At 53.4% G+C, this 56151-nt stretch carries 60 protein-coding genes (2 of these 60 only partly in view); 14 read left to right on the plus strand and 46 right to left on the minus strand.

What is annotated here, in order from left to right; translation table 11 throughout:
* From rplW to fkpA, 15 genes are all read right to left on the minus strand, one after another.
* Nucleotides 1-141: the 5' portion of a 50S ribosomal protein L23 gene (rplW, locus tag AAGQ96_RS19605; RefSeq protein WP_147200084.1), read on the minus strand. The gene continues 162 nt to the left of window position 1, outside the view; 141 of the gene's 303 nt are visible here — the first part of the coding sequence; its start codon is at nucleotides 139-141; its stop codon lies beyond the left edge, outside the window.
* The gene (gene rplD, locus AAGQ96_RS19610) at nucleotides 138-743 is read right to left on the minus strand and encodes a 50S ribosomal protein L4 (RefSeq protein WP_023656564.1); all 606 of its coding nucleotides are present in this window, start codon (nucleotides 741-743) and stop codon (nucleotides 138-140) included. The genes rplW and rplD overlap by 4 nt, the downstream gene beginning before the upstream one ends.
* 10 nt (nucleotides 744-753) lie before the next feature.
* Nucleotides 754-1383 carry a 50S ribosomal protein L3 gene (rplC, locus tag AAGQ96_RS19615; protein ID WP_147200085.1) on the minus strand — a complete coding sequence of 210 codons (630 nt, stop codon included), beginning with the start codon at nucleotides 1381-1383 and terminating at the stop codon, nucleotides 754-756.
* Nucleotides 1384-1415: 32 nt separating this feature from the next.
* Nucleotides 1416-1727, minus strand: a complete 312-nt coding sequence (rpsJ, locus tag AAGQ96_RS19620; protein ID WP_001181005.1) for a 30S ribosomal protein S10 — start codon at nucleotides 1725-1727, stop codon at nucleotides 1416-1418.
* A 326-nt stretch (nucleotides 1728-2053) separates the two neighbouring features.
* The gene (gene bfr, locus AAGQ96_RS19625; protein ID WP_147200086.1) at nucleotides 2054-2536 is read right to left on the minus strand and encodes a bacterioferritin; all 483 of its coding nucleotides are present in this window, start codon (nucleotides 2534-2536) and stop codon (nucleotides 2054-2056) included.
* 84 nt (nucleotides 2537-2620) lie between these two features.
* On the minus strand, nucleotides 2621-2815 hold the full coding sequence (gene bfd / locus AAGQ96_RS19630; RefSeq protein WP_147200087.1) for a bacterioferritin-associated ferredoxin: 195 nt from the start codon (nucleotides 2813-2815) through the stop codon (nucleotides 2621-2623).
* Between the two features lie 162 nt (nucleotides 2816-2977).
* On the minus strand, nucleotides 2978-4162 hold the full coding sequence (gene tuf, locus AAGQ96_RS19635) for an elongation factor Tu (RefSeq protein WP_147200088.1): 1185 nt from the start codon (nucleotides 4160-4162) through the stop codon (nucleotides 2978-2980).
* Nucleotides 4163-4232: 70 nt separating this feature from the next.
* Nucleotides 4233-6347 (minus strand): elongation factor G, encoded by a 2115-nt coding sequence (gene fusA, locus AAGQ96_RS19640; RefSeq protein ID WP_147200089.1) that lies wholly within the window; start codon nucleotides 6345-6347, stop codon nucleotides 4233-4235.
* Between the two features lie 93 nt (nucleotides 6348-6440).
* Complete coding sequence (rpsG, locus tag AAGQ96_RS19645) at nucleotides 6441-6911, minus strand: 30S ribosomal protein S7 (protein WP_125289829.1); 471 nt, start codon at nucleotides 6909-6911, stop codon at nucleotides 6441-6443.
* 96 nt (nucleotides 6912-7007) lie between these two features.
* Nucleotides 7008-7382, minus strand: coding sequence for a 30S ribosomal protein S12 (rpsL, locus tag AAGQ96_RS19650; protein WP_075182598.1), 375 nt, complete (start codon nucleotides 7380-7382; stop codon nucleotides 7008-7010).
* 124 nt (nucleotides 7383-7506) lie between these two features.
* Nucleotides 7507-7794: a sulfurtransferase complex subunit TusB gene (tusB, locus tag AAGQ96_RS19655; RefSeq protein WP_342754372.1), complete on the minus strand. Its 288-nt coding sequence runs from the start codon at nucleotides 7792-7794 to the stop codon at nucleotides 7507-7509.
* A gap of 7 nt (nucleotides 7795-7801) precedes the next feature.
* Nucleotides 7802-8167 carry a sulfurtransferase complex subunit TusC gene (gene tusC / locus AAGQ96_RS19660; protein ID WP_342755595.1) on the minus strand — a complete coding sequence of 122 codons (366 nt, stop codon included), beginning with the start codon at nucleotides 8165-8167 and terminating at the stop codon, nucleotides 7802-7804.
* Nucleotides 8161-8535 carry a sulfurtransferase complex subunit TusD gene (gene tusD, locus AAGQ96_RS19665; protein WP_147200092.1) on the minus strand — a complete coding sequence of 125 codons (375 nt, stop codon included), beginning with the start codon at nucleotides 8533-8535 and terminating at the stop codon, nucleotides 8161-8163. The genes tusC and tusD overlap by 7 nt, the downstream gene beginning before the upstream one ends.
* The gene (locus AAGQ96_RS19670; protein ID WP_147200093.1) at nucleotides 8535-9257 is read right to left on the minus strand and encodes a transcriptional regulator; all 723 of its coding nucleotides are present in this window, start codon (nucleotides 9255-9257) and stop codon (nucleotides 8535-8537) included. Before AAGQ96_RS19670 ends, tusD begins: the two co-directional genes overlap by 1 nt.
* A gap of 194 nt (nucleotides 9258-9451) precedes the next feature.
* Nucleotides 9452-10294 carry an FKBP-type peptidyl-prolyl cis-trans isomerase gene (gene fkpA / locus AAGQ96_RS19675; protein WP_342754373.1) on the minus strand — a complete coding sequence of 281 codons (843 nt, stop codon included), beginning with the start codon at nucleotides 10292-10294 and terminating at the stop codon, nucleotides 9452-9454.
* A gap of 288 nt (nucleotides 10295-10582) precedes the next feature.
* Here fkpA and AAGQ96_RS19680 point away from each other — a divergent pair, with 288 nt between their 5' ends.
* On the plus strand, nucleotides 10583-10801 hold the full coding sequence (locus tag AAGQ96_RS19680) for a protein SlyX (RefSeq protein ID WP_147200095.1): 219 nt from the start codon (nucleotides 10583-10585) through the stop codon (nucleotides 10799-10801).
* A gap of 61 nt (nucleotides 10802-10862) precedes the next feature.
* On the opposite strand, the gene slyD is transcribed toward AAGQ96_RS19680, so the two are convergent.
* The 4 genes from slyD to kefG form a co-directional block, all read right to left on the minus strand.
* Nucleotides 10863-11411 carry a peptidylprolyl isomerase gene (gene slyD, locus AAGQ96_RS19685; protein ID WP_147200096.1) on the minus strand — a complete coding sequence of 183 codons (549 nt, stop codon included), beginning with the start codon at nucleotides 11409-11411 and terminating at the stop codon, nucleotides 10863-10865.
* A 139-nt stretch (nucleotides 11412-11550) separates the two neighbouring features.
* Nucleotides 11551-11745: a YheV family putative zinc ribbon protein gene (locus tag AAGQ96_RS19690; RefSeq protein ID WP_147200097.1), complete on the minus strand. Its 195-nt coding sequence runs from the start codon at nucleotides 11743-11745 to the stop codon at nucleotides 11551-11553.
* A gap of 12 nt (nucleotides 11746-11757) precedes the next feature.
* A complete protein-coding gene (gene kefB / locus AAGQ96_RS19695) occupies nucleotides 11758-13563 on the minus strand; it encodes a glutathione-regulated potassium-efflux system protein KefB (RefSeq protein ID WP_342754374.1) in 1806 nt (601 codons plus the stop codon).
* Complete coding sequence (kefG, locus tag AAGQ96_RS19700; protein ID WP_147200692.1) at nucleotides 13563-14114, minus strand: glutathione-regulated potassium-efflux system ancillary protein KefG; 552 nt, start codon at nucleotides 14112-14114, stop codon at nucleotides 13563-13565. The genes kefB and kefG overlap by 1 nt, the downstream gene beginning before the upstream one ends.
* A 125-nt stretch (nucleotides 14115-14239) precedes the next feature.
* On the opposite strand from kefG, the gene AAGQ96_RS19705 reads away from it, so the two are divergent.
* Nucleotides 14240-16141, plus strand: a complete 1902-nt coding sequence (locus AAGQ96_RS19705; protein ID WP_147200099.1) for an ABC transporter ATP-binding protein — start codon at nucleotides 14240-14242, stop codon at nucleotides 16139-16141.
* 23 nt (nucleotides 16142-16164) lie between these two features.
* On the opposite strand, the gene AAGQ96_RS19710 is transcribed toward AAGQ96_RS19705, so the two are convergent.
* Both AAGQ96_RS19710 and prs read right to left on the minus strand, forming a co-directional pair.
* Entirely contained in the window at nucleotides 16165-17649 is a 1485-nt protein-coding gene (locus tag AAGQ96_RS19710; protein WP_342754375.1) for a nicotinate phosphoribosyltransferase, read from the minus strand.
* Entirely contained in the window at nucleotides 17639-18520 is an 882-nt protein-coding gene (prs, locus tag AAGQ96_RS19715; protein WP_342754376.1) for a ribose-phosphate diphosphokinase, read from the minus strand. Before prs ends, AAGQ96_RS19710 begins: the two co-directional genes overlap by 11 nt.
* Nucleotides 18521-18736: 216 nt before the next feature.
* Here prs and AAGQ96_RS19720 point away from each other — a divergent pair, with 216 nt between their 5' ends.
* A complete protein-coding gene (locus tag AAGQ96_RS19720) occupies nucleotides 18737-19459 on the plus strand; it encodes an NUDIX domain-containing protein (protein WP_147200102.1) in 723 nt (240 codons plus the stop codon).
* A 9-nt stretch (nucleotides 19460-19468) separates the two neighbouring features.
* On the opposite strand, the gene tauD is transcribed toward AAGQ96_RS19720, so the two are convergent.
* The 6 genes from tauD to AAGQ96_RS19750 form a co-directional block, all read right to left on the minus strand.
* On the minus strand, nucleotides 19469-20326 hold the full coding sequence (gene tauD, locus AAGQ96_RS19725) for a taurine dioxygenase (protein ID WP_342754377.1): 858 nt from the start codon (nucleotides 20324-20326) through the stop codon (nucleotides 19469-19471).
* Nucleotides 20323-21153, minus strand: a complete 831-nt coding sequence (tauC, locus tag AAGQ96_RS19730; RefSeq protein WP_147200104.1) for a taurine ABC transporter permease TauC — start codon at nucleotides 21151-21153, stop codon at nucleotides 20323-20325. The genes tauD and tauC overlap by 4 nt, the downstream gene beginning before the upstream one ends.
* A complete protein-coding gene (gene tauB / locus AAGQ96_RS19735; RefSeq protein ID WP_342754378.1) occupies nucleotides 21150-21917 on the minus strand; it encodes a taurine ABC transporter ATP-binding subunit in 768 nt (255 codons plus the stop codon). The genes tauC and tauB overlap by 4 nt, the downstream gene beginning before the upstream one ends.
* Before the next feature lie 8 nt (nucleotides 21918-21925).
* Nucleotides 21926-22903 (minus strand): taurine ABC transporter substrate-binding protein, encoded by a 978-nt coding sequence (tauA, locus tag AAGQ96_RS19740; RefSeq protein ID WP_147200106.1) that lies wholly within the window; start codon nucleotides 22901-22903, stop codon nucleotides 21926-21928.
* A 230-nt stretch (nucleotides 22904-23133) separates the two neighbouring features.
* Entirely contained in the window at nucleotides 23134-23481 is a 348-nt protein-coding gene (locus AAGQ96_RS19745) for a hypothetical protein (RefSeq protein ID WP_147200107.1), read from the minus strand.
* A 480-nt stretch (nucleotides 23482-23961) separates the two neighbouring features.
* Nucleotides 23962-24564 (minus strand): LysE family translocator, encoded by a 603-nt coding sequence (locus AAGQ96_RS19750; protein ID WP_147200109.1) that lies wholly within the window; start codon nucleotides 24562-24564, stop codon nucleotides 23962-23964.
* Between the two features lie 84 nt (nucleotides 24565-24648).
* Here AAGQ96_RS19750 and AAGQ96_RS19755 point away from each other — a divergent pair, with 84 nt between their 5' ends.
* The 3 genes from AAGQ96_RS19755 to AAGQ96_RS19765 all read left to right on the plus strand — a co-directional run bounded on the left by AAGQ96_RS19755 (nucleotide 24649) and on the right by AAGQ96_RS19765 (nucleotide 26827).
* Entirely contained in the window at nucleotides 24649-25641 is a 993-nt protein-coding gene (locus AAGQ96_RS19755; protein WP_147200110.1) for a hydrolase, read from the plus strand.
* A 1-nt stretch (nucleotide 25642) separates the two neighbouring features.
* Nucleotides 25643-25861 (plus strand): YheU family protein, encoded by a 219-nt coding sequence (locus AAGQ96_RS19760; protein ID WP_342754379.1) that lies wholly within the window; start codon nucleotides 25643-25645, stop codon nucleotides 25859-25861.
* A 96-nt stretch (nucleotides 25862-25957) separates the two neighbouring features.
* Entirely contained in the window at nucleotides 25958-26827 is an 870-nt protein-coding gene (locus tag AAGQ96_RS19765) for a phosphoribulokinase (protein ID WP_147200112.1), read from the plus strand.
* A gap of 16 nt (nucleotides 26828-26843) precedes the next feature.
* Here the strand turns inward: AAGQ96_RS19765 and AAGQ96_RS19770 are convergent, their stop codons facing one another.
* Nucleotides 26844-27248 (minus strand): OsmC family protein, encoded by a 405-nt coding sequence (locus tag AAGQ96_RS19770; protein ID WP_147200113.1) that lies wholly within the window; start codon nucleotides 27246-27248, stop codon nucleotides 26844-26846.
* Between the two features lie 309 nt (nucleotides 27249-27557).
* Between AAGQ96_RS19770 and crp the strand changes: the two genes are divergently transcribed.
* Nucleotides 27558-28190: a cAMP-activated global transcriptional regulator CRP gene (gene crp, locus AAGQ96_RS19775; protein ID WP_017803012.1), complete on the plus strand. Its 633-nt coding sequence runs from the start codon at nucleotides 27558-27560 to the stop codon at nucleotides 28188-28190.
* A 58-nt stretch (nucleotides 28191-28248) separates the two neighbouring features.
* Nucleotides 28249-30324, plus strand: coding sequence for a YccS/YhfK family putative transporter (locus AAGQ96_RS19780; protein ID WP_147200114.1), 2076 nt, complete (start codon nucleotides 28249-28251; stop codon nucleotides 30322-30324).
* A gap of 43 nt (nucleotides 30325-30367) precedes the next feature.
* On the opposite strand, the gene AAGQ96_RS19785 is transcribed toward AAGQ96_RS19780, so the two are convergent.
* The 4 genes from AAGQ96_RS19785 to ppiA form a co-directional block, all read right to left on the minus strand.
* A complete protein-coding gene (locus tag AAGQ96_RS19785; RefSeq protein ID WP_342754380.1) occupies nucleotides 30368-31585 on the minus strand; it encodes an aspartate aminotransferase family protein in 1218 nt (405 codons plus the stop codon).
* An 80-nt stretch (nucleotides 31586-31665) separates the two neighbouring features.
* Nucleotides 31666-32241: an aminodeoxychorismate synthase component II gene (locus AAGQ96_RS19790; RefSeq protein ID WP_147200116.1), complete on the minus strand. Its 576-nt coding sequence runs from the start codon at nucleotides 32239-32241 to the stop codon at nucleotides 31666-31668.
* 32 nt (nucleotides 32242-32273) lie between these two features.
* A complete protein-coding gene (locus AAGQ96_RS19795) occupies nucleotides 32274-32834 on the minus strand; it encodes a putative adenosine monophosphate-protein transferase Fic (RefSeq protein ID WP_342754382.1) in 561 nt (186 codons plus the stop codon).
* A 74-nt stretch (nucleotides 32835-32908) separates the two neighbouring features.
* The gene (ppiA, locus tag AAGQ96_RS19800; RefSeq protein ID WP_147200118.1) at nucleotides 32909-33481 is read right to left on the minus strand and encodes a peptidylprolyl isomerase A; all 573 of its coding nucleotides are present in this window, start codon (nucleotides 33479-33481) and stop codon (nucleotides 32909-32911) included.
* 270 nt (nucleotides 33482-33751) lie between these two features.
* On the opposite strand from ppiA, the gene tsgA reads away from it, so the two are divergent.
* The gene (tsgA, locus tag AAGQ96_RS19805; protein ID WP_147200119.1) at nucleotides 33752-34936 is read left to right on the plus strand and encodes an MFS transporter TsgA; all 1185 of its coding nucleotides are present in this window, start codon (nucleotides 33752-33754) and stop codon (nucleotides 34934-34936) included.
* A gap of 211 nt (nucleotides 34937-35147) precedes the next feature.
* Here tsgA and AAGQ96_RS19810 read toward each other — a convergent pair whose 3' ends face one another.
* On the minus strand, nucleotides 35148-36428 hold the full coding sequence (locus tag AAGQ96_RS19810; RefSeq protein WP_342754383.1) for a cytosine deaminase: 1281 nt from the start codon (nucleotides 36426-36428) through the stop codon (nucleotides 35148-35150).
* Nucleotides 36429-36673: 245 nt separating this feature from the next.
* Here AAGQ96_RS19810 and nirB point away from each other — a divergent pair, with 245 nt between their 5' ends.
* The 3 genes from nirB (at nucleotide 36674) to cysG (ending at nucleotide 40976) form a co-directional block, all read left to right on the plus strand.
* The gene (gene nirB / locus AAGQ96_RS19815; protein ID WP_342754384.1) at nucleotides 36674-39208 is read left to right on the plus strand and encodes a nitrite reductase large subunit NirB; all 2535 of its coding nucleotides are present in this window, start codon (nucleotides 36674-36676) and stop codon (nucleotides 39206-39208) included.
* Nucleotides 39205-39531 (plus strand): nitrite reductase small subunit NirD, encoded by a 327-nt coding sequence (gene nirD, locus AAGQ96_RS19820; RefSeq protein ID WP_147200122.1) that lies wholly within the window; start codon nucleotides 39205-39207, stop codon nucleotides 39529-39531. The genes nirB and nirD overlap by 4 nt, the downstream gene beginning before the upstream one ends.
* An 80-nt stretch (nucleotides 39532-39611) precedes the next feature.
* Complete coding sequence (gene cysG / locus AAGQ96_RS19825; protein ID WP_342754385.1) at nucleotides 39612-40976, plus strand: siroheme synthase CysG; 1365 nt, start codon at nucleotides 39612-39614, stop codon at nucleotides 40974-40976.
* A gap of 165 nt (nucleotides 40977-41141) precedes the next feature.
* Here the strand turns inward: cysG and trpS are convergent, their stop codons facing one another.
* The 12 genes from trpS to pilM all read right to left on the minus strand — a co-directional run bounded on the left by trpS (nucleotide 41142) and on the right by pilM (nucleotide 51061).
* Nucleotides 41142-42143, minus strand: a complete 1002-nt coding sequence (trpS, locus tag AAGQ96_RS19830; RefSeq protein WP_147200124.1) for a tryptophan--tRNA ligase — start codon at nucleotides 42141-42143, stop codon at nucleotides 41142-41144.
* Nucleotides 42144-42161: 18 nt separating this feature from the next.
* Nucleotides 42162-42839 carry a phosphoglycolate phosphatase gene (locus AAGQ96_RS19835; RefSeq protein WP_147200125.1) on the minus strand — a complete coding sequence of 226 codons (678 nt, stop codon included), beginning with the start codon at nucleotides 42837-42839 and terminating at the stop codon, nucleotides 42162-42164.
* Complete coding sequence (gene rpe, locus AAGQ96_RS19840) at nucleotides 42823-43509, minus strand: ribulose-phosphate 3-epimerase (protein WP_147200126.1); 687 nt, start codon at nucleotides 43507-43509, stop codon at nucleotides 42823-42825. The genes AAGQ96_RS19835 and rpe overlap by 17 nt, the downstream gene beginning before the upstream one ends.
* Before the next feature lie 52 nt (nucleotides 43510-43561).
* On the minus strand, nucleotides 43562-44383 hold the full coding sequence (gene dam, locus AAGQ96_RS19845; RefSeq protein WP_147200127.1) for an adenine-specific DNA-methyltransferase: 822 nt from the start codon (nucleotides 44381-44383) through the stop codon (nucleotides 43562-43564).
* Between the two features lie 122 nt (nucleotides 44384-44505).
* A complete protein-coding gene (locus tag AAGQ96_RS19850; protein WP_342754386.1) occupies nucleotides 44506-45492 on the minus strand; it encodes an SPOR domain-containing protein in 987 nt (328 codons plus the stop codon).
* Between the two features lie 68 nt (nucleotides 45493-45560).
* Nucleotides 45561-46652, minus strand: coding sequence for a 3-dehydroquinate synthase (gene aroB, locus AAGQ96_RS19855; protein WP_147200129.1), 1092 nt, complete (start codon nucleotides 46650-46652; stop codon nucleotides 45561-45563).
* A 51-nt stretch (nucleotides 46653-46703) separates the two neighbouring features.
* Nucleotides 46704-47225: a shikimate kinase AroK gene (aroK, locus tag AAGQ96_RS19860; protein ID WP_004160692.1), complete on the minus strand. Its 522-nt coding sequence runs from the start codon at nucleotides 47223-47225 to the stop codon at nucleotides 46704-46706.
* Between the two features lie 389 nt (nucleotides 47226-47614).
* Nucleotides 47615-48874 (minus strand): DNA uptake porin HofQ, encoded by a 1260-nt coding sequence (gene hofQ, locus AAGQ96_RS19865; RefSeq protein WP_342754387.1) that lies wholly within the window; start codon nucleotides 48872-48874, stop codon nucleotides 47615-47617.
* Between the two features lie 153 nt (nucleotides 48875-49027).
* Entirely contained in the window at nucleotides 49028-49222 is a 195-nt protein-coding gene (locus AAGQ96_RS19870) for a hypothetical protein (RefSeq protein WP_342754388.1), read from the minus strand.
* A complete protein-coding gene (locus AAGQ96_RS19875; protein ID WP_342754389.1) occupies nucleotides 49212-49706 on the minus strand; it encodes a hypothetical protein in 495 nt (164 codons plus the stop codon). Before AAGQ96_RS19875 ends, AAGQ96_RS19870 begins: the two co-directional genes overlap by 11 nt.
* Nucleotides 49699-50244, minus strand: a complete 546-nt coding sequence (locus tag AAGQ96_RS19880; RefSeq protein ID WP_342754390.1) for a PilN domain-containing protein — start codon at nucleotides 50242-50244, stop codon at nucleotides 49699-49701. Before AAGQ96_RS19880 ends, AAGQ96_RS19875 begins: the two co-directional genes overlap by 8 nt.
* Nucleotides 50231-51061, minus strand: coding sequence for a pilus assembly protein PilM (gene pilM / locus AAGQ96_RS19885; RefSeq protein ID WP_147200134.1), 831 nt, complete (start codon nucleotides 51059-51061; stop codon nucleotides 50231-50233). The genes AAGQ96_RS19880 and pilM overlap by 14 nt, the downstream gene beginning before the upstream one ends.
* A gap of 117 nt (nucleotides 51062-51178) precedes the next feature.
* Here pilM and mrcA point away from each other — a divergent pair, with 117 nt between their 5' ends.
* Complete coding sequence (gene mrcA, locus AAGQ96_RS19890) at nucleotides 51179-53734, plus strand: peptidoglycan glycosyltransferase/peptidoglycan DD-transpeptidase MrcA (RefSeq protein ID WP_342754391.1); 2556 nt, start codon at nucleotides 51179-51181, stop codon at nucleotides 53732-53734.
* 141 nt (nucleotides 53735-53875) lie between these two features.
* Here the strand turns inward: mrcA and nudE are convergent, their stop codons facing one another.
* Complete coding sequence (gene nudE / locus AAGQ96_RS19895) at nucleotides 53876-54442, minus strand: ADP compounds hydrolase NudE (RefSeq protein ID WP_147200136.1); 567 nt, start codon at nucleotides 54440-54442, stop codon at nucleotides 53876-53878.
* A 411-nt stretch (nucleotides 54443-54853) separates the two neighbouring features.
* Between nudE and AAGQ96_RS19900 the strand changes: the two genes are divergently transcribed.
* Nucleotides 54854-56151 carry the 5' portion of an intracellular growth attenuator family protein gene (locus AAGQ96_RS19900; RefSeq protein WP_147200137.1) on the plus strand. It continues 841 nt past the right edge of the window, so the window shows 1298 of its 2139 coding nt (coding positions 1-1298); it begins with the start codon at nucleotides 54854-54856; its stop codon lies off the right edge, out of view.

Raw genomic sequence — 56151 nt, forward strand, 5'->3', positions numbered from 1 at the left:
CACAGCGGCTTTGATTTCTGCTTTGGTCGCGTCTTTAGCAACTTTGAGAACGATGGTGTTAGTTTTTTCCATCGCAGCAGATGCTTTTTCAGATACGTGCGGCGAGCGCAGTACTTTCAGCAGACGTTCTTCACGGATCATGCCAGCATCTCCTCAACTTGCTTAACTGCGTCAGCAGTCATAACGACTTTGTCGAAGGCGATCAGGCTAACTGGGTCGATACCCGCTGCATCACGTACGTCAACCTTGTACAGGTTGCGAGCGGCCAGGAACAGGTTCTCTTCCAGTTCGCCAGTGATGATCAGCACGTCTTCCAGCGCCATGTCTTTCAGTTTCTCTACCAGCAGCTTAGTTTTAGGTGCTTCCAGAGAGAACTGCTCGACAACGATCAGACGATCTTGACGTACCAGTTCGGACAGGATGCTTTTCAGCGCGCCGCGGTACATCTTTTTGTTAACTTTTTGACTGTGGTCCTGCGGCTTTGCAGCGAAGGTCACGCCACCGGAACGCCAGATTGGGCTCTTTACAGAACCTGCACGCGCACGGCCGGTACCTTTCTGGCGCCACGGCTTTTTGCCGGAACCAGTTACTTCAGCACGGGTCTTCTGAGCACGGGTACCTTGACGGGCACCTGCTGCATAAGCAACAACAACCTGATGTACCAGCGCTTCGTTGAAATCACGACCGAAGGTAGTTTCGGAAACAGTCAGCGCGCTTTGCGCGTCTTTCAATACTAATTCCATTGCTATCCCCTTACGCCTTCACAGCTGGTTTAACAATCAGGTCGCTACCGGTAGCACCGGGAACTGCACCTTTAACCAGCAGCAGGTTGCGCTCAGCGTCAACACGTACTACGTCCAGGCTCTGAACAGTTACGCGCTCATTGCCCAGCTGGCCTGCCATTTTCTTGCCTTTGAACACTTTGCCCGGAGTCTGGTTCTGACCGATAGAACCCGGAACGCGGTGAGACAAGGAGTTACCGTGAGTAGCATCCTGAGTACGGAAGTTCCAGCGCTTAACAGTACCGGCAAAACCTTTACCTTTAGATGTGCCAGTCACGTCAACTTTTTTCACGTCAGCGAAAATATCAACGTTAATGCTCTGACCTACGGTGAATTCGTCGCCAGAAGCGGTACGGAATTCCCACAGACCACGGCCAGCTTCAACGCCAGCTTTAGCAAAATGGCCTGCTTCAGGCTTAGTTACACGGTTTGCTTTTTTAGCACCGGCAGTTACCTGAATAGCAGTGTAGCCGTCGTTTTCCAGGCTCTTAACCTGAGTAACGCGGTTTGCTTCAATTTCGATCACGGTTACTGGGATTGAAACGCCATCTTCAGTGAAGATACGCGTCATGCCCACTTTTTTACCGACTAAACCAATCATTGTTTCAACCTCTCAATCGCTCAATGACCTGATTAACCCAGGCTGATCTGCACGTCAACACCTGCAGCCAGATCCAGACGCATCAGAGCATCAACCGTTTTTTCAGTTGGCTCAACGATGTCAACCAGACGCTTGTGAGTGCGAATTTCATACTGATCGCGCGCATCTTTGTTGACGTGCGGGGAGATCAGAACGGTAAAGCGCTCTTTGCGGGTCGGCAGAGGAATTGGACCACGAACCTGCGCACCAGTGCGCTTGGCAGTCTCAACGATTTCTGCGGTCGATTGATCGATCAGACGATGATCAAACGCTTTAAGACGGATACGGATTCTTTGGTTCTGCATGAGACCAGAGCTCCAATTATTTATAAACGAAAAAAATTACTACTCACACCCATTACGATTGATGGGGGAGTGTAATCGTCTGCACATAACTCCCCGATTGGGAGTATTGTCAGGGAGCAAGTTGCTCGCCTGCGGTTCAGATTGAACCGGGCCGTCATTTCTGACAGGCCCGCGCATTATACGTACATGAGCACGTAAAGCAACCTGTTTATCACATTGACTGGCGTTAAGCGGCAGAAAAAGCAGAGATGCGGCATCTGTAAAAAAGAAAAATGCCGCTGGCGGAAAGGCTTCAGCGGCATTCAGATTGATAACTCATTGTTACACTAGCCCTTCTCTTCCACTTTGATTTGCGACTGCAAATAGTTCTGTATGCCAATTTTCTCAATCAGACTCAGTTCTGTTTCGAGAAAATCGATATGGTGCTCTTCATCTTCCAGAATGACGATCATCATATCGCGGCTAACATAATCGTGCACCTTGTCGGCCCAGGCTATCGCTTCCCGCAGATCTTTTGCGCCTTCTAACTCCAGAATCAAATCTGACCTCAACATCTCTTCTACATCTTCCCCGATACGAAGTCGTCCCAGGTCCTGGAGATTGGGCAATCCTTCGAGAAAAAGTATCCGTTCGATGTATTTGTCAGCATGCTTCATTTCATCGATGGATTCGTGATACTCAATATCATTAAGGCGCATCAGCCCCCAATCTTTGAACATACGCGCATGCAGGAAATACTGGTTAATAGCAACCAGCTCATTTCCAAGTAGTTTATTTAAATGGCTTATGATTTTTGCATCGCCCTTCATTTTGCTTCCTCCGCTTCCAGTTATTAAGAGCGTAGATGCACAATGAAAGAAGTCAAAAAACCATGACTAAATGTAGGGAGATGATCAGGCGATTTCTTTGTACTGCGGCGCGTTTTGCAGCTCTTCATTCATAATATCGCGGGCCAGACGGATGCACTTACCGCATTGTTTTCCCACGGGTATTAACTGGCGAAGTTGCTGGATTGATTTAGGCTGATAGCGGCGAACAACTTCGCGAAGTTTTTTATCACCGATCGCATTACACAAACAGACGTACATTTTCTTACCCCAGTACAAATAATGATCGCATTGTAAATGCGAATCGTTTTTATTTCAATCAGGGCATCGATAAACGTTAAATAACAGCTATAAAAAAAGAGCACCGAGGTGCTCTTTTTATTTGCGCTGGCAGAGTAAACCCTACCAGTAAATCATCGACAATTAAGCGATAACTTTAGCAACAACGCCCGCACCAACAGTACGGCCGCCTTCACGGATTGCGAAACGCAGACCGTCGTCCATTGCGATTGGGTGGATCAGGGTAACAACCATTTTGATGTTGTCGCCTGGCATTACCATCTCAACGCCTTCTGGCAGTTCGATAGTACCGGTCACGTCAGTTGTACGGAAGTAGAACTGTGGACGGTAGCCTTTGAAGAACGGAGTATGACGGCCGCCTTCGTCTTTAGACAGGATATAAACTTCAGACTCGAACTGAGTGTGAGGCTTAATGGTGCCTGGCTTAGCCAGAACCTGGCCACGCTGGATATCTTCGCGCTTGATACCGCGCAGCAGGATACCACAGTTCTCACCCGCACGGCCTTCGTCCAGCAGCTTACGGAACATCTCAACGCCGGTACAGGTTGATTTCACGGTATCTTTGATACCAACGATTTCAACTTCTTCACCCACTTTAACGATACCGCGCTCTACACGACCGGTAACAACGGTACCACGGCCAGAGATAGAGAATACGTCTTCGATTGGCAGCAGGAACGGCTTGTCGATTGCGCGCTCTGGTTCTGGGATGTAGTTATCCAGGTGACCAGCCAGCTCGATGATCTTAGCTTCCCACTCAGCGTCGCCTTCCAGCGCTTTCAGAGCAGAACCGTGAACGATTGGCGTGTCGTCGCCTGGGAAGTCGTACTGTGACAGCAGGTCACGTACTTCCATCTCAACCAGTTCCAGCAGCTCTTCGTCATCAACCATGTCACACTTGTTCAGGAACACGATGATGAATGGAACGCCAACCTGACGACCCAGCAGGATGTGCTCACGGGTCTGAGGCATTGGGCCATCAGTCGCAGCAACAACCAGGATCGCGCCGTCCATCTGAGCAGCACCGGTGATCATGTTTTTCACATAGTCGGCGTGGCCTGGGCAGTCAACGTGCGCGTAGTGGCGAGTTGGGGTGTCATATTCAACGTGAGAAGTGTTGATGGTGATACCACGAGCTTTTTCTTCTGGCGCGTTATCGATCTGGTCGAATGCACGAGCAGAACCGCCGTAGGTTTTAGCCAGAACGGTGGTGATAGCAGCAGTCAGGGTAGTTTTACCGTGGTCAACGTGGCCGATGGTGCCCACGTTGACGTGCGGTTTGGAACGTTCAAATTTTTCTTTAGCCACGACGATATTCCTTACTTTAATGCTCTCACTCCGAGGTGAGAGCATATGATCAATATTTTAAAACTGTAGCTTATTTGCTACGAGCTTCAATAACGGCCTGAGCGACGTTGTTCGGCGCATCATCATACTTCAGGAACTCCATGGAGTATGAAGCACGGCCTTTGGTCAGAGAACGCAGCTGAGTTGCATATCCGAACATTTCAGACAGCGGAACTTCAGCGTGAATCTGAACGCCAGTAGCGTTAGATTCTTGTCCTTTGAGCATACCACGACGACGGCTAAGGTCACCGATAACGTCACCGGTGTTCTCTTCCGGAGTCTCTACTTCAACCTTCATGATCGGCTCAAGCAGAACTGGGCTTGCTTTCTTAAAGCCGTCTTTGAACGCGATAGAAGCAGCCAGTTTAAACGCCAGCTCTGAGGAGTCAACGTCATGGTATGAACCAAAGTGCAGACGCACACCCAGGTCAACAACCGGATAACCAGCCAGCGGGCCGGCTTTCAGCTGCTCCTGGATACCTTTGTCAACCGCAGGGATGTATTCACCAGGAATTACACCACCTTTGATGTCGTTGGTGAACTCGTAACCTTTCGGGTTAACGCCCGGCTCCAGTGGGTACATGTCGATAACAACATGACCGTACTGACCGCGACCACCAGACTGCTTAGCGTGTTTACCTTCGATATCGGTAACTTTCGCGCGAATCGCTTCACGGTAAGCAACCTGAGGTTTACCGACGTTCGCTTCAACGTTGAATTCACGCTTCATGCGGTCAACGATGATGTCGAGGTGCAGCTCACCCATACCAGCGATAATAGTCTGGTTAGTTTCTTCGTCAGTCCATACGCGGAACGACGGGTCTTCTTTCGCCAGACGACCCAGAGCCAGACCCATTTTTTCCTGGTCAGCTTTGGTTTTTGGTTCTACTGCGATAGAAATTACCGGCTCAGGGAATTCCATACGCTCCAGAATGATGACGTTGTCCGGGTCACACAGGGTGTCACCAGTGGTTACGTCTTTCAGACCGATAGCAGCAGCGATATCGCCTGCACGAACTTCTTTGATCTCTTCACGCTTGTTAGCATGCATCTGTACGATACGGCCCAGACGCTCACGTGCGGATTTAACCGGGTTGTACACGGTGTCACCAGAGTTAACGATACCGGAGTACACGCGGAAGAACGTCAGGTTACCTACAAACGGGTCGGTAGCGATTTTGAACGCCAGTGCAGCAAACGGCTCGTCGTCGTCTGAGTGACGAACGGCTGGCGTGTCTTTACCATCGTCCAGCATACCGTTGATTGCAGTAACGTCAGTTGGAGACGGCAGATATTCGATAACCGCATCCAGCATCGCCTGAACACCTTTGTTCTTAAATGCAGAACCACAGGTAACCAGGATGATTTCGTTGTTCAGTACGCGCTTACGCAGAGAAGCTTTGATCTCTTCTTCAGTCAGCTCTTCGCCGCCAAAGAATTTATCCATCAGCTCATCAGAACCTTCAGCTGCGGCTTCAATCAGTTTCTGGCGCCATTCTTCAGCCAGTTCCTGCATATCAGCTGGGATCTCTTCGTATACGAAGGTCACGCCTGCGTCAGCGTCGTTCCAGTTGATGGCTTTCATTTTGATCAAGTCAACAACACCGGTGAATTTCTCTTCTGCGCCGATAGCCAGCTGCAGAGGAACCGGAGTTGCACCCAGACGAGATTCAATCTGACCAACAACTTTCAGGAAGTTAGCACCCATGCGGTCCATTTTGTTAACGAACGCGATGCGTGGAACTTTATATTTGTTAGCCTGACGCCATACGGTTTCAGACTGTGGCTGAACACCACCAACTGCACAGTAAACCATTACTGCGCCGTCAAGAACACGCATGGAACGTTCTACTTCGATGGTGAAGTCAACGTGTCCCGGGGTGTCGATGATGTTTACGCGGTGCGGCTCGAACTGCTTAGCCATACCTGACCAGAAAGCGGTAGTCGCTGCGGAGGTAATGGTAATACCACGCTCCTGCTCCTGCGCCATCCAGTCCATGGTGGCTGCGCCATCATGAACTTCACCGATTTTATGGTTTACACCGGTGTAGAACAGAATACGTTCGGTAGTTGTAGTCTTACCGGCGTCGATGTGTGCACTGATACCAATGTTACGGTAGCGTGTAATGGGTGTTGTACGAGCCATTTGATTCCTCTGATTCTCGGACGTTCTAAGTTAGTAAAACCCAGCGGGTGGTCGACTTAGACGTCCGCTGGGTTAATAACAACTACGAAGCTGTTACCAGCGGTAGTGAGCGAACGCCTTGTTGGCTTCGGCCATACGGTGAACGTCTTCACGTTTCTTCACTGCAGTACCTTTGTTCTCTGCAGCATCAGAAAGTTCGTTCGCCAGGCGCAAAGCCATTGATTTATCACCGCGTTTACGAGCAGCTTCAACGATCCAACGCATTGCCAGAGCATTACGACGAACCGGACGGACTTCAACTGGTACCTGATAAGTAGAACCACCAACGCGACGGGATTTAACTTCCACGGTTGGGCGGACGTTGTCCAGGGCTACTTCGAATGCTTCCAGTTCACCTTTACCAGCACGCTGAGCCAGGGTCTCAAGAGCGGTATAGACGATAGATTCGGCGGTAGATTTTTTACCATCTACCATCAGGATGTTTACAAATTTGGCCAGCAGTTCTGATCCGAACTTAGGATCTGGCAGAATTTTACGCTGACCAATGACGCGACGACGTGGCATGGAAATACTCCGTTGTTAATTCAGGATTGTCCAAAACTCTACGAGTTTATTATGACATTTAAGATAAAACGTTTGGCCTTACTTAACGGAGAACCATTAAGCCTTTGGCTTCTTCACGCCGTACTTGGAGCGAGCCTGCTTACGGTCTTTAACACCTGAGCAGTCCAGCGCGCCACGAACGGTGTGGTAACGCACACCTGGCAAGTCTTTAACACGACCGCCACGGATCAGGATCACGGAGTGTTCCTGCAGGTTATGACCTTCACCACCGATGTAGGAGGTAACTTCAAAACCGTTGGTTAAGCGAACACGACATACTTTACGCAGTGCGGAGTTCGGTTTTTTAGGGGTAGTGGTATACACACGAGTACATACACCACGTTTCTGCGGGCAGGCTTCCAGCGCAGGCACGTTGCTCTTTGCAACTTTGCGTGCGCGTGGTTTGCGAACCAGCTGGTTAACTGTTGCCATTAAATAGCTCCTGGAATTTGCTTTTGCTTCGTAAACACGTAATAAATCGCCTCGTTAGATAACGAGGACGCAGAATTTTAGAGCTGAGCAGAAAAGGTGTCAAGAAATAACCAGGATATCGTACTTACCAGGTCATTTGTTGAGGGTGTTTTACCGTCAGCGCGACGAAATCATTATAGCTGATAGTAGCAGTAGTGGATGAAATTTGAGCAGAAAGACCACGCGCCTGAATATCTTCCTTTAAGACAAACAGGCTGACAGACGCCTTCCGCAGGCTCTCCAGCGCGTTGCTGCCTTCCAGCGCAGCCAAAACGCCATCCTGGAGCAACAGGAGATCGTCACCTTCGTTTAGCATCCGCAGCAGTGCGCTGAAATCGCATTTAAAGGGAGAGTTAATCAGCGTATGCAGCATAGATTCCTCAAAAAGTGATGATACGGTCGTAATTTTCCAACTTGGCCCGCAGCGCTGCGGGGGTTAAAACCTCTACCGGCAGCACTTTTTGTCCATCTAAGGCCAGGCCTCGTTCGCGCAGCGAAGCAGAACAGGCGTAAAAACGTTCAACATCGTACAGAGGAAGGACGCCAAAAGTGCGAATATAGTCGCGCGCCAGCACCTTGTCAGGCTGCTGATCCGGCAAAAGTTGCAACACACCGTCGCTGATAAAAAAAAGCGCGATCTCTTCGCTAAGCGCCGAAACGGCCATCACTGCGTCCAGCCCTTCCCTGCCCGCGCTGCTGCCATGAGGTGCCTGAGTAAATACAAAAGCGATGCGGTTCATCAGAATTGTACCAGCCGTTCACAGCTCAGTGCCGCTTCCGCCAGCGCGCCCAGTCCGGCTAACTGAAAACCCTCAGCCAGGTTAGCCGCAGCACCCGCTTCCTGCTCGCTCGCGATGCCCCGACGCAGTGCTGCCGCCACGCAAATATTCAGCGTCACGTCGTGCTCACGCTGTAACGTTTGCCAGGCGCGCGTTAAGTCAAACTCGTCGTTTGCGGGCGAAGTCAAACTGCTGGCGTTCATTACGCCTTCCCGATAGAAAAAAATGCTGTCAAGTTGGTGCCCTTCAGCCAGTAAAGCTTGGGCAAAAAGCCAGGCGCTGCTGGCCTGCTGTGTGCCATAAGCGGGCCCGGTAACCAGCAAAGTAAAACGCATTAACGCTCAATCCCCTGTATATCGTCGCTTTTAAACTGGCGAATGTAGAGATAAACCGTATGTTTAGAAATATTGAGGCGGTCGGCCACCTGGTTAATCGCATCTTTGATATCAAAGATCCCCTTTTCATAAAGGTTAAGGACGATTTGGCGGTTTTTAGCATTGTTAGAGACGTTGCGATCGCCGCTGACTTCTTCAATGGTAAATTCCAGCGTCTGCATCACCAAATCTTCCACCGAAGAAGCAAAGTTTACCGATGAGGCAACTTCCTGTGTCTCAGGCGGCATAAACGTCGCCATAATTTGTGAAAAAGGGACGTCGAGATTCATGTTAATGCACAGCAAGCCAATAACACGCTGCTTGTCATTGCGGATCGCAATGGTGACGGATTTCATCAGCACGCCGCTTTTAGCGCGGGTGAAATAGGCTTTGGAGACATTGCTTGCCGCATCGCGCATGTCGTGCAGCATGCGCAAAGCAAGATCGCTAACAGGTGAACCGATCTTACGTCCGGTATGCTCGCCATTCGCGATACGCACGGCGGAGCGATTTAAATCCTCCAGCGAGTGCAAAACAATTTCACAATGTGAGCCAATAAGCATCGCCAGCCCGTCGACCACCGCTTCATAGGATTTAAGAATAGCGTAATCGGTTTGCCCGAAAGGATGCTGCTCCAGTAATTCCAGATCGGTCATATCACCGGTAAAAATTGAACCAGACATTAAGACACCACCCTTAAAAGAGCCCGTCATATGGCGCCAGAACAGGCTCGTTTTGAAGAAAACATACGGCGATCAGTTTAACAAAAACCAGAAACATCTGTCCTGACCTTTGTCATGAAATCTGTAGGGGATTAGAAAAAGCGGGAGGAAGGTCAGAAAAAAGCGCCGCCACAGCGAGTGTGGCGGCGACAGAATTACTTAGCGGGTGCTGCAGCCGGTGCTTCGGCAGGCGCTGGCGTATTGGCATCTGCTTTAGCCGCTGGCTTGATATCCAGCAGCTCCACATCAAATACCAGCGTGGAGTTAGCCGGGATTCCAGGCACGCCATTTTTGCCGTAAGCCAACTGTGGTGGAATAACCAGCTTGATCTTACCGCCTTTCTTCACGTGCTTCAGACCTTCAGTCCAGCCTGGGATGACGCCATCCAGACGGAAAGAAAGCGGCTCGCCACGAGTATAAGAGTTATCGAACTCCGTACCGTCGATCAGCGTCCCTTTGTAGTTCACGACAACGGTATCGCTGTCTGTAGGCGTAGCGCCATTACCTTCTTTCTCTACCTGATAAAGCAGGCCAGAATCGGTTTTCTTCACGCCTTTTTCTTTGGCGAATTTAGCGGTGAAAGCATCACCTTTTTCGGTGTTCTCTTTCGCGTCTTTTTCCATTTTCGCCTGGGCTGCGCCTTTCACGCGGCCTTCAAACGCTTGCAGGGTCTGTTCAATTTCCTGGTCAGACAGCTTGCTTTTACCTGCAAAAGCATCCTGAACGCCGGAGATCAGCTGCTGTTTGTCCAGCGCGATGCCCAGTTTCTCCTGCTCTTTCAGGGAGTTTTCCATATAACGGCCAAGCGAAGCGCCCAGCGCGTAAGCAGACTGCTGATCGTCAGTTTTAAATGCGGCATTCTTTGGTGCCTGAGCCGGCGCCTGCTGTGGCGCGGCGGCCGGAGCAGCGGCCGTCGTTTCGGCTGCCATTGTCAGAGGTGCGTTCAGCGCAACGGCCATGGTGGTGGCTAACAGTGTGACTTTAAACAGTGATTTCATCCATTTCTCCAAAACCGAAGCCTCTCACCTCGGAAATCGTTTACAGACCAGAGTCCGTACTATAAAACCGTGCGCGAGAAAAGTACCTAATCCCGCAATGAAAACTAAGTTAACTTCCGACCTCTCGTCCTTCCGAAAGTTTCACCACTGAGATGCAGACTGGAAAGCATTTTTTCAACCGCAGCCGGGAAATTAATATGACTATGCCTGTTTCAGTGGTGTTTTTCCCGTTAGAATCAGAGGAATCCGGCCATTATAGCGGCTTGCACGGCCATAAGAGGTAAACGTATGCAACAAGCCTTGTTTGAACAGCGAATGGAGATGCTGGAAAGCCGACTGGCTTTTCAGGAACATACCATTGAAGAGCTAAACCAAACGGTGGTTCATCATGAACTGGAGATGGGACGCCTGCGTGAACAGATGCGTCTGCTGACCGATAAACTGAAGTCGGCTGCGCCATCGATGATCGCTTCCCAGTCGGAAGAGACGCCGCCGCCGCATTACTGAGTGTTTATCTCAGAAACAAAAAGGCCACCTGTCAAGGTGGCCTTAAATATTTCATTGAAGCTTAGTGGCTGCAGCCACAACCGCCGGTACCGCAACCGCCTTTACCATGATCGTGGTCGTGATCGTGATCATGGTGATGGTCGTGCTCGCCGTGAACGTGGCCATGAGCCAGCTCTTCTTCAGTGGCTTCACGAACCGCTACCACTTCAACGTTGAAGTTCAGGTTTTGACCCGCCAGCATGTGGTTGCCATCAACCACGACGTGATCGTCTTCCACTTCAGTGATTTCGACCGGAACCGGGCCCTGATCGGTTTCTGCCAGGAAGCGCATGCCAACCTGCAGTTCGTCAACGCCCATGAATACGTCTTTCGGTACGCGCTGCACCAGATTGTCGTCATACTGGCCGTAGGCGTCGTCAGCTGAGATGTTCACTTCGAACTTGTCGCCGGCTTCGTGATTTTCCAGCGCTTTTTCCAGACCAGAAATCAGGGAACCATGACCGTGCAGATAGTCCAACGGTGCGGTCACCGGAGACTCATCAACCAACACGCCGTCTTCTGTACGTACCTGGTATGCCAGGCTGACCACCAGGTCTTTTGCTACTTTCATGATTACTCCTAACCGTTTGAGAGCTTTGAGCCCTTATTTCACTGACCATTTGCCAGTGCGAAAGGCTCTAAATTGCGTCGATTGTAATGAATTTCAACGCCGCTGTACGATACAGCTTAAAAAAAGCTGAGCGATAACGCTACTCAGGATGAAAAATTCCGATCACTTGCTCGTTAGTGCGAACCTCATCACGAACGTGTTTATCCGCTTCGCGCATCTGATGGCCGCACTTAACACACTCTACAACATCGATATTATTCTCTTTCCACAGCGCCAGTGTATCTTTCGCCTGACATTTTGGACAGGTTGCGCCGGCAATAAATCTTTTACGCATAATGTTCCCGCTTTATTCAAATTCATCCCAACCGTCAATCTGACGCTTCTCATGCTGCATCTCGGCCTGGAAAATGTCTTCCAGCTCGCGCCGGGCTTCTTTCACACGTGAAATTTGCTGGCTGTCTGCATGATTCGGCATCAGCTCGCGCAGCATCCGCATATCCAGACGACGGAAATGCTGCTGGGCTCTGAATGCCTGATGAGGATGCATACCCAGCGTCATCAGCGTTTTGCGACCCAGTTCCAGCGCACTGGAGAAAGTTTCACGCGAGAACTGGGTTACGCCCGCCTGAATAAGTTCATGCGCTTCCACACGTCCCCGCGCTCTCGCCAGTATCTGAAGATGCGGGAAATGGTGCTGGCAAAGCCTGACGATTACCATCGCATCTTCCGGGCCGTTACAGGTTATCACTATCGACTGCGCCGTTTCCGCCCCGGCCGCACGCAGCAGCTCCAGTTCGGTTGCATCCCCATAGTATACTTTGTAACCATAGTTGCGCATCAGGCTGACCGCACTGATATCTCGCTCCAGCACGGTAATGCGCTTTTCATTGGCCATCAGCAGACGGGCTACTACCTGACCAAAGCGGCCGAAACCGACCACGATGACTTCAGGTTTATCATCTTCGACAAACGGTTTTTCGTCGCTATCGTCGCCATCGTTAAAGCGTTTTTCCAGAATTTTATCCACGCCCTGCATCAACAGCGGCGTGGTCATCATCGACAGTGTGACCGTCACCAGCAGTAGCGGCATCTGATCGCCACTGAACAGCCTGGCCGACGAAGCCGCAGAAAAGAGCACAAAAGCAAATTCACCGCCCTGACTCAGCACCGCCGAAAATTGCAGTCGCTCAGAGCTGCGCAGACCGAAAATGCGAGAAAGCAGATAGAGCACGCCCGCTTTCACCGCCACCAGCACAATCACTCCTGCCAGAATCTCGAGGATATGGGTATAAAGCACGCCTAAGTTGAGCGCCATTCCCACGGAGATGAAAAACAGCCCAAGCAACAGGCCTTTGAACGGTTCGATGGCCACTTCCAGCTCGTGGCGATATTCACTTTCTGCCAGCAGAATACCGGCGATAAACGTGCCCAGCGCCATCGACAGGCCGAGTGCATCCATAAACAGCGCAGAACCCAGCACCAGCAGCAGTGATGCTGCGGTAAAGACTTCGCGCACGCCGGAAGCGGCGATATAGCGGAAAATCGGCCTGAGCAGATAGCGGCCACCAATCAGCATGCCTGCAAACGCCAGCACCTTTAAGCCCACTTTCATCCAGTCGGTATGACCACTGTCGCCGCCCGCCAGTAGCGGCACCAGCGCCAGCGCCGGGATAACGGCCAAATCCTGGAACAGCAGCACTGAAAAGCCGAGCTGCCCGGACTCGTTGCGCTTCATACCTTTGTCGCTCATCAACTGAAGCGCCATTGCGGTTGAAGACATCGCCAGGCCAAGACCGCCGATGATCGCCGCCTGCCAGGAGAAATCGGTTAGCCAGAGCAGGCCACCCAAAATCGCCGCACTAAAAATCACCTGTGCCGCGCCCACGCCAAAGATAGAGCGGCGCAGCTCCCAGAGCTTTGAAGGATTCAGTTCCAGCCCGATGATAAACATCAGGAATACCACGCCCAGTTCAGAGAAATGCAGGATCTCTTCTACGTCGCTGATAAAGCCCAGCCCCCAGGGGCCAATGGCGATACCGGCCAGCAGATAGCCCAGCACTGCGCCAATGCCGAGACGGGCGGCGATCGGTACAGCAATAACCGCAGCAAAAAGATAGACCACGCCAGCCGTAAGCAGGGTTTGTCCTTCCATTAAGTGCCTCCATAAGGCAAAGGCGACGTCAGCCAGTCGCTGTAGGCTCGCGCATAGTTTTTCATGACTGCTGGCGTCTGCCGCCGCGCCCAGTAAATAATCATCGGCGTCAGCCAGTGCATACTGCACATCTGCGCGGTCAGTTCGAATGGCCGCATAATGTCTGACATCGGATAGCGGTTAAGCCCTTCCTGATGGTAAGCCGCTTCTGGCTCGCCGGTGGTGATCACGCTGCGCCAGTATTTTCCTTCCAGCACGTTACCGCCAGGACCACTGGCAAAACCGCGCGACAGCACGCGATCCAGCCACTCCTTCAGCAATGCCGGACAGCTGTAGGTATACAGCGGATGCTGGAACACAATAATCTCATGCTCGCGCAGCAGCTGTTGTTCGTAATGAATATCAATAAAAAAGTCGGGATAGTGCGCATACAGGTCGTGCACCGTCACGTTTGGCAGGTCTTTTGCCGGCTGCAACAACACCCGATTGGCAATCGAGTCTTGTGATTCCGGGTGGGCGTAAAGCAGCAAAACTTTGGGCGGCTGCGACATCATTCCCCTCCAAATCGTCGTCACGGCGGTGAAATTCCGCTACCATGCTCGACGCAACGGAATTCTGGATTCCGAAAAGCAATTATGATGACTTAATTTAACATATTCTGACTATTACGGCGCTTATGATTGTCTTCTCTTCTTTACAAATACGACGCGGTGTCCGCGTACTGCTGGATAATGCCACCGCCACCATTAACCCCGGGCAAAAAGTGGGTCTGGTGGGGAAAAACGGCTGCGGTAAATCCACGCTGCTGTCGCTGCTTAAGAACGAGATAAGCGCCGATGGCGGCAGTGCCACCTGGCCAGGCAACTGGTCGCTGGCGTGGGTCAACCAGGAGACGCCCGCGCTTGCGGTGCCGGCTATCGATTATGTTATCGACGGCGATCGCGAATTCCGCCAGCTTGAAGCCGAACTGGCCAGAGCGAACGAAATCAACGACGGCCACGCCATCGCCACGCTGCACGGCAAGCTGGATGCGATTCAGGCATGGACAATACAGCCACGCGCGGCCAGCCTGCTTAACGGTTTGGGCTTTTCTCAGGAGCAGCTACAGCGCCCGGTGAGCGATTTTTCCGGCGGCTGGCGCATGCGTCTGAATCTGGCGCAGGCGCTGCTTTGTCGTTCAGACCTGCTGCTGCTTGATGAACCGACTAACCACCTGGATTTGGATGCGGTCATCTGGCTGGAGCGCTGGTTGAAAAGCTATCAGGGCACGCTGATCCTGATTTCCCATGACCGTGACTTCCTCGATCCGGTGGTGGATAAAATTCTGCATATCGAACAGCAGTCGATGTTTGAATACACCGGCAACTACAGCTCATTCGAAATCCAGCGCGCCACCAAGCTTGCCCAGCAGCAGTCCATGTTCGAAAACCAGCAGCAAAAAGTGGCACATCTGCAAAGCTTTATCGACCGGTTCAAGGCCAAGGCCAGCAAAGCCAAACAGGCGCAGAGTCGCATTAAGATGCTGGAGCGCATGGAAATGATCGCGCCAGCACACGTCGATAACCCGTTTACCTTCAGCTTCCGCGAACCGGAAAGCTTGCCCAATCCGCTGCTGAAAATGGAGAAGGTCAGTGCCGGCTACGGCGATCGCATTATCTTAAACTCCATCAAGCTGAACCTGGTTCCCGGTTCGCGCATTGGTCTGCTCGGGCGCAACGGCGCGGGCAAATCGACGCTGATTAAGCTGCTGGCGGGTGAGCTTACGCCTCTGAGCGGCGATATTGGCCTGGCGAAAGGCATCAAACTTGGCTACTTCGCTCAGCACCAGCTGGAGTTTTTACGCGCGGATGAATCACCCCTGCAACATCTGGTTCGTCTGGCACCCAAGGTACTTGAGCAGCAGCTGCGGGACTATCTGGGCGGCTTTGGCTTCCAGGGCGATAAGGTCACGGAAAACACCGAACGTTTCTCGGGCGGCGAAAAAGCGCGGCTGGTGCTGGCATTAATCGTCTGGCAGCGCCCTAACCTGCTGCTGCTTGATGAACCGACCAACCACCTCGATCTCGACATGCGCCAGGCACTGACCGAAGCGCTGATTGATTTTGAAGGCGCGCTGGTGGTGGTGTCGCACGATCGCCATCTGATTCGCTCGACGACCGACGACCTCTATCTGGTTCACGACGGCAAAGTCGAAGCCTTTGACGGCGATCTGGAAGATTACCAGCAGTGGCTGAGCGATCTGCAAAAGCAAACCGCGGTGACCACAGAACCCAAACAGGACAACACCAACAGCGCTCAGGCGAAAAAAGATCAGAAACGGCGCGAAGCGGAGCTGCGTACCCAGACTCAGCCACTGCGCAAGCAGATTGAAAAGCTGGAAAAGCAGATGGAGAAGCTGAACGCACAGCTTGCCGAGGCTGAAGCAAAACTGGGTGATACGGCAATTTACGAACAGAGCCGCAAGGCCGATCTCACTGCCGCATTAAAACAGCAGGCGGAAGCGAAGTCCGCGCTGGAAGAGTGTGAGATGGCATGGCTCGACGCGCAGGAACAGTTAGAGGCAATGCTGGCTCCCTGAGCCAGCACGTTACATCCCCATGTTTACGCTGCTAACCGCTGGCGCAGCACCGACAGATCTTCTACGTTCATGAGTTTGCCATTCAGAAAGCGGGTTTTCAGCTCTCCACCTTTCTCCTGCGCCCAGCTCTGCTGATCCAACAGGTAATATTCGCCCGCCTCGTTCCGCTCCACCCGCAATAAACCTTTCGCTGATTTTTTCAGGCCGCTGTCGGTTTTAGGCTGCTTGAAGATTGCCCGGCCAACACCGTTTACCTCTCCCCATGTGGCTTTCATAGCAAAGCCGAAGGTATCGCGGGTATTGTACTGATAGGTGTATGAACCTACGCCGAAAACCACATTGCTGCTGGCAAAGCCTTTTGCTTCCAGGCGGCTGAGGATCTGGTTCGCCCGCTCAAGGGTAATAGAATCGCCATAAATCAGACCGACATGGGGATCGAGCACCCTATAGCCCCTGGCATTTACCGTCCCCCCGAAGATATCCCAGAGGACTTCCACCGAGCCTTTTTGTTCTGGCGTCCGTGACGGATGCCGATCGCTATCGTCCCCCGTGCCGCACAGAATTTCTACCGGATCGCCGCTGTCTGGCCGGAATACCAGCCGACCTTCCCGCGCCATAATTTCGCTTTTTAACTCGCGACTGTATTCGGTCAGTACTTTCCAGTAATCCCAGGTATCGGAAACCACGGAAACAAAACCCTGGGGATACAGCTCGGTTAGCAAACGGCGAAACGTGGCGATTTCTCCCTGCTCTTCGCCCATACACATCACGCTATGCTCAGTCGCCGGGATAGTACCCGCAATAAAGTAATCCTCCGCTGGCGTGTAATACTGGCGGGCATAGAGAATTGAAGGAATGCTGTCGGTGCCGGTAAAACTTAACAGGTGTCCCATGCCTGACTGAGCGGCATCATGCAATCCCGACATCCCGCGGAAGGAAAAATCGTGACACTGGAAATCAATATGCTGACCATCGTCGCACGTCTGTTCAGCCCAGCGCTGGCAAATCTGGCGATAGTGATGCGCCACCGTTGCATTGGTTGAGGACTTCCACAGCTCTGCCGACATGACGCTTTCGAGATAATTTACCAGCCAGAAAAATTCATCCAGGGTATTGGTGATGGTTAACACCGGAATTTTCATTGGGACTTTACTGCCTTCATCCAAACTTTTGATTTCCAGTGGCAAATAGCCAAGACGGTGCAGCGCACGAATATGTTCCACGCTGACCGCTCCCTTACCGAGATAGCTATCCATTAGCTGCTGGTAGTCGTCTACAACCTGATGTTCTGGCTGAGCGAAAAACTTCTCATTGAAGAGATCAACCATAAACCACTGTAAAAAGCCCTGCAGGCCAAAAAATACCAGCCGGTCGTCCGCAATGGGTGAGGAGAAGTAGCGGTTTCCGCGCGGCGTGAAATTGGAATAAACCCGGTTAGTTCCCTGCGGGTACTGTTCACGGTGGGACGTTTTGTAACCGTCGATAGCTAAAATGGGATTAAATTGCATGGGCAGCTCCTTTGCTTTTACTGCGAAAAATAGTCTCAGTATCGATAATCTCAACGCGCTGAGAGGCAACAGAAGGATCGGCGATGGAATCAGTGGTCCAGATAAAATCAATGCCCTGCGTCAAAAGATGATCGACCCCTTTACTGAACAGGCCATGCGTCACGTATAAGCTGACAGAACGGGCGCCTGCCTGACGCAGAACGGCGGCCGAGCCGATAAACGTACCGCCCGCATCGCAAAGGTCGTCGACAATCAGGACGTCTCTGCCCGCGACGTTACCTTTCAGCAGTTCGAAACCGCTAAGCGCTCCGCTGGCAAGATCGCGATGTTTACCAAGAATGCCGTACTCGCTGGCGCCAATATGTCGGGCCAGCAGATCTGTTTTTTTCAGTGCGCCGGCATCCGGTGCCATCAGCATCAGCCCATCACCTAATTTTTGGCTCAGATTATCGCTGTGTTGCAGACACTGGTGCTGTGGAATCACCGATAAGTTATTCACCACGCCTGCAACAACGTCGCTGTGCGGATCGAGCACCGTCACCCGATCGAAGCGTAGTTGATTAAGGAAACCGGCAAAGACCTTCAGGGCAAAACTGTCGCCATCACGCATGCTGCGATCCTGCCGGGCATAGGGCAGCCAGGGCAGCTCTAACGTTGTCAGCCGCAGGGTATAACGCTGGCGAACGGCATCCATCACCTGCGCCAACAGCATAAGATCGTCCATATTACGCATCGCTGTCGCACGCAGCGTCAGCGTTTCTGCCTGCTGACGCAGCGGAGGCAGCAACCGCGCCCATACTGCCCCATCAGGAAAACGACCGGTTTCCAGCGCGGCGTTCTCGCCATCTAAAGTAAGTTGCAGTTTCATCATCACCGATTCCTTATTTCCATCATTAAATGTCACAGGGACATTTATATAATTGTCCATAAGACATTTATTGGCAAGCGGTAAATTATTGGCCGCGCGAAAATAAGATTAAGCTTTTGATTTATCTCTTATAAAAAATTTTCACCGCGCGGAGTCATCTTGAAAGGAACGGTGCCTGCTGCTAATGTGTCTGTGCGACACTTCTTACAGGTAACCCTAATGAGTTCAGAAGAAAGCTATCTGGCAAACTACGATGCCTCGCGTTATCCGACGCCGATTGTCACCGTCGACAGCGTGCTCTTTACCCTCTATCACCAGCAGCTTTGCGTTTTACTGGTGAAGCGCGCCAATCATCCCCATCTGGGGCGCTGGGGATTACCCGGAGGGTTTATCGACTTGCAGCACGATGATTCCGTCAAAGCGACGGCAATGAGAAAATTGCAGGAAAAAACCGGGGTGACACCGCCGTGGCTGGAACAGCTGGAGACCTTTTCAGGCGCTCAGCGCGATCCGCGCGGCTGGAGTCTGACAACAGCATGGTATGCGCTGATCGCCGCCGAAAGCTGCCATGTGCAGAGTGAAGATGTGAGCGATGTTCAGTGGCAGCCAGTAGCAGAACTTCATCAGCGTAACGATCTGGCTTTCGATCACCCGCAAATCATTGCTACGGCTTTACAACGACTGCGGCAGAAGACGCTCTATTCCCTGTTGCCAGTTTATTGCCTGCCCACGGCGTTTACCCTGACCCAGTTGCAGGAAGTGACCGAAACCATTCTGGGCAGGCCGATACAGCGTAAGAGTTTGATCCGCCGCTTCGACGCGGCCGATATGTTTGAAGAGACCGGCGACAGCGTGGCCACCGGTGCGCGTAAGGCAAAGCTGTATCGATTAAAAGCGGGTGCCGATATTCGCAATTTCTCGCGCAACTTAATGACCGACTGAGGCTTAACGCTACGCCTCATTCGCCCGATAAAACGGCTTATCACCCAAAATCGTGGCACGATGCATAATCCGCCGCGCGGGCAGATAATCCGCGTTGGCGTAATGCTGTGTTACCCGGTTGTCCCAGATAGCAACGTCGTTTTCCTGCCAGCGCCAGCGTACCTGAAATTCGGGTTTGGTAATGTGGGCAAACAGGAAAGTGAGCAGCGCGTCGCTTTCCTTCTGGCTGAGGTCGACAATGCGTGTGGTAAAACCTTCGTTAACAAACAGCGCCTGCTTGCCGCTGACCGGATGCGTGCGAATGACCGGGTGCTGCAACGGCGGATTTTTCTCTACCGCCAGCTTCCAGCGCGCGTGCTCCTCTTCACTTTTTCGATACTTAAATTGCTGAAACGATTTGGTGAAGTCATGCTCGGCCTGCAAACCATTCAGCAGCACTTTAAAAGGGGCTGACAGCGCCTCGTAAGCCGCAATGCCACTGGCCCATAAGGTGTCACCGCCCGTCTCGGGCAGCTGTTTTGCCGCCAGAATTGCGCCAGCAGGCGGGGTGTCGATAAAAGTCACATCGGTATGCCAGTTATCATTGTCTGGCGGATTATCGTCATGCGTATCCAGTACGATAATTTCTTCCACATCGGGCGCATGCGGGTAAACCGGATGAATATGCAAATCGCCAAAACGCGCAGCCAGAGCGCGCTGTTGCTGAGGCGTCAGCGGCTGATTGCGGAAAAACAGCACCTGATTGCGGATCAGCGCATGATAAAGCTGCTCAAACTGGGCGTCGCTCAGCGGGCGGCTGAGGTCGACATCGGAAACCTGAGCACCGATGTACGGCCCCAGCGCTTTGATAGTCAGACGTTCGTTCATGATTGTACTCCATGCCAGGGGGTTAAGCGGCGCTGCAAGGCTCGCAGCCCCAGCTCAAGGGTAAAGGCGATCAGGGCGATAACCGCAATGCCGGCCAGCACGACATCCGTGGCGAGGAACTCCCCGGCAGACTGCACCATAAAGCCCAAACCACGCGTTGCGGCGATCAGCTCGGCAGCGACCAGCGTTGACCAGCCCACGCCAAGACCAATGCGCAACCCGGTCAGGATTTCCGGCAGCGCGCCGGGTAAAACGACGTACCACAGCACCTGCCAGCGATTTGCACCCAGCGATCGCGCCGCTCTCAGCCTGACCTGCTGAGCGCTTTTCACGCCGGCCAGCGCCGACATGGCAACCGGGGCAAAAATGGCCAGGTAAATCAGTAAAATTTTTGAGGTCTCGCCGATGCCAAACCAGATCACCATCAGCGGCAAATAGGCCAGCGGCGGCACCGGACGGTAAAGTTCAATCAGCGGATCAAGAATGCCGCGAGCGGTTTCGTTCAGCCCCATCAGGATGCCAACGGGCACGCCAATCAGCACGGCTGCCAGCAGCGCAATCACAATTCGGGTCAGGCTCGCCGCGAGATGCTGCCACAGGGTCGCGTCCATAAAACCCTGTGAACTGGCAATCGTCAGCAGTTGATGAAACACCTGCTGCGGCGCGGGCAGAAACAGCGGCGCAATCAGCTTGAGTGCGGTAACGGCCCACCAAAGGGTTAGCAGTGCCAGAATCGTTGCCAGACTCAGCGTAATTTGCCGGTTGAGCGGCCAGCGCCAGCCAGAACGGCGGCGAGCCAACGTTTTTTCGGTCGACAGCAAACTCATGAAAACACCTCACGCTGTTGGAACACCCGGCTCAAGACATATTCACGCCGCTCAATAAAAGCGGGATCGGATTTGATGTTGCGGCACGCCTCGCCCGCCGCGTAGCGACGTCCAAAATCCAGCGACAGCCGTTCAATTATTTTTCCGGGGCCGGGCGACAGAAGGATCAGCTCGCTGGCAAGAAACACGGCCTCTTCAATATCATGCGTAATCAGCAGCACCTGTTTACCGCTGTCGCGCCACAGATTCAGCAGCAGCTCCTGCATTTGCTCGCGGGTAAAGGCATCCAGCGCGCCAAAAGGTTCATCCAACAGCAGCAGCTGAGGATCGGCTGCCAGTGCACGCGCAATGCCTACCCGCTGACGCATGCCGCCAGAAAGCTGCCAGATAAACTTTTTCGCTGCATCAGGTAACCCAACCTTTTTCAACATTTGCCGGGCAATTTCGCGCCGCTGCTGTTTCTCTACGCCAGCCAGCTGCAAACCGAATGCAACGTTGTCCAGCACGTTGCGCCACGGCAGTAGCCCTTCGTGCTGAAACACGACGCCGCGTTCGGCGCCGGGACCGTTCACCGCTTTCCCGTCCAGCGTGATACTGCCGGATTCCGCAGGCAGAAAACCGGCAATCAGATTCAGCAGCGTAGTCTTGCCGCAGCCTGACGGGCCAAGCACCACCACCAGTTCGCCCTGGTCGATCGATAAATTGATATCTTCAAGCGCAAGATGGCCATCATAGCGAGCCGTGAGATGCGAGACCGAAAGCATAGCGACTCCTACTGGCTGAGATTTTTAACAAAACGGTTGGTAACGAAGCCGCTGTAGTCACTGGCGACCTGCGGCACTTTGCCCTGCTCTTTCAGGAACTGAGCGGTATCGATAATGGCTTTGTTGACCGGCTGCGCCAGCTGTTCGACCTGCTGCTGCGCGGTCAGATAGGTGTTGCCTTTTACCAGACCTGGCACCTGGAGCGAAGGCACGCCGCTCAGACGTGACAGCTTGCTCAGATTGCCGCTCTCTTTCAGCCACTGCTCAGGATTATCAAGATAGCCTTTTTGGGCGTTAATCGCGCTGCGGGCAAAAGCCGTCACCACGTCAGGATGCTGTTCAGCAAAGTCTTTACGTACCACCCACACATCCAGCGTTGGCGAACCCCATTTACCTACCTGCGCGGAGTCGGTCAGCACGGTGCCTTCCTTTTCCAGTTCATTGACTGCCGGTGCCCAGACGTAGGCGCCATCAATATCGCCACGCTGCCAGGCGGCAATAATCGCTGGCGGCTGGAGATTAAGAATTTGTACCTGATCGGGCTTGATGCCCCAGTGCTTAAGCGCGGAAAGCAGGCTGTAATGCGTCGTAGAAATGAAAGGTACGGCAATACGTTTGCCGATCAGATCCTGAGGATTTTTGATGCCCTTTTTGACCACCAGCGCCTCGGAATTGCCCAGCTGAGAAGCCAGCAGGAAGACTTCAATCGGCACCTGTTGGCTGGCGGCTACTGCCAGCGGGCTGGAGCCAATATTACCGATTTGCACGTCGCCGGAAGCCAGTGCTCTGACCACGCTGGAACCGCTGTCGAATTTGCGCCAGTCCACTTTCGCGCCACTTTCTTTGGCAAATGTGTTGTCGGCCTGCGCCACTTTGGCAGGCTCAGCGGAGGTCTGATAAGCAATAGTTACATCGACCGCCTGTGCGCTGAGCGCGGAAAGCGAAAGTGCTGCTGCAAGAATAGAAAGAGTGAATTTACGCGCCATGGCCCTGCTCCGTCGTTATCATTATAAGGTGAATAACGCCTTTGTAACCGAGAGCGATAAGCGCGCAGAAGTAATTAAAAATTATCGGTTATAACTTTATTTGCTTAGAAGAAAAGTGGGATTCTATTGGCAGAAAATGACTTTGCAACCTGTACCGCGCTCGCCGTCACTGGAATGATAAAAAGGCGATCGGAAGCTGTTCAGAATGTTGGACACCTTTTGGCAACGTTTTAGGGTAGTAAGTTATTAAAATATTGCGACTCAATCAGATATTGATGCGTCAAACAATCGTTTACTTCAACCCCCTCCGCCTGAGTTTTTAATGAATCGAAGCTTTCAAGCTGGCATTTATAGTAATTAGTTCTTTCCCAGGCATCTTTTAACGCAATGATTAAATCCTTTTTTTCCGGATTGTTATCCACTTGATTTTTTATTGCGTAATCTAATTTATTTCTGGCTTGCTCCATTTGCCTTGAATATTTCTCATTAATTGCAGATGACTGCTCAATTTCCGATGAAGAGCAAGCGCAGGCAGCAATGCAGAACGTAATAATGAATAAGAAAATTTTAATTTTCATAGAATCTCACTCTTCAAAAAAATCTCTCCTGCGGAACCTTAGGCCATAAATCTCTGTTGGATAATATCCTGCCAAAACCTGGTACATCTCCCGCATAAGCATGACGTTGTAATAAACTTCTTATATGTGGCGTGTAGTCCCCCCGGTAACGCAGATCTATAAGTACTTCTTTTATTTTATCAGGAATATCTTGCCATGCCTGCCCAGGTAAAGCTTTTGGGTTGGGGTGATAAGCTTTTATCGTAGCACTCTTCTGGCATATCCTCTTCACATCATTTTCTATAGCATTATAGGTAACTTCGAATAATTTTAGCTGCTGATAATCGGAGATCTCGCCAATATCTTCTTTATTATTTTTTACGTAATCTCAATTTTCATTTTCAGGTTAATAATGCAATGCAAACAGGAAATAGCCATTTTAAAAAGCCATCAATTTTCACGATGGCTTTTAATGAACAAATGAAATTTATTTTAAGTTGCTCAGTGCCAAATCAGCAGTACACAGGCGGCGGTCAAAAGCCCCATCGCTACGTTAAAGATTGTCCAGGCACGGCGGCTACGTAAGATTTGCCCTATCAGCGAGCCAAAGCCCAGCCAGATCAAGCCTGAAACGAGGTTCACCAACGCCATGGCGAAGCTGATAGCGATTACCGAACTGCGGTAGGCTTCTCCTGCCAGGCTGAAGCTGGCGACCGCGCCTAACGCCATCAGCCACGCTTTAGGGTTGATAAGCTGTAGCAATCCACCTTGCCAGAACGGCATAGGCGTTGCCGGACCGTCGCCGGTCTCCAGTTTTTCATATTTCGCCGAGGCAATTTTCCAGGCCAGCCACAGCAAATAAGCACTGCCGGCTATTTTCAGGAAAAGGTGCAGGGAAGGATAAAGCAGGATCAATCCACCAATGCCAAACGCCACCATGAGCAGCATGACCTGCATACCAATCATGATGCCAATCAGCAACCACAGCGAACGCAGGAAACCAAAATTGGCGCCAGAGGCGGTGAGTAACATATTATTAGGGCCGGGCGTAATCGCAGCGACCCACAAAAAGCCCAACATAGATAAAAAAAGACTCAGTTCCATATGAAACGGGTGCTCCTCACCCCTGATCAGAAACGAACTCATCGAAGCTAGCAATGTGACAGAGATCCTACAAGCCTTTTGAACATGAATTTTGATCACCTGACGAGCAACGTCTTTCAACCGATAACCGGTATGAGTAACGCGCATTTGCAGACCGTTTTGCCGCGCCTGGTTCGTCGGCGAATTTTGCTGAAGCCCCACTGGCAGCGTCTGACCTTGCCGGACAGCGACTTTGTTGATTTGGCCTGGAGCGAAGACCCCACCTTCGCCCGCCACAAACCGCGCGTTGTACTGTTTCACGGCCTGGAAGGCAGCGTTAACAGTCCTTATGCGCACGGCCTGCTGCAAGCCTGTCAGCAGCGCGGCTGGCTGGGCGTGGTCATGCACTTTCGCGGCTGTAGCGGCGAGCCGAACCGGCTGGAACGCATCTACCATTCCGGCGAAACGGGCGACGCCAGCTACTTTCTGCAATGGCTGACGGATGAATTTGGCACGGTGCCGACTGCCGCAGTAGGATTTTCTCTTGGCGGCAATATGCTGGCCTGCCTGCTGGGGGAGCAGGGCGACGGCTGCCTGCTGGATGCCGCCGTGGTTGTCTCCGCGCCACTGATGCTGGAGCCGTGCAGCCTTCGTCTGGAACAAGGCTTTTCGCGGATTTATCAGCGCTACCTGCTAAACTTGCTGAAGCAAAACGCAACGCGAAAACTGAACAAGTGGCCTGGCACCCTGCCGGTAGATTTAACGCAGCTAAAAGCGTTGAAGAAACTGCGCGATTTCGACGATGCCATCACCGCCAGAGCACACGGTTTTCAGGATGCCACCGACTATTATCGCCGTTGCAGCGCGATGCCGTTATTGCCTGGCGTCACTAAGCCGTTACTGATTATCCATGCGAAAGACGACCCCTTTATGACCAGTGAGGTCATTCCCGCCGCAGCGATGCTGCCCGCCAATGTTGAATATCAGCTTACGCAACACGGCGGACATGTAGGATTTGTCGGCGGAACATTGCGTAAGCCGCAGATGTGGCTGGAACAACGCATCCCTCAATGGCTTTCAACCTGGCTGGACAACTAACATGATTATTCCCTGGAAAGAACTCGATTCGGAAACCCTCGCGAACCTCATTGAAGCTTTCGTGCTGCGTGAAGGCACCGATTACGGTGAACAGGAGCGATCGCTGGAGCAGAAAGTCAACGACGTCAGGCGTCAGCTTGAAAGCGGTGAAGCGGTTCTGGTGTGGTCGGAACTGCATGAAACGGTGAACATCATGCTGCGTGGTCAGTTCCGCGAGTAGGTCGCTGTGCTTATCTTCTGCGCATGAACGTGACACAAATGCGCAAAACGTGATACCAATGCGGGATCGCCATGACCTTTTCAGAGAGCGCTAAGTATGTCAGCCAAACATCCCGTGATTGCCGTCACCGGCTCCAGCGGCGCAGGAACCACCACCACCAGCCTGGCCTTTCGCAAAATCTTTCAGCAGCTGAACCTGCACGCCGCGGAGGTTGAAGGCGACAGCTTTCACCGCTTTACCCGGCCAGAAATGGATATGGCAATCCGTAAAGCACGCGATATGGGCCGCCATATCAGCTACTTTGGACCCGAGGCCAATGACTTTGCGCTGCTGGAACATACCTTCGTTGAATACGGACTGACCGGTAGCGGCAAATCGCGCAAATATCTGCACACTTATGATGAGGCGGTGCCGTGGAACCAGGTGCCGGGAACCTTCACCCCCTGGCAACCGCTACCCGAACCGACAGACGTCCTGTTTTACGAAGGTCTGCACGGCGGCGTCGTTACGCCGCAGAATAACGTGGCGCAAAATGTCGATCTGCTGGTCGGCGTGGTGCCGATCGTTAACCTGGAATGGATACAGAAGCTGGTTCGTGATACCAGCGAGCGTGGGCACTCTCGCGAAGCGGTCATGGATTCCGTCGTGCGCTCAATGGAAGACTACATCAACTTTATTACGCCGCAGTTTTCCCGCACCCACATTAATTTTCAGCGCGTACCCACTGTTGATACCTCAAATCCCTTTGCGGCTCGCGGCATTCCCTCGCTGGATGAAAGCTTTGTGGTTATTCATTTCCAGGCGCTGGAGGATATCGACTTTCCCTATCTGCTGAGCATGCTGCAAGGCTCTTTCATTTCCCATATCAACACGCTGGTGGTGCCGGGCGGCAAAATGGGGCTGGCGATGGAACTGATAATGGGACCCCTGGTGAAGCGACTGATCGAGGGCAAAAAGATCGAGTAGCGGCGTTACGCGCTCGCTACTGTGCAACGATAGAAAAGCTGTGGGTCAGCTTCACGCCCTTCCCCAGCATCAGCGCGACCGGACAATATTTTTCTGCGGAGAGCTGGACCGCGCGAGCAACGATTTTTTCCTCCAGCGCCTTTCCGCTAACGATAAAATGCAGATTAATATGCGTAAATATACGCGGCGCCGCCTCACGCCGCTCTGACGTCAGTTTGACCTCGCAATCCCTGACGTCGTGACGTCCTTTTTGCAGAATAGAAACGACATCTATCGCGCTGCATCCTCCGGCCGCCATGAGCAACATTTCCATTGGGCTGGGTGCTTTATCACCGGCGTTACCATCCATTAAAACCTGATGACCGGATGAGGATTCTCCCAAAAAGGTCAGCCCTTCCACCCATTTGATACGTGCCTGCATAACAAACTCCTCTAATTCATTCAGTTATCTTACCTTCAGGTCCGGACAACAAAAACGGCAATGCGACATAAATAGCACTATGCTGAAGCGAGACAACAGAAGACACCCATGCAAAGCTGTGCTACAAACAAAGCTGTAATAATTTCGTCAGTACTCTACATACAAGACGAAAAGGGACGACATAACGAGCCAGGCTTTCAACAGAAGCCCGAATAAATTTCCTTGATGGGAAACGCTTGACCATTTCAACGCCTGACAGGGAACTCTGCCCCTGTATTTAGGCACGATAACAACAGAGGATAACAGCGAATGGTTCTCGGCAAACCGCAAACAGACCCGACACTTGAATGGTTCCTGTCACATTGCCATATTCACAAGTATCCATCCAAAAGCACGCTGATTCATCAGGGTGAAAAAGCGGAAACGCTTTACTACATCGTTAAAGGCGCGGTAGCCGTATTGATCAAGGATGAAGAAGGTAAAGAGATGATCCTCTCTTACCTCAATCAGGGCGATTTTATTGGTGAGCTTGGCCTGTTTGAAGAAGGTCAGGAACGCAGCGCCTGGGTGCGAGCGAAAACGGCCTGCGAAGTGGCTGAAATTTCCTATAAAAAATTTCGCCAGCTGATTCAGGTCAACCCTGACATCCTGATGCGTCTTTCATCACAGATGGCGCGCCGCCTGCAGGTGACGTCTGAGAAAGTCGGCAATTTAGCTTTCCTCGATGTGACAGGTCGCATCGCGCAAACCTTGTTAAACCTGGCTAAACAGCCGGATGCCATGACTCACCCGGACGGGATGCAGATTAAAATCACCCGCCAGGAGATCGGCCAGATTGTTGGCTGCTCGCGTGAAACCGTAGGTCGCATTCTGAAAATGCTGGAAGATCAGAACCTGATCTCCGCGCATGGTAAAACCATCGTAGTTTACGGCACTCGCTAACCGGCTCTGAATCCACGGCGCAACGCCTCTGTTGCGCCTTTTTTATTGGTATACAGTGATGTGGCGTCGAATTATCTATCATCCCGAGGTCAACTACGCGCTGCGTCAGACGCTGGTGCTCTGTTTACCGGTCGCTATTGGATGGCTGCTGGGTGACCTGCAAAAAGGACTGCTGTTTTCTCTTGTGCCGGCCTGCTGCAACATTGCCGGTCTCGATACCCCGCATAAGCGCTTTTTCAAGCGGCTGATGGTTGGCGGCGGCCTGTTCGCACTGAGCAGTTTTCTGGTCCAGTATTTAGGCAATCATGCCATTCCCCTGCCTGCCATTCTGTTTGCAATGGCTCTGCTGCTGGGCGTGACGGGCGAAATCAGCCCGCTGCATGGTCGTTTGCTTCCCAGCTCGCTGATTGCCGGTATTTTTACCCTCAGCCTGGCGGGAAGAATGCCCATCTGGGAACCGCCGCTGCTCTATATCCTTGGCACAGTTTGGTATGGCGCATTTAACTGGTTCTGGTTCTGGCTGTGGAAAGAGCAACCGATGCGCGAAACGCTCAGCCTGTTATACCGTGAGCTGGCGGGCTACTGCGAAGCGAAATATACCCTGCTGACCCGCCTTAGCGACCCGGAGAAATCGCTGCCGCCATTACTGGCCCGCCAGCAAAAAGCGGTCGACCTGATTACCAACTGCTATCAGCAAATGCATATGCTGGCAGCCAGCAACGATAATCACCACAAGCGATTGACGCGCGCCTTTCAGGTAGCGCTGGATTTGCAGGAGCACATCTCCGTGAGTCTGCATCAGCCGGAAGAAGTGCAAAAGCTGGTGGAGAAAAGCCATGCCGAGGCGGTGATCCGCTGGAATGCTCAGACCATCGCGGCCCGGTTGCGGCAGCTGGCCGACGACATTCTTTATCACAAGCTCTCCGAGCGCTTCTCCATGGATAAGCAGCTTGGGGCATTAGAAAAAATTGCCCGCCAGCATCCTGATAACCCGGTTGGAACGTTCTGCTCTTACCATTTCAGCCGTATCGCTCGCGTTCTGCGCACGCAGCGTCCCCTTTATCAACGCGACTTGATGGCCGATCGCCAGCGCCGCTTACCGCTGCTGCCAGCAATCAAAAACTATTTATCGCTCAAGTCGACTGCGCTACGCACCGCAGGCCGCTTTGCCGTGATGCTCACTTTTGCCAGCTCGCTGGCGCTGTTTTTTAACCTGCCCAAGCCTTACTGGATCCTGATGACGGTGATGGTGGTCAGTCAGAACGGCTACAGCGCAACGCGGGTGCGCATCCAAAACCGTGCGCTCGGCACGCTGGGCGGCTTAATTGTGGCGGCTGTCGCCTTGCGCCTTCAGGTTCCGCAATCTGCCGTCCTGTTGGTAATGCTGATTATTACGCTGGTGAGCTACCTGTTTATCCGCAAATTTTACGGTCTGGCGACGATTGGTTTTACGGTGACGGCGGTTTACTCGCTACAGCTACTCTCACTGAACGGTGCGGACTTCCTGCTGCCGCGCCTGTTGGATACGCTGATGGGCTGCCTGATTGCCTTCGGCGGGATGATCTGGCTGTGGCCGCAGTGGCAGAGCGGCCTGCTGCGGCAGAATGCGCATGACGCGCTGGAAACCTATCAGGAGGCGCTACAGATGCTGCTGGGCGATGAGCAGAAGCCCGAGAAGCTTGCTTATCAGCGCATACGGGTTAACCAGGCGCATAACGCGCTGTTCAATTCGCTGAATCAGTCGATGCTGGAGCCGGGATTTGATAACAGCTATCTGTCAGATATGAAGCTGTGGGTAACGCACAGCCAGTTTATCGTGGAGCATATTAATGCGATGACGATTCTGGCCCGTGAGCACACCATGCTGACGCCGCAGCTGGCGGAACGTTATCTGCAAAGTTGCGAAATAGCCTTGCAGCGCTGCCAGCAGCGGCTTGAGTACGATGGCCCGAGTTCGGGAAGTAACGTGCTGGACGATAAGACGGAGTCTAATCAGGGGCCGGTCACTATTCTGGAAAGGCATGTGAAGCAGATTTTGGGACACCTGAGCGTCATGCATACCCTCTCTTCACTGGCCTGGAGCAGCCGACCGCATCATGGACGCTGGCTGTCGAGGCGTCTGCGTAAGTCCTGAAGGGCAGCCGGAAGCCTGTGTTAACGGCTTCCGGCCTTCTGGCTTACGCCAGCACTTTCTTCACGGCCTCAGCGAAGCGCGTCATGCCTTCTTCAATATCGGCAGGCTCAATAACCAGCGATGGCGCAAAGCGGATAACATCCGTTCCCGCATTCAGGATCATGACGCCTTCGGCCGCTGCGGCGTTAAGGATATCGCGCGCTTTACCCGCATGCTGAGGTTTCAACGCCGCACCAATCAGCAGTCCTTTGCCACGAATTTCGCTGAACAGATCCAGCTTCGCATCCAGCGCTTTTAATGCAGTGACGAACAGCTCACGCCGCGTTTCAACACCGCTGAGTACTTCTTCCGTGTTGATAATATCCAGCGCGGCTTCGGCTACGGCACAGGCCAGCGGATTGCCGCCATAAGTGGTGCCGTGAACGCCCGGCGCCATCGCGGAGGCGATTTCATTGGTGGTCAGCATCGCACTCACCGGGAAGCCGCCGCCCAGCGCTTTAGCGGTGGTCAGAATGTCTGGCTTCACGCCGTAATGCTCACAGGCAAACAGCTTGCCGCTACGGCCCATGCCGCTCTGCACTTCATCCAGTACCAGCAGCGCCTGATGTTCATCACACAGCTGACGCAGTCCCTGCATAAACTCTGGCGTCGCAGGCACAATGCCGCCTTCGCCCTGGATTGGCTCAACCACGATGGCGCAGGTGTGGTCATCAATTACCGCTTTAACCGCAGCCAGATCGTTGAACGGCACATGGACGATATCCGCCGGTTTGGGGCCGAAACCGTCAGAGTATTTAGGCTGTCCACCAACGGACACGGTAAACAAAGTGCGGCCGTGGAACGCATTATGGAAGGCGATGATTTTACTTTTATACGGCGAATGGCGCTTCGAAGCATAGTAGCGAGCCAGTTTAAACGCGGCTTCGTTCGCTTCCGCGCCGGAGTTGGCAAAGAACACGCGTTCGGCGAAGGTCGCCGCAATCAGCTTGCTGGCCAGGCGCAGAGAAGGCTCGTTAGTGAATACGTTGCTGGTATGCCACAGCGTTTCACCCTGCGTTTTCAGGGCTTCCACCAGCACAGGATGGCAATGACCCAGCGCAGTAACGGCAATCCCACCGGAGAAGTCGATATATTCTTTGCCCTGCTGATCCCAGACGCGGCTGCCTTTTCCTTTCACCGGCACAAACTGCGCTGGTGCATAAACAGGCAAAATCACTTCATCAAACGTTGAGCGCGTTACCGCTAATTTATCCGCTGCCATTGCCTACCTCATTTTCTTACGTTACAGAGACGTGAAATTATAATCATAAAATATGCATAAAAAATCACTCAAAGGCAACTCTATTGCCGGAGGAAATTTTTTAACAGCTGATGTCCCTGTTCGCTGAGGATGCTTTCCGGATGAAACTGCACGCCTTCCAGCGGCAGTTGGCGATGGCGGAATCCCATAATTTCATCCGGCTGCCCGTCACGCAGTGACCATGCCGTCACCGTAAAGTCCGGCGGCAGCGAATCCTTCTCAACAATCAGTGAGTGATAACGCGTGACCGTTAGCGGATGATTTAGTCCTGCAAACACGCCGCCTTCATTATGTTCAATGGCGGAGGTTTTGCCATGCATCACTTCCCTCGCCCGTACCACCCGCGCGCCAAAAGCCTGAGCGATAGCCTGATGACCGAGGCAGACGCCCAGAATCGGCAGCTTACCGGCAAACGCACGGATAGCAGCCAGAGAGATGCCCGCATCGTCTGGCGTACAGGGGCCCGGTGAAATCACCAGTTTTTCAGGCTGAAGCGAAGCAATCTCTTCCAGCGTCAATTCGTCGTTTCGGTGTACCCGGACATCGGCACCCAGTTCACAAAAGTATTGGTAGAGATTCCAGGTAAAAGAGTCATAGTTATCAATCAGCAACAGCATGGGCACTCCGGGTAGATCGGGACGCCGCTATTCTACGCACTTTCATCCCGTTCGCTTACCACTTTGCCAAATGCGGCCGTCAGCGGTGCCAGGTCGCCCGCCAGGCTGGCCTGAATCGCCGCCTGCCAGCTTTCACGATCGATCAGGCGCCACTGAATATCCCAACCGGCATGAACAATCAGCTGCTCAAAAAAGAGTCGTTGAGCACGGCCATTACCACGCAGGAAGGGATGTAACACCGTCAGCTCACAGTAGTACCAGGCCAGGCGTTCGATCAGTTCTTCATAAGGGAGATCGGCAAGGCCATTTTCTTCCTCCAGCGCCTGCATCAGCGCATTGCCTTCTTTTTCGATGTATTCGAAATGGCAGCACAGCGTCTCACCGATATGAATATCGATTTGCCGCAGCTCGCCTGCATCATCCAGAACATCCTGAAAAAGCTCACGATGGAGCGCACGCAGATGAGGTAAACCGGGATTACGGGCGCCCAGCTCAGGCAGCGTGGCGCTTAGCAGAAAGCTCGCGAGGAAATTATCTGGCAGACGCTGCTGCCAGAGGCTGTTTTTTTGCTTGTCGGTGAGTTTTCTGGACATACGACCTCCATGGACGGGGTAAAGGCTGCGTGAAATGTTCACTAATTATAAGCAGCATTCCCCCGTCGGGAGGGTTAAGGCAGGACTTTTGCAGAAAGGATCACCACCGGTTTGACCGGTACGTTCTGATAAGGGCCAACGTTTTGCGCCTGAACCTGAGAGATCTTATCAGCAACGTCCTGGCCTTTTACCACTTTACCGAACACGGCATAGCCAAAATCACGCTGGCCGTGGTCGAGGAAAGCATTGTCAGCCACGTTGATAAAGAACTGGCTGGTGGCGCTGTCTTTATCGGCAGTACGCGCCATTGAAATGGTGCCGCGCTTGTTCAGCAGACCATTATCGGCTTCGTTTTTGATCGGCGCGTTGGTCGGTTTTTGCTGCATGTCAGTGGTAAAGCCACCGCCCTGCACCATAAAACCAGGAATGACGCGATGAAACGTCGTGTTGTTATAAAAACCGCTGTTGACGTAATCAACAAAGTTTTTCGTGGAAATTGGGGCTTTTTGATTATTGAGTTCCAGCTCAATGTTGCCAGCTGAAGTGGTCAGCAGCACATGCGTATCCCCTTTCGCAGCCAGCGCGGAAGCAGAGATCGTGGACAGCGCGAGCACGGTGGCAACCGCTGTCAAAGTACGTTTTAACATGAAAGATTCCTTACTGAGGGCTAGCAAAAAAAACAAAGTTGATTGTAAAGAGGCGCTTAACCGGGCGCCAGCGTTTTACCTTTATTTACGCGTTTATCCGCGACGCAATCGCTTTCGGAGAGGAAAAAACAGTGACATTTATCACGAAATTCATGAACATGAGCGCATTAATTTCATTATTGATTTAAGCAGATCACTATTCCCGCTAAAATGGCCGCGCTAAGCGTGAGCGTTCTGCTTCACGATCTCTCAGACTCACAGGCTTCCACTATGACTAATCGCGATCGAATCGGGCTTACCTGGATCAGTTTTTTGTCCTATGCGTTAACCGGCGCAGTAGTAATTGTCACCGGTATGGTACTGGAAAATATTGCTGACTATTTTCATCTGCCGGTCGCGCAGATGAGTAATACCTTTACCTTCCTCAACGCCGGTATTTTAGTGGCGGTCTTTTTAAATGCCTGGCTGATGGAAATTATCCCTCTGCGGCGCCAGCTGATTTTCGGCTTTGTACTGATGCTGCTGTCGGTTCTGGGGCTGATGACCAGTCACTCGTTAAGCGTGTTCTCACTTTGTATGTTTGTGCTCGGCGTGGTCAGCGGCATTACTATGTCGATTGGTACTTTCCTGATCACGCACCTGTATGAGGGACGCCAGCGCGGCTCACGCCTGCTGTTTACCGACTCGTTCTTTAGCATGGCAGGCACGATTTTCCCGATTATCGCTGCCGCGCTTCTCGCCCGCTCGCTGCCATGGTACTGGGTTTACGCCTGCATCGGCGTCATCTATCTGGCCATTTTCGTGCTGGCGCTGCGCTTTGAGTTCCCGGTACTGGGTAAAAATTCTGCCGCTCATCAGGCCGTTGAAAAAGAAAAATGGGGCATTGGCGTGCTGTTCCTGTCTGTCGCGGCGCTCTGCTACATTCTGGGACAGCTTGGCTTTATTGGTTGGGTGCCACAATACGCCACCAAAAGCATGGGGATGGATCTGATTCAGGCAGGGGGTCTGGTCGGCAATTTCTGGACTTCGTACATGATCGGCATGTGGGCGTTCAGCGCTATTTTGCGCTTCTTCGATCCTCAGCGAATTGTGACGCTGCTGGCGCTGCTCTCTACTGGCCTGATGTACTGGTTCGTCAGCAGCACCGATGCTTCAATGCTGAAGTGGATCATGATTAGCCTTGGCTTCTGCTCCAGCGCTATCTATACCACTATCATCACCCTCGGCTCGCTGCAAACCAGGGTTTCCTCGCCTAAGCTGGTTAACTTTATTCTGACCTGCGGAACGGTAGGCACCATGCTGACCTTTGTGGTCACTGGCCCGATCGTTGAGAAAGGCGGCGCTCATGCGGCGCTGATGACCTCAAACGCGCTGTATGCGGTGGTGTTTGTGATGTGTCTGCTGCTGGGCTTCGTGAGTAAACACAAGCTGCACGGCCATATGTCTTCGCATTGATCGATAAGGCCGGTACCTGCTTCGATAAGGGGTGCCGTGCCAGCGCGAGGGATACGGGCCGTCCATAAAGACGCAAAAGACGGCATCCCTGCCAGCTCGACACGGGCCGTCCATGGCCCGTGACGCTTTATTACCGGCCCGTATCCCTCACGCTTTTACTTATGAGTCGTCTGCGGGCCAGATACATCGGCATCGGCAGAAAAAGAGTTCCTCAACGTTTAAAATCCACCCCTTCGCTTTCGTCCAGGTGAATAGTGGCCTGCGCGAGCTGCGTTTCTGCTATCACCCTTCCCTGACGCATTGAGTAGCGCGTTGGCACCTGACGGCGCAGCGCATCAAAACCGTTTTCCGCAGGGAGAATAATCAGGTTGGCACTGTTGCCGGTCTTAATCCCATAATCCGTCAGCTGTAGCGTTTTCGCGCTGTTATCGGTAATCAGCCTGATGCCTTCGTCCAGCTGGCTGTAACCCATCAGCTGGCAAACGTGTAGCCCCATATGCAGTACCTGTAACATATTGGCGGTGCCCAGCGGATACCAGGGATCGAAAACATCATCATGACCAAAGCAGACATTGATATCCGCCTCGAGCATCTCCTTCACCCGGGTAATGCCGCGTCGTTTCGGATAGCTGTCAAAGCGCCCCTGCAAATGAATATTCACCAGCGGGTTAGCGACGAAATTGATCTCAGAAAGTTTTAGCAGCCGGAACAGGCGAGACGTATAAGCGCCATTATAGGAATGCATCGCCGTGGTATGGCTGGCGGTGACGCGTGCACCCATCTTCTCGCGCAGCGCCAGCGCCGCGACGGTTTCCACAAAACGCGACTGCTCATCGTCGATCTCATCGCAATGCACATCGACCATTCGCTGATATTTCTGGGCCAGCGCAAAAGTTTTATGCAGTGACTCCACCCCATATTCACGGGTAAATTCAAAATGCGGGATAGCCCCAACCACATCAGCACCCAGACGCAATGCCTCTTCCAGCAACGCTTCGCCATCGGGATACGAAAGGATGCCTTCCTGAGGAAACGCCACAATCTGAATATCAACCCACGGCGACATCTCTGCTTTGACCTCCAGCATCGCCCGCAGCGCGGTTAGCGTCGGATCGGAGACGTCTACGTGCGTTCTCACATGCTGAATACCGTTAGCGATTTGCCATTTCAACGTTTGCCGGGCGCGCGTTTTCACATCGTCATGACTCAATAACGCTTTGCGCTCCGCCCAGCGCTCAATGCCTTCAAACAGCGTGCCGGAGGCATTCCATGCCGGTTCGCCGGCGGTTTGGGTCGTATCAAGATGGATATGAGGTTCAATGAAAGGCGGTAGCGCCAGCCCGCCTTCCGCATCCAGCGAATCCGCAGCTGGCGTGCTGTGCGTTTGCGGAGAGATCGCTGCAATCCGCCCTTCATGAATATCAATTTGCCACAGCCCCTCACGCCAGGGCAGCCGTACGTGGTTCACTCTTTTTATTTGAATTGCCTGCATAACACGCTCCCGAATGTCAGTGGTCTTATAACCCTATCATTGTTTTCCTCTGTTGCAGGATACCTCGCCAGCCCTGGCTGAACCGATTCAGGTTAAAGTGAATAAAATCTTACGCTTACAGTAAAAACCGCGTGGGCTTACGGCCTACCCATAAAGGAGTATTTGAAAAACGGATTGATATACATCAATAACCCTTGAGTTTGTCACGCTATTGTAGCCGCATTAGTTTGCAATGTGAGGCAAAAATGAGCACCCGACTCGTCATTATTGGCAACGGCATGGTGGGCCATCGACTGATCGAGGAGCTGGTCGACAAAGCGGCTCCCGGCCAGTTTGCCATCACCGTATTTTGTGAAGAACCCCGCGTGGCTTACGATCGCGTGCATCTTTCCGCTTACTTCTCTCATCATAATGCTGACGAGCTGTCGCTGGTCGCTGAGGGCTTCTATCAGCAGCATCACATTGAGATCCTGACCCGCGAACGCGCCATCAGCATCGACCGTCAGAAGAAAGTGGTTCACTCCAGTACCGGCCGTGAAGTTCATTACGATAAGCTGGTGCTGGCGACGGGTTCTTATCCGTGGGTACCACCTGTCAGTGGTGCGGAGGGTACTGACTGCTTCGTTTACCGCACGATTGAAGATCTGGACGCCATCGAAGCCTGCGCCAAACACAGCCAGCGTGGCGTGGTCGTTGGCGGCGGTCTGCTGGGGCTGGAAGCCGCTGGGGCGCTGAAAAATCTCGGCATTGAAACGCACGTTATTGAATTTGCGCCGGTGCTGATGGCTGAACAGCTCGACCCGCCCGGCGGACAGCAGCTGCGCAACAAGATTGAGCAGATGGGCGTCAGGGTACATACCAGCAAAAACACTCAACTCATCAGCGATCGGCCTGAGGGCGGGAAAAAGCTGCGGTTTGCTGACGACAGCGAACTGGACGTTGATTTTATCGTTTTCTCCACCGGCATTCGCCCCCAGGATATGCTCGCCAGACAGGCAGACCTGCCTGTTGCACCTCGCGGCGGCGTGCTGGTCGACGACGGTTGCCAGACGGCGGATAAAGACATTTACGCTATTGGCGAATGTGCCGCATGGCAAAACCGGGTTTACGGACTGGTTGCGCCGGGCTACAAAATGGCTCAGGTAGTAGCGGATCGTCTCATCGGTAATAACAACGCTTTTACCGGCGCGGACATGAGCGCCAAATTAAAACTGCTGGGCGTAGACGTTGGCAGTATTGGCGATGCGCATGGCCGCACGGCAGGCGCACGCAGCTACAGTTATCTGGATGAAAATAAGGGCGTTTACAAACGTCTGGTGGTGAGTGCTGATAACAAAACGCTGTTGGGCGCGGTGCTGGTAGGCGACACCAGCGACTACGGTAATCTGCTTCAGCTGATGCTGAACGCCATCGAGCTGCCGGATAATCCCGACTCGCTGATTCTGCCCGCGCATGCGGGTAATAAACCGGCGCTCGGCGTGGAGTCGCTGCCCGACACGGCGCAAATCTGTTCCTGCTTTGACGTCAGCAAGGGTGATTTGGTGCTGGCAGTACGAAACGGTTGTCATACCGTAGCCGCGCTGAAAGCGGAAACCAAAGCCGGAACGGGCTGTGGCGGCTGCGTGCCGCTGATGACGCAGGTACTCAATGCTGAGCTCAGCCATCAGGGCATTGAAATTAACCATCACCTTTGCGAGCACTTCAGCTATTCACGGCAGGAACTTTATCATCTGATCCGCGTGGAGGAGATCAAATCCTTCGACCAGCTGCTGAAAAAATATGGCAAAGGTTACGGCTGCGAAGTCTGTAAACCGACAGTCGGATCGCTGCTGGCTTCGTGCTGGAACGAATATGTGCTGCAACCACAGCTCACCGCATTGCAGGACAGTAACGACAACTTTCTCGGCAACATTCAAAAAGATGGCACCTACTCCGTTATTCCGCGCTCGGCGGGCGGCGAAATTACCCCTGAAGGTTTGATGGCCATCGGCGAAATCGGCCGTCGTTATCACCTCTATACCAAAATCACCGGCTCTCAACGCATTGGCCTGTTCGGCGCGCAAAAAGACGATCTGCCGGCAATCTGGCGGGCGCTGCTGGCAGCCGGATTTGAGACCGGACACGCTTATGCCAAAGCGCTGAGAATGGCAAAAACCTGTGTCGGCAGCAGCTGGTGCCGGTTTGGCGTAGGCGACAGTACCGGGCTGGGCGTAACGCTGGAGAACCGTTATAAAGGCATCCGTACGCCGCATAAAATGAAGTTCGGCGTTTCTGGCTGCACGCGAGAATGTGCCGAGGCGCAGAGCAAAGATGTTGGCATTATAGCGACGGAAAAAGGCTGGAATCTGTACGTCTGTGGCAATGGCGGCATGAAACCTCGTCACGCGGACCTGCTGGCGGCGGATCTGGACCGCGACACCCTAATCCGCTACCTCGATCGCTTTATGATGTTCTATATCCGCACCGCCGATAAGCTACAGCGCACCTCCCTCTGGCTGGAAAGTCTGGAAGGCGGCATTGATTATCTTAAGCAGGTGATTATTGACGACAGGCTGGCGCTGAACGATCAGCTGGAAGCGGATATTGCTCTGCTGCGCGAGAAATTTGTGTGCGAGTGGCAGGCAACGATTGACGACCCCGCTCAGCAAGCGCGCTTTGCCCATTTCATTAATGCTCCGCAGCGCGACCCGCTGGTCCAGAGTATTGCTGAACGTGAGCAGCACCGGCCCGCTCGTCCTGACGAGCGCATTCCCGTGACGTTACTGGAGGAACAATCATGAGCCAGTGGCATTCCGTTTGTGCATTAGAGGAGATCCTCCCGGCCACCGGCGTTTGCGCGCTGATAGCAAACCAGCAGGTCGCGCTGTTCCGCCCCGCTGCGGACGAGGTGGTTTATGCCCTGAGCAATATCGATCCGTTTGCTCAGGCCAGCGTGCTGTCACGTGGGCTTATCGCCGAGCATCAGCAGGCGCTTTGGGTTGCCAGCCCGTTGAAAAAGCAGCGTTTTCGCCTCAGCGATGGCCTGTGCATGGAAGATCCCCACTATTCCGTGCAGGCATGGCCGGCCAGAGTGCAAAATGGCATCGTTGAAGTCGCTATCTGACACGGCCTGTCCGCTATGATGCGGTTTTTAACCCTGCAAGCGCTGCGCTGGCAGGGTTTTCCTCTTTCTGCGAGCAACGTATGCATTACTTTCCCCTTTTTTGTCAGCTTCGCCACCGGCTGGTGCTGCTGGTTGGTGGCGGCGACGTTGCCGAGCGTAAAGCCCGGCTGCTGCTGAAAGCCGGAGCAGAACTACGCGTGTGCGCCACGCACTTTTCATCGCAGTTTTATTTATGGCAGCAGGCCGATCGGCTTTCGCTAATTGAGCAAACTTTCTCGCCAGAAATGCTGCAAGGGTGCTGGCTGGTTGTGGCGGCAACGGACGATAACGCTGTCAATCAACAGGTCAGCGCAGAGTGCGAATCCAGACAGATTTTTTGTAACCTGGTGGATGCCCCCGAACGGGCCAGCGCGATCGTGCCGTCCATTGTCGATCGCTCGCCACTGATGGTGGCGATTTCCAGCGGCGGCGCGGCGCCGGTCATGGCCCGGCTGTTGCGCGAGAAAATTGAAGCGTTGCTACCGCAGCATTTAGGGAAAATGGCCGCCTGGGCGGGCTCGCTTCGTCAGCGGGTAAAAAATCAGTTTAGCGATATGGCTTCGCGCAGACGCTTTTGGGAAAAAGTGTTCCATCACGATCGCCTGGCCCAAACGCTTGCCAATGCAGATGCCGCCCAGGCTGAAAAACTGACGGAAGCGCTGTTTGCCGAGCCGCCTGAACATCGGGGCGAAGTGGTACTGGTCGGTGCCGGCCCCGGCGATGCCGGATTGCTGACCCTGAAAGGTCTACAGCAAATTCAGCAGGCCGACGTGGTGGTTTACGATCGGCTGGTTTCCGACGAGATCATGGAACTGGTCAGAAGAGATGCGGAGCGCATTTTTGTCGGCAAACGCGCCGGTTTTCACTGCGTGCCTCAGGAGGCAATCAACCAGATATTGCTGGAGCAGGCGCAGCAGGGAAAACGCGTAGTACGGCTGAAAGGCGGCGATCCCTTTATTTTTGGGCGTGGCGCAGAAGAGCTGGAAGCGCTACTGGATGCCGAAATTCCTTTTTCCGTGGTTCCTGGCATCACTGCCGCATCGGGCTGTTCAGCCTACAGCGGTATTCCGCTCACGCATCGTGATTACGCGCAGAGCGTGCGCTTAGTGACCGGGCACGTGCAGCGTGGCGGCGGCCTTGACTGGCAAAGCCTGGCAGCAGAAAAACAGACGCTGGTATTTTATATGGGGCTGGCGCAGGCCGCAGAGATACAGCATCAGCTAATGCTAAACGGTATGGATGGCGCGATGCCGGTGGCGCTGGTGGAAAGAGGAACGTCTACACAACAGCGGGTGGTGAGCGGCGAGCTGGCTGAGTTAGCAACGCTGGCGAGTCAGGTGAACAGCCCTGCACTGATTATTGTCGGACGGGTTGTCGCGCTACGCGATCGTTTACGCTGGTTCTGACGGGCCGCAGACAAACCTGAGCAAGCCCGGAGCAAGCATCACGGGCCGTGGACGACCCGTGATGAGCGGCCACGGACGGCGCTTTTCGCGTCTCTGCGGAGCGTGTATGCCACTGAGCCTTGTTAATAATCCAGAAGCGAAGCCGGTTCGCTTCTGGTTGGTGCCTTACGGCTGTGCGACGAAGCCGACCGCCTCGTAGACTTTCTTCAGCGTTTCCTGAGCCTGCGCACGGGCTTTCGTTGCGCCATCACGCATTACCTGCTCCAGGAAAGCTTCATCATTACGATAGCGATGATAGCGCTCTTGCAGCTCGGTCAGCATACCGGAAACGGCTTCGGCGACCGCGCCTTTCAGATGGCCATACATCTGGCCTTCGAACTGCTTTTCCAGCTCAGGAATGCTGGTGCCGGTCACGCCGGAAAGAATATCCAGCAGGTTAGAAACGCCCGCTTTATTCTTCACGTCATAACGCACCACCGGTGGCTCATCGCCGTCGGTCATCGCACGCTTAATCTTTTTGACTACCGATTTAGGATCTTCCAGCAGGCCGATAACGTTGTTACGGTTATCGTCGGATTTGGACATCTTTTTGGTCGGCTCAAGCAGCGACATCACGCGTGCGCCCGATTTAGGGATAAACGGCTCCGGCACTTTAAACACGTCGCCGTACAGCGCATTAAAGCGCGCCGCCACGTCACGGCTCAGCTCCAGATGCTGCTTCTGATCTTCCCCGACCGGTACCTGAGTGGTTTGATACAGCAGAATATCAGCCGCCATTAACACCGGGTAATCAAACAGACCGGCATTAATATTCTCTTCATAACGCGCGGACTTATCCTTGAACTGCGTCATACGGCTCAGCTCACCGAAGTAGGTATAGCAGTTCAGGATCCAGCCAAGCTGCGCATGCTCAGGGACGTGAGACTGAACAAAGATGGTGCTTTTTTGCGGATCGATGCCGCAGGCCAGATAAAGCGCCAGCGTATCCAGCGTCGCTTTACGCAGCGCAGTAGGATCCTGGCGCACGGTGATCGCATGCAGGTCAACAATACAGTAGATGCAGTTGTAATCATCCTGCATGCCGACCCACTGACGCAGCGCACCCATATAGTTACCGATGGTCAGTTCGCCGGAAGGCTGTGCGCCGCTAAATACGATGGGTTTCATCTTTTTTCGTCCTGGTAATTACAGCCCGGTGGCGGGCAACAAATCGTTAAAATGGTCGAGTACGAGATCGGGGTTGCTGTTGGCAATCGGCTCACCGTAGTTATAGCCGTAGCTCAGGCCCACGCAGGGCGTTCCCGCAGCCTGCGCGGCCTGAATATCATTACGCGAATCGCCGATAAACAGCAGTTCTGACGGCAGCAGGCCAAACTTGCCCAGCACCATAAACAGCGGTGCCGGATGCGGTTTTTTCGCCGCCACGTCGTCACCGCCGATAATCAGCGAGAAATAGCTGTCAATGCCAAGCGACTGCAACAAGGGAGCGACAAACGGCGTTGGTTTGTTGGTGACAATCGCCATTGGCAGCCCTTTCGCTGCAAGCAGAGCCAGGCCTTCTTTCACCTGCGGAAACAGCTTGCTGCCCTCTTTCACGGTCATCGCATAATGCTTATCCAGCAGCACGCGAGCATCCCGCAGCAGATCGCCGGAAGGCTGATGACCCAGCGCCCACGTCAGCGCCCGTTCAATCAGCACATCGGCACCGTTACCGATCCAGGTTGATACGCGTTCAATACCGGCAGCGGGCAAGTTTAATGCGCCCAGCGCCGCGTCCACGGCACCCGCCAGGCCCGGTGCGCTGTCAATCAGCGTGCCGTCCAGATCAAAGGCCAGCGCGCGAATATTAGTGAAATGAGCCATGGCGCGATTTCTCCAGTTCAGTACGCATATCATCAATCACTTTTTTGTAATCAGGCTGACCAAAAATGGCCGACCCAGCAACAAACATGTCGGCACCCGCCGCCGCGATTTCGCCAATATTTTCCACTTTCACGCCGCCGTCCACTTCAAGGCGGATATCGTAGCCGCTTTGATCGATCAGTTTCCGGACCTGACGCAATTTATCCAGCGTTCCTGGAATAAATGACTGTCCGCCAAAGCCTGGGTTGACCGACATCAGCAGCACCACATCGACTTTATCCATCACATATTCAAGATAGCTGAGCGAGGTTGCCGGATTGAAAACCAGCCCGGCTTTACAGCCGTGTTCTTTGATCAGCTGTAGCGTGCGGTCAACATGCTCAGAGGCTTCGGGATGAAAAGTGATGTAAGAGGCGCCCGCTTTGGCGAAGTCAGGGATCAGACGATCCACGGGTTTAACCATCAGATGCACATCAATGGGAGCGGTAATGCCGTAGTCACGCAGCGCTTTTAGTACCATCGGCCCCATGGTCAGATTGGGAACGTAGTGATTATCCATCACGTCGAAATGTACGACATCGCCTCCGGCAGCCAGCGCTTTGGCCGTGTCTTCACCCAGGCGGGCAAAATCTGCAGACAAAATTGATGGGGCTAGCAAAAACTTTTTCATCCATTTCTCCCAATTAGCGCGCCTGACAACAGGCACGTACTGCATTTGAGGGTCAGTCGCCGGTAAACAGCGCCAGCAGTTCATTAACCTGGGTTCGTCCGCTACCGTTGCGACTGATAGAACGTCGCGCCTTGATCTGATGCAGCTGCTGTGCCGCCTGATACCATTCGCGCGTCAGCGGCGTGTCATGATTGGAAATCAACACCGGGATCCGGCTTTCACGCGCCAGCTTTACCGCCAGCTCGGCCAGATGCTGCTGCTGCAACAGGCTGAAACTGTTGGTGTGGTAGGCGGTAAAATTCGCCGTGGCCGACAGCGGCGCATAGGGTGGATCGCAATAAACGACCGAGCCTTGCGACGCTCTGCTCAGGGTAACATCGTATGATTCACAGACAAAGGTGGCGTTTTGCGCCCGCTCGGAGAACCAGTAAAGTTCGTCCTGAGGAAAATAGGGCTTACGGTAACGACCAAAAGGCACGTTAAATTCACCGCTTAAATTGTAGCGGCAAAGTCCATTGTAGCAGTGGCGGTTCAGGTACAGAAACAGCACGCCGCGACGATACGGATCGGTGCAACGATTAAACTCAAAGCGACGGGCGTAGTAAAACTCAGCCTCGTTTGCCTCGCTGGTAAACAACTCGCGGGCATCGGCAACGAACTCGTCGACGCGATTTTTGACGATGTTGTAGAGGTTGATCAGGTCACTGTTGATATCGGCCAGCACGTAGCGTGGGAAATGGGTATTCAGAAATACGGATCCCGCGCCAACAAAAGGCTCGATCAGACAGTCCCCTTCAGGTAAATGACGTTGGATATCATCAAGAAGCGGGAATTTACCACCCGCCCATTTCAAAAAAGCGCGATTTTTTTTCATGCCGTCGTTTTATTACAATTACTCTTCTGGCTGCGGTTACACCGACAGCATATCTGCGCTTTAAATCGTCAGGCCGCTTAACGCGGCCTGACGGAGACTGGACGGAGGGTACCCGCCGTTTATCAGTTAGCCGACTCTTTCTTAACCTGGCTTACAGGTTTAACCCACGGATTTTTTGCGCGAACATCCGCTGGCAACGAGGCTACAGCACGCTTCGCATCAGCTGGCGTGGCGTAAGAACCACTGACCAGCACATACCAGGCTTCGCCGTTACGCGTGGTTTTATATACGTGGTAGCTGCCAAGCCCCTGTTTTTTCGCCCAGGCGTTCAGCGTATCGGAGCGGGAAGCGCTGCTCAACTGCAAGGTGTAATTTCCACCGGTTACAGCGGAAGAAGCCGTCGAAGCAGGCGCGGATGCGGCTGGCGACGATGCTTTTACCGGCGTATTTTTATGAACGCTTTCTTTCGCAACTGGCTTAGTCACCGTTTTGTGCGTTACAGCAGGTTTATTCTGATGCGGAGCAGGCTGGGCCGTAGGCTGAGCCGCCACTGGACGACTCCCTGCCGTTACCGTCGCGGGCGCCGTTGGCAGCGAACTGGCGTTATCGGCACCCTGCGCGGCGGCATCAACCTGGTTCTGCTGGTTAGACAGCGCATTGTTAAGATCGCCCGGTAATTCAACACGCTGCTGACCCGCTGGCGTCTGAACCGGCTGAGCCTGCGTTGGCGTAGAAGAAATTGGCGGCGCGCTGAGTTCCTCTGGGCTGGACGCAGCCGTGTTGCTGCTGGCGTCAGGCGCAGGGGTTTCGGCTGGCGCTTGCGTACCAGACTGGCCGCTCATTGAAGAGGAGCCTGAAAGATCGATATCGTTGCCGCTGCCGGAGGTTGCGGGTGTTTGCCCGGCATTCTGACTCTCTTTCTTATCTGAGGAGGTCAGCGTGGAGCCAATACCCACCACAATCAGCAGCAGAACCAGGATGCCCACGCCCATCATCATGTGCTGGCGCGAAACCGGGACTTTGGGGGCAGAAGACGTTTTACGGGATCGCTGAGGACGGCGATCGCTGGTGTCAGGCTTTAACTCATCTTCCGGTTTAAACTCGTCCATTCAACCTCCTCCAGTAGAGCAGCAACGCCGCTTCACATCCTGTGAGCAGCGGTAACGTCAATAGTGTTTTAAACCGACTGTTGGCAATCGTTAATTGCCGCCAGAACCCGATCGTGTCCAACGCCGCTGCGTACACAGGAGCGACCTATAGCCAGTGGCAAGACCAGACGCAGCTCGCCAGCAAGCACTTTTTTATCGCGCAGCATATGCGGCAAATAGTCTTCTGCCGCCATGCTCTCCGGACCGGCTACCGGCAACCCTGCCCGCTTCAGCAAGGTAATAATTCTGTCGGTATCCTGCGAGGAGAATTCGCCCAGCCGCTCAGCGGTACGCGCAGCCATGACCATTCCGGCCGCAACGGCCTCACCATGCAGCCAGTTACCGTAGCCCATATGCGCTTCGATCGCATGACCATAGGTGTGGCCCAGGTTCAGCAGCGCACGCTGGCCCATTTCACGTTCATCGGCAGCAACCACTTCCGCTTTTAGCTCGCAGCATCGACGGATGCAATACGCCAGGGCTTTACCGTCAAGCGCCAGCAGCGCATCCATATTCTCTTCCAGCCAGCTAAAAAACTCGCCGTCAAGAATGATGCCGTACTTGATGACTTCAGCCAGGCCCGAAGCCAGCTCGCGCGCAGGGAGTGTGTTCAGGCAGTCGATATCGATCACAACGGAAGCAGGCTGATAGAACGCGCCAATCATGTTCTTGCCCAGGGGATGATTCACGGCGGTTTTTCCTCCAACCGAAGAATCCACCTGAGAAAGGAGCGTGGTTGGCACCTGGATAAAGCGCACGCCACGTTGATAGCTCGCTGCCGCAAAACCGGTCAGATCGCCAATGACCCCGCCACCTAAGGCAATCAGGGTCGTGTCGCGACCGTGAGGTTTTTCCAGCAGCGCGGTAAAGACCTGATCCATTACCGCCAGCGTTTTATACTGCTCGCCGTCCGGCAGGATCACCTGGTCTACCTCCACACCCGCTTTTTCCAGCTGCTGGCGCAAAGGTTCAAGATAGAGGGGGGCCAGGGTCTGGTTTGTCACCAGCATGGCCCGATCGCCCGCCTTAAGCGGCCAAAAAGAAGCCGGATCGTTAAACAGTCCGGCAGCAATGGTAATGGGGTAACTGCGTTCCCCCAAAGTGACGGTAATCTTCTCCATGAAGCGTTATCACCTTTTTGCTTTGGCCCGCAGGCGGGGAAAGAGCCTGAATCAGCTCTTTTCCAACATGTTGATAATTTGATTCGCGACCACTTTAGCACTCTGGTCATCGGTACGGATCGTCACGTCGGCAATCTCTTCATAAAGCGGATTACGTTCATCCGCCAGCGCTTCCAGCACCTCGCGCGGCGGAGATTCCACCTGCAACAGAGGACGCTTTTTATCACGCTGCGTACGCGCCAGCTGCTTCTCAATGGTTGTTTCCAGATACACCACGACGCCGCGAGCAGAAAGACGATTGCGCGTTTCACGTGATTTAACGGAACCTCCACCGGTAGCCAGCACGATGCCTTGCTTTTCGGTAAGTTCGTTGATGATTTTTTCTTCGCGATCGCGGAAGCCTTCTTCGCCTTCGACGTCGAATACCCAGCCCACATCCGCTCCGGTACGTCGCTCAATTTCTTGATCGGAATCGAAAAATTCCATATTGAGTTGCTGAGCTAACTGACGCCCAATAGTGCTTTTGCCGGCACCCATAGGCCCAACCAGAAAGATATTGCGTTTCTCTGCCATTTTTTCGGTATTACTAAGACAATTCGTTAATGATACCCCGTCCTACAGCGGACAGGACATGAACTGAAACCTCATGAGCGATAGTGCGAGAGTCAGAGGAAAATTATCTCAACACTGAAGGTGTTTTGGCAACCGATTAAATTGACCTTGCCCATTGCGCACTTTTTTGGCGCGTTTCAGTCCGCTTCATTTATCACTCCGATGTCACTGCATCGGCTACGCCGGTTGCGCACGATAAAAAACGGGTTAAATGTATTCTTCGCAGCCAAAACAAGGCCTGTAAATCAAAATCGCTAAACCTTGTAAGCTAATTCGGCTCTTGCGTCAAACGCATATGGCCGCAATGCGTTAAAAAAGCGCCTGGCTCCTCAGTTTGTAACAAAAAAGCATTATTCATCACGAATCAGCCTTGGGGTGATGAAGATGACCAGTTCCCGCCTTTTTTGCTCCGTAGTCGTGTGACGAAAAAGCGCCCCCAACAGAGGAACATCGCCCAGCACAGGCACCTTGCTCTGTCCCTTTGCACTATGCTGCTGAAAAATGCCGCCGAGCGCCAGCGTTTGCCCGTCTTTGAGCGTAACCTGTGTTTCGATTTCCTGCTTATCAATAGCGATATATTCTCCTTCGCCGCTGCGCATTGTGCTGCCAGGCACATTCTGGCTGAGATGCAGTTTCAGCATTATTCGCCCATTAGGCTGGATGACCGGCGTGACCTCCATCCCTAAAACCGCCTCTTTAAACTCTATCGTGGTGCTGCCATTACTGCCGCTGGCTACCTCATAAGGGATTTCGGTTCCCTGCTTGATGCTGGCGGGCTGCTGATGCGATGTAAACAGTCTCGGGCTGGCAATGATTTCTACTTTGTTTTCCTGCTCCAGCGCGCTCAGTTCCAAATCGAGCAGCTTGCCGTTAAGTCGGGCAAGGGTAAAACCTGCGGTCATTGCCGGGCTGGCAACGGGCAGATCGACCCGCAGCTGACTGACCCTTAGCGCCTGGGAAATCTGTTCCTCGCTGCTCATGCCCCACTGCACGCCCAGTTCCCGCAGGCTTTCTTCGTTAATGGTGACGATATGTGCGGCCAGTTCTACCTGTTCCAGCGGGATGTCCAGGGTAGCGACCCAGCGACGCGTCTCTTCCAGGGCGCTCTGCGTATCACGAAGCAGCAGAGTATTGGTACGGGTATCGACCGTAACGCTGCCGCGTGGCGTCATTAGCTGGCTTCGTAAGGCCTTCAGGCTGGTATGAATGGTGCTGGCATCTGCATACTGTAGCGTTAACGCCAGCGTTTGCAGCGGCTGCGATTTTTCCGCCTCTTCCTGCTTTTGCTGCTGTTCAAGCGCTTTCTCTCGCTGCCAGCTTTCCGGGTATGCCAGCAGCACGTTGCCTTCTGTTTCAATACTGATTTTTGCCATTCGCGCCACCAGCGTTAGCGCCTGTTGCCAGGGGATCTCCTGTAACCTGACGGAGAGTTTGCCTTCAACCCCAGGCGCAACCAGCAGGTTTAGCTGTTGGTAATCGGCCAGCGCCTGCAATATCTGACCGACCGGCGCATCATCGAACGCCAGTGAGAGCGGTTGTGGGCTGCCGTGGAGCAACGGCAGGCGTAACAGCAGCAACAGCAACATCGTTTTCAAGAGCTGAATTTTCATAAATGCTTCCTTTCAACGCCAGTCTTAACGGTGGCGTGCATCCTTGTTGTGCCGCGAGCGTAACGCTACGCGCATCAACTTCCCGCAATTGCCAGTACTCATCCAGGCGTTCTTTATGCCCGCGCAGCCTGCCTTTGCCCTGGTCGGAAACCATCAAAGCGCGGTAATCTTCTTTATGACCGATAATCCCACGTAGCCGCCAAAGCGGACGTGCGTGACCGGCAGTCTGGCAGTCTGGCAGTTCAGCGAGTCCGGCGGCGTAAAGGGATCGCGAGACGCACAGGTATCCGCTGAACCGAGCAGCAGTCCGCCTCCCGCCATCAATATCAGCAGCCAGTTAACGCTCATGATTCACGACCAAAACAAACTGGAATTGAAGGCGTTCCTGTACGCGTTTTAAGGTGAACTGAGGCAGAGTGACGACAGGTTGTCGTTCGCTTAGATAACGCAGCACATCCTGCAAGTGCGACCAGTCCAGCTCCAGCGTCAGTTCTCCCCCGCCTGAAGCGGGCTGCCAGCGTTTAAGGCCATTGCCAGCGCTAGCCGTAAGCTGTACCAGAGAAAATGGCTGTTCCTCAGGCTGTAACGCCTGTCGTAGCGTCACTATTTCGGCCTCTCTTTCATCCAGCGACTGACCGTGCCGTAAGCTTCGCAGCGTTGCCTGGTAACGCTTTAGCTGGTGCTGCTGCTGAGTCTGCATTGACGCGCTTTGCTGCAACGGCGGCTGCCAGAGCTGCCAGACGGCCACCGCCAGAACAAAAGCAATTAATGTCAGCACCAACAGACGCAGCCACAGGGAAAGCTGTAGCCAACGGAGTAACGCGTTACTCATCAAGCTTCTCCTGACTCACCAACGTTGCCAGCAGGCTGAACTGAATGACGCCTTGAGGATTGCGGCTCAGCTTTCCCGTTGTCACCCGCCGGAACAGCGGCAGCCTCTCCAGACGTAAACGGAAATCATCAATCTCGGCCATCTCCGGGCAAAAGCCCGAAAAAGTCAGGTCATCCGCCGTTTTACTCAGCCCGCTCAGCCAGAGCTTTTCTGGCATCAAATCCGGTAATGTCAGCGTAAAGTCATGCCACTGCCGCAGCCGTTCACGCTGGCTGACATAGTTCGCCAGCTTCTGCTGAAGCTGCTGTTTTTGTAGTGCCAGGGCAACGGAACGCGCTTTTAACGCGTCGAGCCGCCTGTTCGCCTCCTGCGTTCGGCGAACAAGGTTCCCTCGTTGTTCATTCTCCATCCGCAAACCCGCCGTCGGCAGCAGGGCAAACAGACAGGCGGCACTCATTACCGACGCTATCAGGCAGTCACGATGCCACTTCGCCCTAAGCTGACGGTGACGCCAGGGAAGTAAATTAACCCAAACCATCACTATCTCCTGGCCGCAAAGCCAATCCTGCTGCCAGCGCAAACTCACTGGTGGATAACGGCAGCGGCAGTTGCTTAAAGGCGAACGCATCCAGTGGATTAAGCCGTTTCGTATTATCCGGCAAGTCGGTATCCACGGCCGAGCTATAGTAAAAATCGGTTGTATCAGGCAGATATCGACAGCGCAGCGCTGCAAAGTCCGGTGCCTCCTCTACAGCACACCATCCTGTTTGCTGCCCGGCAGGAAACCACAGCCAGTGATCGGTTAAACGATGAACCAGCGCCGATGCGGGATTGAGCTGCAAGCCCTGTGCCAGCGCGCGTAATGCAGCCGGTGTGAGTTCGAAAATATCTGGCTGCAATTTTGCCTGTCGAAAACAGTGTTGCCAGCTTTGCACCGCTTCATGTCGCGCTGCGGTTAACCAGAGCTGGCCGTTGTTTCCTTCCGCTGCGCGGTAGTCCAGCGCCAGGGTTTCGGGTTCGATGGGAAAAAAACGTCGCGCCGCAGCAGTAATATAATTGCTTCGTTCCGGCTCGCGCAGCTGTGTTCCCGGCAGCTCAACCGAGCGCTGTAACACCAGCTGTGGCGGGAAACCAACCCGCAAAGAAAGGCGATAAGGCAGCTGCCGCCGCCAGTGCTGTAACAGTGCGATTACCGGTTCGGGTCGTTGCACCAGGCCGTTGGTTAACGTATCGTGCGGCAACGCATGCCGCCACCAGTGGCGAAGTTGCCAGCCGTTCCGACGGCGTTGGATAGCCAGGGCGCAGATCTGCCCGTTCTGTATATCCAGGCCGACTTGCCATGTCTGAAATGCCATTGCGCGATCTCCCTATCGTCAGTGATTAAAATGACGTATCAAAGCTTCTGGCTTGCCTTTATACTACCGCGCGATTGTTTATAAACTGTCCAGACGACTCAATATGGAAAATATCAGGTGAAGTTCGTAAAGTATTTATTGATCCTTGCAGTGTGTTGCATTTTGCTGGGAGCAGGCTCGATTTATGGCTTATATCAGTATATCGAACCGCAGCTGCCCGACGTTGCTACGCTGAAAGATGTCCGGCTCCAGACGCCGATGCAGGTTTACAGTGCCGATAATGAGCTGATTGCTCAATATGGTGAAAAGCGCCGCATCCCGTTGAAGCTGCAGCAGATTCCTCCCGTTATGGTGAAGGCGTTTATCGCCACCGAAGACAGCCGTTTCTACGAGCACCACGGCATTGATCCGATTGGTATTTTTCGTGCAGCGAGTATTGCGCTGGTCTCCGGACATGCTTCGCAAGGCGCCAGTACTATTACCCAGCAGCTGGCTCGTAACTTCTTCCTCAGTCCTGAACGCACCCTGATGCGTAAAATCAAGGAAGCTTTCCTCGCCATCCGTATTGAACAGATGATGACGAAAGATGAGATCCTTGAGCTGTATTTGAACAAGATCTATCTGGGCTATCGCGCTTACGGCGTAGGTGCCGCGGCTCAGGTCTACTTTGGTAAGAACGTTGATCAACTGTCACTGAGCGAAATGGCGATGATCGCCGGATTGCCGAAGGCGCCATCCACGTTTAACCCGCTATATTCGCCTAAACGCGCCCTGCAGCGTCGTAATGTCGTACTGGGCCGTATGCTGGATCAGAACTACATTACCCAGTCGCAATATGATGAGGCGCGCAGCGCTTCGCTGGACGCTAACTACCATGCGCCAGAAATCGCTTTCTCCGCGCCTTATCTGACCGAAATGGTGCGTCAGGAGATGGTGAAGCGCTATGGCGACAATGCCTATAACGACGGCTTTAAAGTCACCACCACGATTACGCGTAAGCTTCAGCTGGGCGCGCAAAAATCCGTGCAGGACAACGTGTTGAACTATGACATGCGTCACGGCTATCGCGGCCCGGCTAACGTGTTGTGGAAAGTGGGTCAGAACGCGTGGGATCGCACTGAAATCCTGAAAACGCTGAAATCGTTACCCGTTTATGGCCCTCTCTTCCCGGCGGTTGTCACCGAGGCAAACCGTGACCAGGCCACGGCTACAATGCGCGACGGCAGTAGCGTTACGCTGAATCTTGCCGGTATGCGTTGGGCGCGTCCTTATCGTTCTGACACCCAGCAGGGCAGCACGCCGAAATCCGTTACCGAGGTGGTGCAGCCAGGCCAGCAGATTTGGGTACGTCAGGTGGATACCGACTGGTGGCTGGCGCAGGTTCCGGACGTGAACTCCTCGCTGGTTTCACTCGATCCGCAGAACGGTGCCGTTCGTGCGCTGGTCGGTGGCTTCGACTTTAACCAAAGCAAGTTCAACCGTGCTACTCAGGCGCTGCGGCAGGTGGGTTCTAACATCAAACCTTTCCTCTATACCGCCGCGATGGACCGTGGACTGACGCTGGCCTCGATTTTGAACGACGTGCCAATCTCGCGTTGGGATGCGGGTGCCGGTTCCGACTGGCGGCCGAAGAACTCACCGCCAACCTACGACGGGCCGATCCGCTTGCGTCAGGGCCTGGGTCAATCTAAAAACGTGGTGATGGTAAGGGCAATGCGCGCAATGGGCGTTGATTACGCCGCTCAGTACCTGCAACGCTTTGGTTTCCCTGCACAAAACATTGTGCATACTGAATCGCTGGCGCTTGGCTCGGCCTCCTTCACGCCGTTACAAATGGTGCGTGGCTATTCGGTAATGGCCAACGGCGGCTTCCTGGTTGACCCTTACTTCATCAGTAAAATTGAAGATGAAAACGGCAATACGCTTTTTGAAGAGAAACCAAAAATCGCCTGCCCGCAGTGTAACCTGCCGGTGATTTATGGGGAGACTCAGAAGGCGCTGGCGATGAACGAAGACAGCGTTGAGAACCCGGCAGTTTCGCAGCAGGGTAACAACGTTGCCGTGCCGCAGCCGCAGCTGGAGCAGGTTTCAAAGCAGCAGGTCTCTGCTGACGGCGAACAGCAATATGCCCCGCACGTGATTAACACGCCGCTGTCGTTCCTGATTAAAAGCGCGCTCAACTCCAATGTTTTCGGGGAACCGGGCTGGATGGGAACCGGCTGGCGCGCGGGCCGCGATCTGAAGCGTAACGACATTGGCGGTAAAACAGGGACGACCAACAGCTCGAAAGATGCCTGGTTCTCTGGTTACGGTCCGGGCGTGGTGACTTCCGTATGGATCGGTTTTGACGATCACCGTCGCGATCTGGGACGGACTACCGCATCCGGTGCCATCAAGGATCAGATTTCTGGCTACGAAGGCGGAGCGAAGAGCGCACAGCCAGCCTGGGATGATTACATGAAAGTAGCGCTGGACGGCGTGCCCGTTCAGCCTCTGACACCGCCAGATGGCGTGGTGACGGTAACGATCGATCGTCAGACGGGTAAGCTCGCGAACGGCAGTGGCAACACGCGCCAGGAGTACTTTATCAATGGTACGCAGCCAACTGAGCATGCCGTGCATGATGTTGGCACAACGTTAATGGATAACGGCGAGAGCCACGAGCTGTTCTAAGCGCTGGCCGATATAAAGGGTGGATGAGCCGCAGAAGAGAGATTTCTGCGGCTCATCCACCCTTTTCGTTGTTATCGAATACCTGACAGCGCCACCCCGCTTTTGCAGCAGTTGTGGCCCGATAAGGTAGCCAGAAAGTGGCTAGTAGCTAAGCCGCCCTTGCTTTACCAACCATTCCCGCACCAGGAACAGTGCGCTCACATTACGAGCTTCACAGAAATCAGGTTCCTGTAGCAGACCCAGCAGATTATCCAGCGGCCAGCGCACCTGTGGCAGTGGCTCAGGCTCATCTCCTTCCAGCTGTTCTTCGTAGAGATTTTCCGCCACCACAATATTCATTTTGCTGGAGAAATAAGAAGGTGCCAGCGTCAGTTTCCCCAGCGCTTCCAGTTTCTCAGCACCAAATCCGGCCTCTTCTTTCAGCTCGCGATTCGCCGCCTCAAAAGGGGTCTCGCCCGGATCGATTAATCCTTTAGGGAAACCAAGCTCGTAACTTTCCAGCCCGACAGCATATTCGCGGATCAACACAAGATGATTATCGATAATGGGCACAATCATCACCGCTTCATGGCTGGAAGGTTTCATGCGTTCATAGACGCGCCGCGCGCCGTTGCTGAAAAGCAAATCCACGGCCTGTACGGTGAACAGCCGTGAACGGGCAACGGTCTCTACATTAAGAATTTCGGGTTTTTGCAGTTGTCTGGTCATGGTGGCCCCAGGGAAAAGCCAAAAAATTGAGCCTGATAGCTCGCCAGTCACGGTAAATTAACCGATAGTTTCCCCATTGTGCGGCAGCGACGCGGGGATGCCAATCATCGCATGGATTATTTTACACTGTTATAACAATTGCGCCGGGTAACGATTTAAAAAGTTTTAAAAAATGTCAATCCGTGCACTATAAAATAGGAATATACCGATGTTGCAAATTAACGTTGCTTGTTACGATCACAGTTGGGACTCATCTACAATTATTCTAATTTTATGATTTTGTGCGCTATTTTTGTGGAAAAGGCGGATTGCCAGCGCCGTCTGAACCCGTCACAATGTCGAACTCGATATGATTCAGTCAGGTAATTTCCAGCATAAAGACGGGAACAGGGTGGCAGGAATGAGGGAAGCATGAGCACAATAGTCATTATATTGGCTGTAATGCTGGCCTGTTCAATGGGGGCGGGTTGTTTTTTTTGGTACGCTATGCGGCATCGTCCGCCGTTGGCGAAACCACTGCCATTTATTAGTCCTCCTTTTCGTAAACTTAGCGACGATGAGCGTAAAGCCGTCGAGCGCTATGTCAGCTCACTTGAAAAACATCGCAATACCCCTCTGCCAACCGGCGCCAGCAGTACAAACGATCGCCTGGTACTGACCTCACAAAGCAGCAATGTCTATCCGGTGACGCGCTCAATAACCCGTTACGGACTTTCTACCGACGAACCCCACAAATGGCGCTACTATCTTGACGCCGTTGAAGTGCATTTGCCGCCGTTGTGGGAGCAATACATAGCGGAAGAAAACTATGTTGAGCTGATCAAAACCCAAACTATTCCGCTGGTTATTTCCCTGAATGGCCATTCGCTGGTGAACTACGTTTACGAGCAGCCTACGCTGGCTGCGTCTGCGCGTCCGGTGGGTCAAAACGCCTCGATCAGAAAAGAAGAAAGCGAAAACATTGAGCTGCTCAGTGTGCGTAAGGAAACCCTTGAAGAATACACCCTTAGCCGCCCGGACGGGACACGGGAAGCGGTTGCGATTGGCTTAGCGCTGCTGCTGCTTTTCTTCAGCCTGATCAGCCCGGTAGTGCTGATGCCATGGCTGGTGTTTTCAGCCATTGTCGTCATCGGCGTCAGCGGCTGGTCGCTGTACCGTCGCCCCTCGGAAAAAGATTTACGCGAAATCCACTGCCTGCGAGGTGCGCCAAAACGCTGGGGATTATTTGGTGAATCGAACCAGGGTCAGGTAAGCAATATCTCGCTGGGCATTATCGATTTAATTTATCCTTCGCACTGGCAGCCCTATGTCGCGCATGATCTGGGTCAGTCGACGGAAGTAGATATTTATCTGAGTCGTCATGTGGTGCGTCAGGGCCGCTTCCTGTCGCTTCAGGATGAAATGCGTAATTTTCCAATTCAGCGCTGGCGTAAAAATCTGGTACTGGCTGCCAGTTCGCTGCTGGTCCTTATTCTGTTGATCGCGTTGATACCGTTGAGCATGCCGCTAAAGCTCAGCATGGCCTGGCTGAAAGGCACCGAAAGCGTGCAGGTGTTTTCAGTTAACGATCTGGAAAAAATTCCTCTGCGTGTTGGCGACAGCCTGAAAGTGAGCGGCGAAGGGATGTGTTCTGTTCCGGCCACCTATCAGGGCAACAGAACCTATGCTTTTATGCCGTTCGACTGTTCGGCCGTTTACTGGAACAATGC

Source organism: Pantoea sp. MBD-2R (assembly GCF_039134845.1).
Lineage (GTDB): Bacteria > Pseudomonadota > Gammaproteobacteria > Enterobacterales > Enterobacteriaceae > Erwinia.

Coding starts and splice junctions, on each gene's coding strand:
- rplD (WP_023656564.1), bottom strand. CDS start 743: ATGGAATTAGTATTGAAAGACGCGCAAAGCGCGCTGACTGTTTCCGAA.
- rplC (WP_147200085.1), bottom strand. CDS start 1,383: ATGATTGGTTTAGTCGGTAAAAAAGTGGGCATGACGCGTATCTTCACT.
- rpsJ (WP_001181005.1), bottom strand. CDS start 1,727: ATGCAGAACCAAAGAATCCGTATCCGTCTTAAAGCGTTTGATCATCGT.
- bfr (WP_147200086.1), bottom strand. CDS start 2,536: ATGAAGGGCGATGCAAAAATCATAAGCCATTTAAATAAACTACTTGGA.
- bfd (WP_147200087.1), bottom strand. CDS start 2,815: ATGTACGTCTGTTTGTGTAATGCGATCGGTGATAAAAAACTTCGCGAA.
- fusA (WP_147200089.1), bottom strand. CDS start 6,347: ATGGCTCGTACAACACCCATTACACGCTACCGTAACATTGGTATCAGT.
- rpsG (WP_125289829.1), bottom strand. CDS start 6,911: ATGCCACGTCGTCGCGTCATTGGTCAGCGTAAAATTCTGCCAGATCCT.
- rpsL (WP_075182598.1), bottom strand. CDS start 7,382: ATGGCAACAGTTAACCAGCTGGTTCGCAAACCACGCGCACGCAAAGTT.
- tusB (WP_342754372.1), bottom strand. CDS start 7,794: ATGCTGCATACGCTGATTAACTCTCCCTTTAAATGCGATTTCAGCGCA.
- tusD (WP_147200092.1), bottom strand. CDS start 8,535: ATGCGTTTTACTTTGCTGGTTACCGGGCCCGCTTATGGCACACAGCAG.
- AAGQ96_RS19670 (WP_147200093.1), bottom strand. CDS start 9,257: ATGTCTGGTTCAATTTTTACCGGTGATATGACCGATCTGGAATTACTG.
- fkpA (WP_342754373.1), bottom strand. CDS start 10,294: ATGAAATCACTGTTTAAAGTCACACTGTTAGCCACCACCATGGCCGTT.
- AAGQ96_RS19680 (WP_147200095.1), top strand. CDS start 10,583: ATGCAACAAGCCTTGTTTGAACAGCGAATGGAGATGCTGGAAAGCCGA.
- slyD (WP_147200096.1), bottom strand. CDS start 11,411: ATGAAAGTAGCAAAAGACCTGGTGGTCAGCCTGGCATACCAGGTACGT.
- AAGQ96_RS19690 (WP_147200097.1), bottom strand. CDS start 11,745: ATGCGTAAAAGATTTATTGCCGGCGCAACCTGTCCAAAATGTCAGGCG.
- kefB (WP_342754374.1), bottom strand. CDS start 13,563: ATGGAAGGACAAACCCTGCTTACGGCTGGCGTGGTCTATCTTTTTGCT.
- kefG (WP_147200692.1), bottom strand. CDS start 14,114: ATGTCGCAGCCGCCCAAAGTTTTGCTGCTTTACGCCCACCCGGAATCA.
- AAGQ96_RS19705 (WP_147200099.1), top strand. CDS start 14,240: ATGATTGTCTTCTCTTCTTTACAAATACGACGCGGTGTCCGCGTACTG.
- AAGQ96_RS19710 (WP_342754375.1), bottom strand. CDS start 17,649: ATGCAATTTAATCCCATTTTAGCTATCGACGGTTACAAAACGTCCCAC.
- prs (WP_342754376.1), bottom strand. CDS start 18,520: ATGATGAAACTGCAACTTACTTTAGATGGCGAGAACGCCGCGCTGGAA.
- AAGQ96_RS19720 (WP_147200102.1), top strand. CDS start 18,737: ATGAGTTCAGAAGAAAGCTATCTGGCAAACTACGATGCCTCGCGTTAT.
- tauD (WP_342754377.1), bottom strand. CDS start 20,326: ATGAACGAACGTCTGACTATCAAAGCGCTGGGGCCGTACATCGGTGCT.
- tauC (WP_147200104.1), bottom strand. CDS start 21,153: ATGAGTTTGCTGTCGACCGAAAAAACGTTGGCTCGCCGCCGTTCTGGC.
- tauB (WP_342754378.1), bottom strand. CDS start 21,917: ATGCTTTCGGTCTCGCATCTCACGGCTCGCTATGATGGCCATCTTGCG.
- tauA (WP_147200106.1), bottom strand. CDS start 22,903: ATGGCGCGTAAATTCACTCTTTCTATTCTTGCAGCAGCACTTTCGCTT.
- AAGQ96_RS19745 (WP_147200107.1), bottom strand. CDS start 23,481: ATGAAAATTAAAATTTTCTTATTCATTATTACGTTCTGCATTGCTGCC.
- AAGQ96_RS19750 (WP_147200109.1), bottom strand. CDS start 24,564: ATGGAACTGAGTCTTTTTTTATCTATGTTGGGCTTTTTGTGGGTCGCT.
- AAGQ96_RS19755 (WP_147200110.1), top strand. CDS start 24,649: ATGAATTTTGATCACCTGACGAGCAACGTCTTTCAACCGATAACCGGT.
- AAGQ96_RS19760 (WP_342754379.1), top strand. CDS start 25,643: ATGATTATTCCCTGGAAAGAACTCGATTCGGAAACCCTCGCGAACCTC.
- AAGQ96_RS19765 (WP_147200112.1), top strand. CDS start 25,958: ATGTCAGCCAAACATCCCGTGATTGCCGTCACCGGCTCCAGCGGCGCA.
- AAGQ96_RS19770 (WP_147200113.1), bottom strand. CDS start 27,248: ATGCAGGCACGTATCAAATGGGTGGAAGGGCTGACCTTTTTGGGAGAA.
- crp (WP_017803012.1), top strand. CDS start 27,558: ATGGTTCTCGGCAAACCGCAAACAGACCCGACACTTGAATGGTTCCTG.
- AAGQ96_RS19780 (WP_147200114.1), top strand. CDS start 28,249: ATGTGGCGTCGAATTATCTATCATCCCGAGGTCAACTACGCGCTGCGT.
- AAGQ96_RS19785 (WP_342754380.1), bottom strand. CDS start 31,585: ATGGCAGCGGATAAATTAGCGGTAACGCGCTCAACGTTTGATGAAGTG.
- AAGQ96_RS19790 (WP_147200116.1), bottom strand. CDS start 32,241: ATGCTGTTGCTGATTGATAACTATGACTCTTTTACCTGGAATCTCTAC.
- AAGQ96_RS19795 (WP_342754382.1), bottom strand. CDS start 32,834: ATGTCCAGAAAACTCACCGACAAGCAAAAAAACAGCCTCTGGCAGCAG.
- ppiA (WP_147200118.1), bottom strand. CDS start 33,481: ATGTTAAAACGTACTTTGACAGCGGTTGCCACCGTGCTCGCGCTGTCC.
- tsgA (WP_147200119.1), top strand. CDS start 33,752: ATGACTAATCGCGATCGAATCGGGCTTACCTGGATCAGTTTTTTGTCC.
- AAGQ96_RS19810 (WP_342754383.1), bottom strand. CDS start 36,428: ATGCAGGCAATTCAAATAAAAAGAGTGAACCACGTACGGCTGCCCTGG.
- nirB (WP_342754384.1), top strand. CDS start 36,674: ATGAGCACCCGACTCGTCATTATTGGCAACGGCATGGTGGGCCATCGA.
- nirD (WP_147200122.1), top strand. CDS start 39,205: ATGAGCCAGTGGCATTCCGTTTGTGCATTAGAGGAGATCCTCCCGGCC.
- cysG (WP_342754385.1), top strand. CDS start 39,612: ATGCATTACTTTCCCCTTTTTTGTCAGCTTCGCCACCGGCTGGTGCTG.
- trpS (WP_147200124.1), bottom strand. CDS start 42,143: ATGAAACCCATCGTATTTAGCGGCGCACAGCCTTCCGGCGAACTGACC.
- AAGQ96_RS19835 (WP_147200125.1), bottom strand. CDS start 42,839: ATGGCTCATTTCACTAATATTCGCGCGCTGGCCTTTGATCTGGACGGC.
- rpe (WP_147200126.1), bottom strand. CDS start 43,509: ATGAAAAAGTTTTTGCTAGCCCCATCAATTTTGTCTGCAGATTTTGCC.
- dam (WP_147200127.1), bottom strand. CDS start 44,383: ATGAAAAAAAATCGCGCTTTTTTGAAATGGGCGGGTGGTAAATTCCCG.
- AAGQ96_RS19850 (WP_342754386.1), bottom strand. CDS start 45,492: ATGGACGAGTTTAAACCGGAAGATGAGTTAAAGCCTGACACCAGCGAT.
- aroB (WP_147200129.1), bottom strand. CDS start 46,652: ATGGAGAAGATTACCGTCACTTTGGGGGAACGCAGTTACCCCATTACC.
- aroK (WP_004160692.1), bottom strand. CDS start 47,225: ATGGCAGAGAAACGCAATATCTTTCTGGTTGGGCCTATGGGTGCCGGC.
- hofQ (WP_342754387.1), bottom strand. CDS start 48,874: ATGAAAATTCAGCTCTTGAAAACGATGTTGCTGTTGCTGCTGTTACGC.
- AAGQ96_RS19870 (WP_342754388.1), bottom strand. CDS start 49,222: ATGAGCGTTAACTGGCTGCTGATATTGATGGCGGGAGGCGGACTGCTG.
- AAGQ96_RS19875 (WP_342754389.1), bottom strand. CDS start 49,706: ATGAGTAACGCGTTACTCCGTTGGCTACAGCTTTCCCTGTGGCTGCGT.
- AAGQ96_RS19880 (WP_342754390.1), bottom strand. CDS start 50,244: ATGGTTTGGGTTAATTTACTTCCCTGGCGTCACCGTCAGCTTAGGGCG.
- pilM (WP_147200134.1), bottom strand. CDS start 51,061: ATGGCATTTCAGACATGGCAAGTCGGCCTGGATATACAGAACGGGCAG.
- nudE (WP_147200136.1), bottom strand. CDS start 54,442: ATGACCAGACAACTGCAAAAACCCGAAATTCTTAATGTAGAGACCGTT.